At 72.6% G+C, this 57,671-nt stretch carries 45 protein-coding genes (1 of these 45 running past the window's edge); 15 read left to right on the top strand and 30 right to left on the bottom strand.

Features of this window, described 5'->3' with window-relative positions:
- Nucleotides 1-187: the 3' portion of an SDR family oxidoreductase gene (locus tag IH45_RS0116785; RefSeq protein WP_030668120.1), read on the top strand. The gene continues 530 nt to the left of window position 1, outside the view; the window shows 187 of its 717 coding nt (coding positions 531-717); the start codon falls outside the window, past its left edge; the stop codon is at nt 185-187.
- A 136-nt stretch (nt 188-323) separates the two neighbouring features.
- On the opposite strand, the gene IH45_RS0116780 is transcribed toward IH45_RS0116785, so the two are convergent.
- From IH45_RS0116780 to IH45_RS0116745, 8 genes are all read right to left on the bottom strand, one after another.
- The gene (locus IH45_RS0116780) at nt 324-986 is read right to left on the bottom strand and encodes a TetR/AcrR family transcriptional regulator (protein WP_032917611.1); all 663 of its coding nucleotides are present in this window, start codon (nt 984-986) and stop codon (nt 324-326) included.
- Between the two features lie 199 nt (nt 987-1,185).
- The gene (locus IH45_RS0116775) at nt 1,186-2,160 is read right to left on the bottom strand and encodes a PRC and DUF2382 domain-containing protein (protein ID WP_050514910.1); all 975 of its coding nucleotides are present in this window, start codon (nt 2,158-2,160) and stop codon (nt 1,186-1,188) included.
- Nucleotides 2,161-2,495: 335 nt separating this feature from the next.
- Nucleotides 2,496-4,088 carry a phosphoglycerate dehydrogenase gene (gene serA, locus IH45_RS0116770; protein WP_030668112.1) on the bottom strand — a complete coding sequence of 531 codons (1,593 nt, stop codon included), beginning with the start codon at nt 4,086-4,088 and terminating at the stop codon, nt 2,496-2,498.
- Between the two features lie 320 nt (nt 4,089-4,408).
- Nucleotides 4,409-5,407, bottom strand: a complete 999-nt coding sequence (ilvC, locus tag IH45_RS0116765) for a ketol-acid reductoisomerase (protein ID WP_030668110.1) — start codon at nt 5,405-5,407, stop codon at nt 4,409-4,411.
- A gap of 104 nt (nt 5,408-5,511) precedes the next feature.
- Nucleotides 5,512-6,036, bottom strand: a complete 525-nt coding sequence (gene ilvN, locus IH45_RS0116760) for an acetolactate synthase small subunit (protein ID WP_003986033.1) — start codon at nt 6,034-6,036, stop codon at nt 5,512-5,514.
- A gap of 47 nt (nt 6,037-6,083) precedes the next feature.
- A complete protein-coding gene (locus IH45_RS0116755; RefSeq protein WP_030668107.1) occupies nt 6,084-7,952 on the bottom strand; it encodes an acetolactate synthase large subunit in 1,869 nt (622 codons plus the stop codon).
- A gap of 207 nt (nt 7,953-8,159) precedes the next feature.
- Nucleotides 8,160-11,165 (bottom strand): putative bifunctional diguanylate cyclase/phosphodiesterase, encoded by a 3,006-nt coding sequence (locus IH45_RS0116750; RefSeq protein WP_032917620.1) that lies wholly within the window; start codon nt 11,163-11,165, stop codon nt 8,160-8,162.
- A 332-nt stretch (nt 11,166-11,497) separates the two neighbouring features.
- Entirely contained in the window at nt 11,498-12,460 is a 963-nt protein-coding gene (locus IH45_RS0116745; RefSeq protein WP_030668101.1) for a 2-hydroxyacid dehydrogenase, read from the bottom strand.
- Nucleotides 12,461-12,547: 87 nt separating this feature from the next.
- On the opposite strand from IH45_RS0116745, the gene IH45_RS0116740 reads away from it, so the two are divergent.
- The 3 genes from IH45_RS0116740 to IH45_RS0116730 all read left to right on the top strand — a co-directional run bounded on the left by IH45_RS0116740 (nt 12,548) and on the right by IH45_RS0116730 (nt 15,304).
- A complete protein-coding gene (locus IH45_RS0116740) occupies nt 12,548-13,540 on the top strand; it encodes an aldo/keto reductase (protein WP_078897608.1) in 993 nt (330 codons plus the stop codon).
- A gap of 271 nt (nt 13,541-13,811) precedes the next feature.
- Nucleotides 13,812-14,939, top strand: a complete 1,128-nt coding sequence (locus IH45_RS0116735) for a PQQ-dependent sugar dehydrogenase (protein WP_032917607.1) — start codon at nt 13,812-13,814, stop codon at nt 14,937-14,939.
- A 182-nt stretch (nt 14,940-15,121) separates the two neighbouring features.
- Complete coding sequence (locus tag IH45_RS0116730; RefSeq protein WP_030668091.1) at nt 15,122-15,304, top strand: DUF6191 domain-containing protein; 183 nt, start codon at nt 15,122-15,124, stop codon at nt 15,302-15,304.
- A gap of 57 nt (nt 15,305-15,361) precedes the next feature.
- On the opposite strand, the gene IH45_RS1000000150805 is transcribed toward IH45_RS0116730, so the two are convergent.
- The 6 genes from IH45_RS1000000150805 to IH45_RS0116700 form a co-directional block, all read right to left on the bottom strand.
- A complete protein-coding gene (locus IH45_RS1000000150805) occupies nt 15,362-18,442 on the bottom strand; it encodes a helix-turn-helix transcriptional regulator (RefSeq protein WP_030668089.1) in 3,081 nt (1,026 codons plus the stop codon).
- Nucleotides 18,443-18,556: 114 nt separating this feature from the next.
- Nucleotides 18,557-18,739: a hypothetical protein gene (locus IH45_RS0116720; RefSeq protein ID WP_030668086.1), complete on the bottom strand. Its 183-nt coding sequence runs from the start codon at nt 18,737-18,739 to the stop codon at nt 18,557-18,559.
- Nucleotides 18,740-19,021: 282 nt separating this feature from the next.
- Nucleotides 19,022-19,663 (bottom strand): hypothetical protein, encoded by a 642-nt coding sequence (locus IH45_RS0116715; RefSeq protein ID WP_030668083.1) that lies wholly within the window; start codon nt 19,661-19,663, stop codon nt 19,022-19,024.
- 153 nt (nt 19,664-19,816) lie between these two features.
- The gene (locus IH45_RS0116710) at nt 19,817-22,147 is read right to left on the bottom strand and encodes an MMPL family transporter (RefSeq protein ID WP_030668080.1); all 2,331 of its coding nucleotides are present in this window, start codon (nt 22,145-22,147) and stop codon (nt 19,817-19,819) included.
- Between the two features lie 255 nt (nt 22,148-22,402).
- Nucleotides 22,403-24,547: a phosphocholine-specific phospholipase C gene (locus IH45_RS0116705; protein ID WP_030668078.1), complete on the bottom strand. Its 2,145-nt coding sequence runs from the start codon at nt 24,545-24,547 to the stop codon at nt 22,403-22,405.
- A 195-nt stretch (nt 24,548-24,742) separates the two neighbouring features.
- Nucleotides 24,743-25,945 (bottom strand): helix-turn-helix domain-containing protein, encoded by a 1,203-nt coding sequence (locus IH45_RS0116700; RefSeq protein WP_030668076.1) that lies wholly within the window; start codon nt 25,943-25,945, stop codon nt 24,743-24,745.
- A gap of 103 nt (nt 25,946-26,048) precedes the next feature.
- On the opposite strand from IH45_RS0116700, the gene IH45_RS01000000143710 reads away from it, so the two are divergent.
- Genes IH45_RS01000000143710 through IH45_RS0116670 form a run of 5 tightly spaced genes read left to right on the top strand, consistent with a single transcriptional unit; the run spans nt 26,049 to nt 27,622 of the window.
- Nucleotides 26,049-26,267 (top strand): hypothetical protein, encoded by a 219-nt coding sequence (locus IH45_RS01000000143710; protein ID WP_032917604.1) that lies wholly within the window; start codon nt 26,049-26,051, stop codon nt 26,265-26,267.
- A complete protein-coding gene (locus IH45_RS0116685) occupies nt 26,264-26,539 on the top strand; it encodes a hypothetical protein (protein WP_030668073.1) in 276 nt (91 codons plus the stop codon). The genes IH45_RS01000000143710 and IH45_RS0116685 overlap by 4 nt, the downstream gene beginning before the upstream one ends.
- 11 nt (nt 26,540-26,550) lie before the next feature.
- Entirely contained in the window at nt 26,551-26,811 is a 261-nt protein-coding gene (locus IH45_RS0116680; RefSeq protein WP_050514909.1) for a DUF7848 domain-containing protein, read from the top strand.
- A gap of 35 nt (nt 26,812-26,846) precedes the next feature.
- A complete protein-coding gene (locus IH45_RS01000000143705; protein ID WP_030668068.1) occupies nt 26,847-27,332 on the top strand; it encodes a glycine-rich domain-containing protein in 486 nt (161 codons plus the stop codon).
- A 29-nt stretch (nt 27,333-27,361) separates the two neighbouring features.
- Nucleotides 27,362-27,622 (top strand): hypothetical protein, encoded by a 261-nt coding sequence (locus IH45_RS0116670; RefSeq protein ID WP_030668064.1) that lies wholly within the window; start codon nt 27,362-27,364, stop codon nt 27,620-27,622.
- A 39-nt stretch (nt 27,623-27,661) separates the two neighbouring features.
- Here IH45_RS0116670 and IH45_RS0116665 read toward each other — a convergent pair whose 3' ends face one another.
- Nucleotides 27,662-29,275, bottom strand: a complete 1,614-nt coding sequence (locus IH45_RS0116665) for an FAD-binding oxidoreductase (protein WP_030668061.1) — start codon at nt 29,273-29,275, stop codon at nt 27,662-27,664.
- Nucleotides 29,276-29,622: 347 nt separating this feature from the next.
- Between IH45_RS0116665 and IH45_RS0116660 the strand changes: the two genes are divergently transcribed.
- Nucleotides 29,623-31,371 carry a chitinase gene (locus tag IH45_RS0116660; protein WP_394298678.1) on the top strand — a complete coding sequence of 583 codons (1,749 nt, stop codon included), beginning with the start codon at nt 29,623-29,625 and terminating at the stop codon, nt 31,369-31,371.
- A gap of 66 nt (nt 31,372-31,437) precedes the next feature.
- Here IH45_RS0116660 and gatB read toward each other — a convergent pair whose 3' ends face one another.
- The 10 genes from gatB to gdhA form a co-directional block, all read right to left on the bottom strand.
- Nucleotides 31,438-32,946, bottom strand: coding sequence for an Asp-tRNA(Asn)/Glu-tRNA(Gln) amidotransferase subunit GatB (gene gatB, locus IH45_RS0116655; RefSeq protein WP_030668055.1), 1,509 nt, complete (start codon nt 32,944-32,946; stop codon nt 31,438-31,440).
- Between the two features lie 24 nt (nt 32,947-32,970).
- Nucleotides 32,971-33,213: a hypothetical protein gene (locus IH45_RS0116650; RefSeq protein ID WP_030668052.1), complete on the bottom strand. Its 243-nt coding sequence runs from the start codon at nt 33,211-33,213 to the stop codon at nt 32,971-32,973.
- Nucleotides 33,210-34,703 (bottom strand): Asp-tRNA(Asn)/Glu-tRNA(Gln) amidotransferase subunit GatA, encoded by a 1,494-nt coding sequence (gatA, locus tag IH45_RS0116645; protein WP_030668049.1) that lies wholly within the window; start codon nt 34,701-34,703, stop codon nt 33,210-33,212. The genes IH45_RS0116650 and gatA overlap by 4 nt, the downstream gene beginning before the upstream one ends.
- A 5-nt stretch (nt 34,704-34,708) precedes the next feature.
- On the bottom strand, nt 34,709-35,005 hold the full coding sequence (gene gatC, locus IH45_RS0116640; RefSeq protein ID WP_003984986.1) for an Asp-tRNA(Asn)/Glu-tRNA(Gln) amidotransferase subunit GatC: 297 nt from the start codon (nt 35,003-35,005) through the stop codon (nt 34,709-34,711).
- 199 nt (nt 35,006-35,204) lie between these two features.
- On the bottom strand, nt 35,205-37,328 hold the full coding sequence (locus IH45_RS0116635) for a putative bifunctional diguanylate cyclase/phosphodiesterase (protein ID WP_030668044.1): 2,124 nt from the start codon (nt 37,326-37,328) through the stop codon (nt 35,205-35,207).
- Nucleotides 37,329-37,484: 156 nt separating this feature from the next.
- Nucleotides 37,485-39,701, bottom strand: a complete 2,217-nt coding sequence (gene ligA / locus IH45_RS0116630; protein ID WP_030668041.1) for an NAD-dependent DNA ligase LigA — start codon at nt 39,699-39,701, stop codon at nt 37,485-37,487.
- A 31-nt stretch (nt 39,702-39,732) separates the two neighbouring features.
- Nucleotides 39,733-40,758: a methionine synthase gene (locus tag IH45_RS0116625; protein WP_030668038.1), complete on the bottom strand. Its 1,026-nt coding sequence runs from the start codon at nt 40,756-40,758 to the stop codon at nt 39,733-39,735.
- Nucleotides 40,759-40,806: 48 nt separating this feature from the next.
- Nucleotides 40,807-41,496, bottom strand: coding sequence for an SDR family oxidoreductase (locus IH45_RS0116620; protein WP_030668024.1), 690 nt, complete (start codon nt 41,494-41,496; stop codon nt 40,807-40,809).
- Nucleotides 41,497-41,624: 128 nt separating this feature from the next.
- Nucleotides 41,625-42,167, bottom strand: a complete 543-nt coding sequence (locus IH45_RS0116615) for an LOG family protein (RefSeq protein ID WP_030668019.1) — start codon at nt 42,165-42,167, stop codon at nt 41,625-41,627.
- A gap of 102 nt (nt 42,168-42,269) precedes the next feature.
- The gene (gdhA, locus tag IH45_RS0116610; RefSeq protein WP_050514908.1) at nt 42,270-43,652 is read right to left on the bottom strand and encodes an NADP-specific glutamate dehydrogenase; all 1,383 of its coding nucleotides are present in this window, start codon (nt 43,650-43,652) and stop codon (nt 42,270-42,272) included.
- 186 nt (nt 43,653-43,838) lie between these two features.
- Between gdhA and murJ the strand changes: the two genes are divergently transcribed.
- Nucleotides 43,839-45,539, top strand: coding sequence for a murein biosynthesis integral membrane protein MurJ (murJ, locus tag IH45_RS0116605; protein WP_050514907.1), 1,701 nt, complete (start codon nt 43,839-43,841; stop codon nt 45,537-45,539).
- On the opposite strand, the gene IH45_RS0116600 is transcribed toward murJ, so the two are convergent.
- Nucleotides 45,505-46,290 carry a VC0807 family protein gene (locus tag IH45_RS0116600; RefSeq protein ID WP_030668011.1) on the bottom strand — a complete coding sequence of 262 codons (786 nt, stop codon included), beginning with the start codon at nt 46,288-46,290 and terminating at the stop codon, nt 45,505-45,507. The two genes, murJ and IH45_RS0116600, sit on opposite strands and share 35 nt — an antisense overlap.
- A gap of 218 nt (nt 46,291-46,508) precedes the next feature.
- Between IH45_RS0116600 and IH45_RS0116595 the strand changes: the two genes are divergently transcribed.
- Entirely contained in the window at nt 46,509-47,567 is a 1,059-nt protein-coding gene (locus IH45_RS0116595) for an aldo/keto reductase (protein WP_030668007.1), read from the top strand.
- A 93-nt stretch (nt 47,568-47,660) separates the two neighbouring features.
- Here IH45_RS0116595 and IH45_RS0116590 read toward each other — a convergent pair whose 3' ends face one another.
- Together IH45_RS0116590 and mnmA are read right to left on the bottom strand one after the other, a co-directional pair.
- Entirely contained in the window at nt 47,661-48,038 is a 378-nt protein-coding gene (locus IH45_RS0116590; RefSeq protein ID WP_030668003.1) for a hypothetical protein, read from the bottom strand.
- Between the two features lie 78 nt (nt 48,039-48,116).
- Nucleotides 48,117-49,241, bottom strand: a complete 1,125-nt coding sequence (gene mnmA, locus IH45_RS0116585; RefSeq protein ID WP_030668000.1) for a tRNA 2-thiouridine(34) synthase MnmA — start codon at nt 49,239-49,241, stop codon at nt 48,117-48,119.
- Between the two features lie 54 nt (nt 49,242-49,295).
- On the opposite strand from mnmA, the gene IH45_RS0116580 reads away from it, so the two are divergent.
- Both IH45_RS0116580 and IH45_RS1000000148740 read left to right on the top strand, forming a co-directional pair.
- The gene (locus IH45_RS0116580; RefSeq protein WP_032917601.1) at nt 49,296-49,994 is read left to right on the top strand and encodes an N-acetylmuramoyl-L-alanine amidase; all 699 of its coding nucleotides are present in this window, start codon (nt 49,296-49,298) and stop codon (nt 49,992-49,994) included.
- Nucleotides 49,995-50,042: 48 nt separating this feature from the next.
- The gene (locus IH45_RS1000000148740) at nt 50,043-50,597 is read left to right on the top strand and encodes an ACT domain-containing protein (RefSeq protein ID WP_063763007.1); all 555 of its coding nucleotides are present in this window, start codon (nt 50,043-50,045) and stop codon (nt 50,595-50,597) included.
- Nucleotides 50,598-50,610: 13 nt separating this feature from the next.
- Here the strand turns inward: IH45_RS1000000148740 and IH45_RS0116570 are convergent, their stop codons facing one another.
- A complete protein-coding gene (locus IH45_RS0116570; RefSeq protein ID WP_030667978.1) occupies nt 50,611-51,780 on the bottom strand; it encodes a cysteine desulfurase family protein in 1,170 nt (389 codons plus the stop codon).
- 163 nt (nt 51,781-51,943) lie between these two features.
- Here IH45_RS0116570 and IH45_RS0116565 point away from each other — a divergent pair, with 163 nt between their 5' ends.
- Entirely contained in the window at nt 51,944-52,798 is an 855-nt protein-coding gene (locus IH45_RS0116565; RefSeq protein ID WP_030667975.1) for an alpha/beta fold hydrolase, read from the top strand.
- Nucleotides 52,799-52,818: 20 nt separating this feature from the next.
- On the opposite strand, the gene IH45_RS0116560 is transcribed toward IH45_RS0116565, so the two are convergent.
- Nucleotides 52,819-57,671, bottom strand: a 4,853-nt coding sequence (locus IH45_RS0116560; RefSeq protein WP_030667973.1) for an SAV_2336 N-terminal domain-related protein, incomplete at its 5' end; no start/stop codon positions are given.

Raw genomic sequence — 57,671 nt, 5'->3', positions numbered from 1 at the left:
GCAGGCCGGGACGCGACGCGGCTTCGTCCTCATGGCGCCGGGCTGGATACGCACCGCACTCGGGGGGCCGGACGCGCCGTACAGCGTCGAGGAGAGTGTGCCGCTGTTGCTGGACGTCCTGCTGTCCAGGCTGGGCACGCCGGGCCTGGCGTATCTGGACCGCTCGGGAAGGACCGTGCCCTGGTGAGTCCTGCCGCCGTCTTCCTCGACTTCCTCGACGGCATCGCCTGTGACGACGTACGGCATCGACCTGTAGACCCGGCTCGGAACGGCGCTGCGGCCGCCGGTCAGCGGCATCTGCGGTGGGGCCCCGCCGCCGTCGGTCAGTGCGTGGCGTCCGGAGCCCGGCCGCCTCCCCCACCCGTCGCGCCGCCTTCATCTTCCGTACGCCCCGCACGCGGCCCGAGCACCGAGCCCGACAGGACCCGCCGCATCGCCGCCACCAGATCGCCGCCCGAGGGCACCGACGCGGGGGTGATCAGGGACTGCACCATCAGGCCGGTGAGCAGCGCCTGGTAGAAGGAGCCGACGACGCGTGCCGCCTCCGCGTCGACCTCGCTGTCCGGTACGCCCTCGAAGACCGCGACCAGCCCCTCGCCGCCCTCCGGCAGGACCGAGGCCAGCGCGGTGCGCAGCTCGGGGTCGCGGGGCAGCAGGCCGAGCACCTCGACCTGGGAGGTCACGAACTCCCGCTGTTCCTGGAAGCGCCGCAGAATGCGGTCCCACATGGCCGCGAACCGCTCCACCGGGTCGCCGCCCGCCGCCGGCCCGCCGGTCTCGTCCGTACCGGCGAACCCCGCGCCCCACTCCGCGATCGTCTCCACCAGCGCCTGGCGCATCAGGACGTCCTTGGAGCCGTAGTGGTAGCCGATGGAGGCGAGGTTGGCACCGGAGGCGGCCACGATGTCGCGGGCGGTGGTGCGTGCGTACCCCTTGTCGAGCAGGCAGCGCTTGGCGCCTTCCAGCAGGTCTTCGCGGTGTCCCATGCGGCCAGCCTAAGCCCGCCGGACAGCCGTCCTGGACGGGCGTCTCATACGGCTGTCCGACCGCGGTACGCCCATATCCGTACGGCAACCGCGGTACGCCCGTATCCGTACGGCACCGGCCCGCCACACGCGCGGTGCGGCGGGCCGGGCCCTGCGTACGGCGGAACCGCCGGAAGCGGCGGCGCCTCGCGCGCCGGTCCTACCGGCCCCGCTCGGGCCCCATGCCGCGGCCCCGCTCCGGGCCCGGGCCGCCCCGGCCACGCCGGCCGCGCCGCTCGGTGCCCTTGCCGTCGTCGAACTCCACCTCTTCCCGGTGGACTTCGGTGTTGACCTCCTGCTGTTCGGTGACCCGCTCGGTCTCCAGCCGGATCCGCTCGACCGGCACGTTCTCCTTGCGTACGACGACCTGCTCCTCGTAGAGCGTGACGTCGACCTCGCCGTCGCCGAGTTCGGTCCGCTGGGTGCGGCCCTTGCGGCGGTCCTCTTCGCTGATCTTCTCGCGCCGGATGCGTGCCTCGTCATGGCTGACCGGTACGGTGCGGTGCACCTCCTCGCTGGTCACGTGCTTGCGCAGCCGGGCGTGGCCGGCCTCGTGCGACTCGGTGCCCAGCTCGACGTGCTCCTCGGAGACGATCATCTCCGGGTTCTGCTCCTTGGAGCGCGCGTCGGTGTCGCGGCCGCGGGACATGGCCATGGCGCCGGCCCCGGCGCCCGCCAGCGGCCTGGACTCGGCCCGCTCCCGGCGGCGCTCCTCCGGCGGGCGCATTCCCGCCGCCCCGGCGGCTCCGGCGGTGCCCATTCCGGCGCCGGTGGTCGTGGTGCGGCCCGGCACGGTGCCGGACGGTGCGGTGCCCGGACGCGCCATGCCGTAGTGCCGGTAGAGCCGTTCCTCCTCGCCCGGCTCCAGGTGGCCGTCCGCGTCGATCCGCGGCGCGTCCTTGATCTGGTCCTTGGTGTACGGGACCTGGCATTCGTCGCCCACGCGCCGGGCCCCGGCGAGCGGTACGAAGGTCTCCTTCATGCCGAACAGACCGGTGCGCACGGTGATCCATTCGGGCGCGTCGGTGGCGTCGTCCCGGTAGACCTGCTGGACCGAGCCCACCTTGGTGCCCTCCGCGTCGACCACGTTCATGCCGGTCAGATCCTGAGGGTTCTCACCCAGGGGTGCATTCATGGCGTCGCTCTCCTTCCGCACGCGCCGGCAGGGGGCACGCGCAGTTCCCATTGCGCGCCGCCCCGCGAAGCGCAGCGAGTCGGAAATCCCCCGGAACACCGGTCCGACGGCGAGTTTCCGGGGCGCCCGGCATCCCCCCGCGCTACGCCGAACGGGTGAATCGTTGCGGGATCACCCACCGGGCCGCGACGGCCGTACGGCAGATGGCCCGCACGCCGGTACGGCAGCGGGCCCTGACGCCCGTACGACAGCGGGACCCGGCGCCCGTACGGCACGGGCCCGGACTCCCGCCGCAGCGGGGTCCGGGCCCGGTGGTGCGTGGACCGGTCGTGGCGTCAGTCCGCGAGGTTGACCGCGCGCGCCGAGGTGGCGCCGATCTCCTCGGCGATCTCGCTGAGCACCGCCGCCGGGATCGTGTCGTCCACGGTGAGTGCGACCAGCGCCTCGCCGCCCGCGTCGGCCCGGGAGACCTGCATGCCCGCGATGTTGATGCCCGCCTCGCCGAGGATCCGGCCGAGCGTGCCGACGACGCCGGGGCGGTCGCCGTAGCGCAGGAAGGCCATGTGGTCGGCGAGCGCGAGGTCGATGGAGTGCTCGCCGACCGCGACGATCTTCTGCTGGTTCTTGTTGCCGGCCAGGGTGCCGGAGATGGAGATCTCGTCGCCGCCGGACAGGGTGCCGCGCACGGTGACCACGTTGCGGTGCTCGGCCGACTCGCTGCTGGTGGTCAGGCGTACCTCGACACCGCGCTCCTGCGCGAACAGCGGGGCGTTCACATACGAGACGGTCTCGGCGACCACATCCTCGAACACGCCCTTGAGCGCGGACAGCTCCAGCACCTTGACGTCGTGCTGGGTGATCTCGCCGTACACCTCGACGTCGAGGCGGACCGCGACCTCGCCCGCCAGCGCGGTGAAGATCCGGCCCAGCCGCTCGGCCAGCGGCAGCCCCGGCTTGACGTCCTCGGCGATCACGCCGCCCTGGACGTTGACCGCGTCCGGCACCAGTTCGCCCGCCAGCGCCAGGCGCACCGACTTGGCGACCGCGATGCCCGCCTTCTCCTGCGCCTCGCCGGTCGAGGCGCCGAGGTGCGGGGTGGCGACGACCTGGTCGAACTCGAACAGCGGGGAGTCCGTACAGGGCTCGGTGGCGTACACGTCCAGGCCGGCGCCGGCCACCCGGCCCTCCTTGAGGGCACTGGCCAGCGCGGCCTCGTCCACGATGCCGCCGCGCGCGGCGTTGACGACGCGCACCGTCGGCTTGACCTTGCGCAGCGCGTCGTCGCCGATCAGGCCGATGGTCTCGGGGGTCTTGGGGAGGTGGACGGTGATGAAGTCCGAGACCTCCAGCAGCTCCTCCAGGGAGACCAGCTTGACGCCCATCTGCGCGGCGCGGGCGGGCTGCACGTACGGGTCGTACGCGACGATCTTCATGCCGAAGGCGGACATCCGCTGCGCGACCAGCACGCCGATGCGGCCGAGGCCGACCACGCCGAGGACCTTCTCGGACAGCTCGACGCCGGTGTACTTGCTGCGCTTCCACTCGCCGTTCTTCAGGGCGGTGTTGGCCTGCGGGATGTTGCGGGCGGTGGCGATCAGCAGGCCGCAGGCCAGCTCGGCGGCGGTGACGATGTTGGACGTCGGCGCGTTGACGACCATCACGCCGGCCTTGGTGGCGGCGGAGACGTCGACATTGTCCAGGCCGACGCCGGCGCGGGCGACGACCTTCAGCTTGCGGGCGGCGGCGATGGCCTCGGCGTCCACCTTGGTGGCGCTGCGCACGAGGATCGCGTCGACATCGGCGATGGCGGGCAGCAGCTCGGCGCGGTCGGCGCCGTTGCAGTGCCGGATCTCGAAGTCCGGGCCGAGGGCGTCGACGGTTGCGGGCGAGAGTTCCTCGGCGATCAGAACGACAGGTTTCGAGCTCACGTGGTCTTCCTCACTAGTCCTGGGGGCCCCTCCCGTGCCCCTTGCGGCAACGGGTGAGGACGGCCGTCCCGACGGCCGAAGGCGGTGAAGGGGGCAGCCGCGTGGAAGACGCACGACGCTGTGAGCCTGACGCGCTTGTGCTGTGCAGTGTAGTGGCGGGCCCCTTCCGTTCATCCGCCGTTTCGGAAGGATCACCCGGTAGGGGTGTGACGGGATGGACAACGTCGCGCACGGCGCTGACGGTCCACTGACCGGCCGGTGACGGGTCCGGTCACGGCGAACGGGGCCGCGGCGACTGCCACGGCCCCGTGCCGGACGGCTTACTGCTCCTCGTCGACCCAGCTCATGAGCTTGCGGAGCTTCTTGCCGGTGGTCTCCAGCAGGTGGTCCTCGTCGGCCTTCTTGTACTCGTTGTACTTCGGCAGACCGGCGTTGTACTCCGCCATCCAGTTGTTCGCGAAGGTGCCGTCCTGGATCTCGGCGAGCACCTTCTTCATCTCGGCCTTGGTGGCGTCGTTGACGATCCGCGGGCCGGTGACGTAGTCGCCCCACTCGGCGGTCTCGGAGACCGACCAGCGCATCTTCTCCAGGCCGCCCTCGTACATGAGGTCCACGATGAGCTTCAGCTCGTGCAGGCACTCGAAGTACGCGATCTCCGGCTGGTAGCCGGCCTCGACCAGCGTCTCGAAGCCCGCCTTGACCAGCGCCGAGGCACCGCCGCAGAGCACCGCCTGCTCACCGAACAGGTCGGTCTCGGTCTCCTCGGTGAAGGTGGTCTTGATGACGCCGGCGCGGGTGCCGCCGATGGCCTTGGCGTACGACAGGGCCAGCGCGAAGGCGTCGCCGGAGGCGTCCTGCTCGACGGCCGCGATGCACGGCACGCCGCGGCCCTCCTCGTACTGGCGGCGCACCAGGTGGCCCGGGCCCTTGGGGGCGACCATGCACACGTCGACGCCCTGCGGCGGCTTGATGAAGCCGTAGCGGATGTTCAGGCCGTGACCGAAGAACAGCGCGTCGCCGTCCTTCAGGTTGTCCTTGACGGACTCCTCGTAGACCTTGGCCTGGATCGGGTCCGGCACCAGGATCATGATGACGTCGGCCTCGGCGGCCGCCTCGGCGGGGCTGACCACGCGCAGCCCCTGCTCCTCGGCCTTGACCTTCGACTTCGAGCCCTCGTGCAGGCCGACGCGCACGTCGACGCCCGAGTCGCGCAGGGAGAGGGCGTGGGCGTGGCCCTGGCTGCCGTAGCCGAGAACCGCGACCTTGCGGCCCTGGATGATGGACAGGTCGGCGTCGTCGTCGTAGAACAGCTCGGCCACTTCGGGTATCTCCTTGGATCTAGCTGGTTGCCCGACACATTACGTCGGGCGCGGGAGGAAAGGTTCGGGGGTCTCGCGATACGGTCCGGGCGGGCCCGGACGGTTCAGGCGGAGCGGTCCAGGGCGCGCAGCGAGCGGTCCGTGATGGACCGGGCGCCGCGCCCTATGGCGATGGTGCCGGACTGCACCAACTCCTTGATGCCGAACGGCTCCAGCATCTTGAGCATCGCTTCGAGCTTGTCGCTGCTGCCGGTCGCCTCGATGGTCACCGCGTCCGGGGAGACGTCGACGGTCTTGGCGCGGAAGAGCTGCACGATCTCGACGATCTGCGAGCGGGTCTCGTTGTCGGCGCGCACCTTGGCCAGCACCAGTTCCCGCTGGACCGCGGAGCCGGGTTCCAGCTCGACGATCTTCAGGACGTTGACGAGCTTGTTGAGCTGCTTGGTGACCTGCTCCAGGGGGAGCGATTCGACACTCACGACGATGGTGATGCGGGAGATGTCGGGGTGCTCGGTGACGCCGACGGCGAGCGAGTCGATGTTGAATCCGCGGCGGGAGAACAGCGCGGCGATCCGGGCCAGGATGCCGGGGGTGTTCTCCACCAGGACGGAGAGCGTGTGCTTGGACATGGTCGGTCTTCTTCCTTCTATCCGCGTGTCTCGCGCGTCCCGGTGGCTCAGTCGTCTTCGCTGTCGCCGAAGTCGGGGCGGACGCCGCGGGCCGCCATGACCTCGTCGTTGGAGGTGCCGGCCGCGACCATCGGCCAGACCTGGGCGTCCTCGTGGACGATGAAGTCCACCACGACCGGCCGGTCGTTGATCGCGTTCGCCTTGGCGATCACCGCATCCAGCTCGGCCGGGTCCTCGCAGCGCATCGCGACACAGCCCATCGCCTCGGCCAGCTTGACGAAGTCCGGCACGCGGGTGCCGGCGCCGGCCACCTCCGCCGTGGCGGCGCAGTCCTCGGGGCCGCTGTGCAGGACGGTGTTGGAGTAGCGCTGGTTGTAGAACAGCGTCTGCCACTGGCGGACCATGCCGAGGGCGCCGTTGTTGATGATGGCGACCTTGATCGGGATGTTGTTCAGCGCGCAGGTGACCAGCTCCTGGTTGGTCATCTGGAAGCAGCCGTCGCCGTCCACGGCCCAGACCGTACGGTCGGGACGGCCGGCCTTGGCGCCCATGGCGGCCGGGACGGCGTAGCCCATCGTCCCGGCGCCGCCGGAGTTCAGCCAGGTGGACGGCGTGTCGTAGTCGATGAAGTGGGCGGCCCACATCTGGTGCTGGCCGACGCCCGCCGCGTAGATGGTGCCCTCGGGGGCCAGCTCGCCCAGGCGCTGGATGACCTGCTGCGGGGCCAGGCTGCCGTCGTCCGGGTGGGTGTAGCCGAGCGGGTAGGTCTCGCGCCAGCGGTCGAGGTCCTTCCACCAGGCGGTGTAGTCGCCGGCGTGGCCGGCCGCGTGCTCGGCCTGGAGGGCGACGACCAGGTCGGCGATGACCTCGCGGGCGTCGCCGACGATCGGCACGTCGGCCGCGCGGTTCTTGCCGATCTCGGCCGGGTCGATGTCGGCGTGCACGATCTTGGCCAGCGGGGCGAAGGAGTCCAGCTTGCCGGTGACGCGGTCGTCGAAGCGGGCGCCGAGGGCGACGATCAGGTCGGACTTCTGCAGGGCGGTGACGGCGGCGACCGTACCGTGCATGCCGGGCATGCCCAGGTGCTGCGGGTGGGTGTCGGGGAAGGCGCCCAGGGCCATCAGGGTGGTGGTGACGGGCGCGCCGGTCAGCTCGGCCAGCACCTTCAGTTCGGCGGTGGCGCCGGACTTCAGCACGCCGCCGCCGACGTACAGGACCGGGCGCCGCGCCTCGGTGATCAGCCGGGCGGCCTCGCGGATCTGCTTGGCGTGCGGCTTGGTCACCGGGCGGTAGCCGGGCAGCTCGGTGTGCGGCGGCCAGGAGAAGGTCGTCTGCGCCTGGAGGGCGTCCTTGGCGATGTCCACCAGGACCGGCCCGGGGCGGCCGGTGGAGGCGATGTGGAACGCCTCGGCGATGGTGCGGGGGATCTCGGCCGCGTCGGTGACCAGGAAGTTGTGCTTGGTGATCGGCATGGTGATGCCGCAGATGTCCGCCTCCTGGAAGGCGTCCGTGCCGATCGCCTTGGAGGCGACCTGGCCGGTGATCGCGACCATCGGGACGGAGTCCATGTGGGCGTCGGCGATCGGGGTGACGAGGTTGGTGGCACCGGGCCCCGAGGTGGCCATGCACACGCCGACCTTGCCGGTGGCCTGGGCGTAGCCGGTGGCGGCGTGGCCCGCACCCTGCTCGTGGCGGACCAGGACGTGGCGGACCTTCGAGGAATCCATCATCGGGTCGTACGCGGGGAGGATGGCGCCCCCCGGAATGCCGAACACGGTGTCGGCCCCGACCTCTTCGAGCGAACGGATGAGGGACTGCGCGCCCGTGACGTGCTCCACGGTGGCGGGTGCGTGCGCCCCGCCGGAGTGACGGGCCCGCGGCTGCGGATGGTGGGCCCCGGAGGCCTGCTCGGTCATCTGCGTCTCTTCTCGAAGCTGAGGGTTTTGGTGGGGTATGGGGGCGGTTATGCAACAAAAAACCCCTCGTGCCGTGAGGCAAGCGAGGGGAGCGCGCCGGTGCGGAGCGCTGGGTTCTCAAGTGACCCAGCTTCAGCCGACGCGCTTTCCAAGTACGAGAATTCGGGTGCGCATGGAACTGACCCTCCCCCCGGGGCCAGCCGAGTGTCAAGTGGGTGGGACGGAGGTCTCACTATTCGGGCGCAGCGGAGGCCGCGCCATGGCCGCCTCCGCCCCGTCCCGGCCGTCTCCCGGCGCGAATCGCCTGGGCAGTTCGCCCAGCACCCGTCCGGGTGACACCGGTTCGCGCCCCTTCTTGACGTGGCGTACGGGCAGGCCCGCACCGCTGAGCACCACGGCCCGGCCCTCGCTGCCCGGGCCCGGCACCGGATAGCCGCCCTGCGCCAGCGCGCGGCGCAGCCGGTGTTCGTCCAGCGGTCCGGAGAAGGCCATGCCCTGGCCGTGCGTGCAGCCCATCGAACGCAGCGCGACGACCTGCTCGGGCAGGTCGACGCCGTCCGCGACGGACTGCATGCCGAGGTCGGCGGCGATCCGCAGCAGGCCCGATGTGATCTTGTGCAGCCGGGCCGAGTCCACCACCCCGTCGACCAGGTCGCGGTCCAGCCGCAGCACGTCGACGGGCAGCCGGCGCAGTGCGCCGATGGCGGCGGCGCCGCTGCCGAAGCCGTCCAGGGCGATGCGCACCCCCAGGCGGCGCAGGGCGACCAGGCGCCGCTCCAGCTCCTCCAGCGGTATCCGCGGATCGGTGTCGGACAGCTCCAGGACCAGCGACCCGGACGGCAGGCCGTGCCGGGACAGCAGCGCCTCGATGCTCTTGGGCGGCAGCGCGCGGTCCAGCAGCCGGTGGGCCGAGATCCGGACGGCCACCGGGACCGGATGGCCCGCCCGGTGCCGGCCGGCGGCCTGCTGCACCGCCTCCTCCAGCTGCCAGCGGCCCAGCTCGGCGGTGCGGTCGCCGTCCTCCTTGAGACGGCCGCGGTCGCCGACCCGCAGAAACTCCGCGGGGGTGAAGAGTATGCCCTGGGCGGAGCGCCAGCGGGCGAGCGCGGCGACCGCCGTGATCCGGCCGTCGGCCAGCTCCACCACGGGCTGGTGCAGCAGCGCGAACTCGCCGTCGTGCAGCGCCGTGCGCAGCTTGGTGGCCAGCTCGGCGCGGCGCACCACGTCGGCCTGCATCTGGGGCGCGTACAGCTTGACGCAGCCCTTGCCGGCCTGTTTCGCGCGGTACATCGCCAGGTCGGCGTTGCGCATCAGGGGGCCGGGGGTGATGCCCGGCTCGGCGAAGGCGACGCCGATGCTGGCGGCGACCCGTACGTCCCGGCCGTCGATCTTGTACGGATCGGAGAGCCGGATGCGCAGCCGGTCGGCGACCTCCAGGATCCGGTGCTCCCGGGCGGCGTGGTCACGGGTGCCGTCGCCCATGATCAGCGCGGCGAACTCGTCGCCGCCCAGCCGGGCCGCGGTGTCCCCGGCCCGTACGGATTCGGCCAGTCTGCGGGCGGCCTGGACGAGCAGTTCGTCGCCCGCCTGATGGCCGATGGTGTCGTTGACCTGCTTGAAGCCGTCCAGGTCGATGTAGAGCACGGCCGTGCCCGGATCGGTGGCGCGGCGGCCGGTCAGCGCCTGGCTGACCCGCTCGGTGAACAGGGCCCGGTTGGGCAGGTCGGTGAGCGCGTCGTGCGAGGCGTTGTGCTGGAGCTGGGCCTGGAGGCGGACGCGTTCGGTGACGTCGCGGGAGTTGAAGATGAGGCCGCCGTGGTGCCGGTTGACCGTGGACTCCACGTTGAGCCACTTCTCCCCGCCGGGGCGGTTCTCCCCTGCCCGGAACCGGCACTCGATGCGGGTGGTCGGTTCCTCCTCGGGCCGGGCCGCGAGGAATCTCCGTACCTCGTGCACCACGCGCCCCAGGTCCTCGGGGTGGATGAGAGAGGCCAGCTCGGAGCCGACCAGCTCCTCCGCGTCCCGGCCGTAGACCCCCGCGGCGGCGGGGCTGACGTAGCGCAGTATCCCGGTCGGCGCGGCGATCATGATGACGTCGCTGGAGCCCTGGACCAGGGAACGGAAGTGGTTCTCCTTCTGGGCCAGTTCCTGCGTGAGGGTGATGTTGTCGAGCAGCATGATGCCCTGTCGGACAACCAGGGCGAGGACGACCGTGCAGCCGGTGAAGAGCACCACGCGGTCGATACGGCGGCCGTCCAGGACGTTGTACAGGATGCCCAGGGTGCACACGGCGGCGGCCAGGTACGGGGTGAGCGCGGCGAGCGAGCCGGCGATCGGCCGCGTGGCCGCCGAGGTGGCCGGCGGTGTGCGCGGTGCGGCGCGCTCGGGCGCGGCGGCCGCGGAGTCGCCGCCGGGCAGCCGCCGGGCCACCCACGGCGCGTACGTCAGGAGCATCGAGCCGGCGAACCAGCCGGCGTCCAGGATCTGGCCGGAGCGGTAGTGCTCGCGCAGCAGCGGCGAGCTGAACAGCGCGTCGCACAGCACCGTCAGGGCCAGCGCCGCGATGGCGGTGTTGATCGCCGAGCGGTGTGCCGAGGAGCGCTTGAAGTGCAGCGCGAGCACCATGCTCACCAGCACGATGTCCAGCAGCGGATACGCCAGCGCGAGCGCGCCCTGCGGCACGCTCTGGCCCTGGAAGTGCGCGGTGTGCGCGAGCGCCAGGCTCCAGGACAGCGTCAGCAGCGAGCCGCCGATCAGCCAGGCGTCGAGCCCCAGGCACACCCAGCCGGCCTTGGTCACGGGCCTCTTGGCGAGCACGAGCAGGCCGATGATGGCGGGTGGTGCGAAGAGCAGGAAGCAGAAGTCGGCGAGCGACGGGCTCGGGACCGGCTCACGCAGCACGAATTCGTACCAGCCCCAGATGCCGTTGCCGAGCCCCGCCATCGCGGAGGAGGCGGCGAACAGCAGCCAGGCGGGTCGAAACCGGCCGTGGTGCCTGCGGGAGTACAGGAAGCAGGAGCCGGCGGCGGCGAAGGCGGCCAGGCTCAGCCCGAAGTCGCCCATGAACAGGGCCAGTTCGGAGGATCCCCAGCCGAGCGCGGCGCCCAGGGCGTAGCCGCCGCAGACGACCGCGAGCACGACCTGCGGCACCACGCCCGGGGCCCCGCCGGTCTGCACCGGCGGCCGGGTGAGGACCGCGCCCGTGGCGCTCACCGCTCTCTCCTCCCGTGCGCCGCGGGGCTTCGTCGTGGTCGGTGCGCGTGTGACACCCGACGCGTCCAGGGCCCCGGAGGTGCCCCTCCGGGTGATCGCGGAGTGCTTGTTTCGCGATTCGTCCATCGGCCGTACATCGCCCGTCGCCCCCCTCGGTTCCGGTCTTTCGCGCTGTGCCGCATCACTCCCGGCACGGCCCCCGCTCGGACGATACACCAGCTTCGTCACTCAGGGACATAGCTTCTCTACTGAGCGTGACTGTCGGTGGGATGCGGATACCCAGTGCAGTCGTACGGCCCCGTAGAGCTACCCGCAAGGGGTCCGGGCAGGATTCACCCGGCCGTAGCCACGACGTTGCGCAAGGGTTCGCCGGTGGCGAAGCGCGACAGCTGGTCTCTCATGAGGCGCTTCGCGCGGGGCAGGAAGGCAGAGCTGGGGCCACCGACGTGTGGAGTGATGAGCACGCCGGGAGCGTGCCACAACGGGTGCCCGGCGGGCAGCGGTTCCGGATCGGTGACGTCCAGGGCCGCGCGCAGCCGCCCGGATTCCAGCTCCGCCAGCAGCGCCTTGGTGTCCACGACGGCGCCGCGCGCGACGTTCACCAGCAGCGCCCCGTCCTTCATGCGCGCCAGGAAATCGCTTCCGACCAGGCCACGGGTGGTGTCGGTGAGCGGCGTCGTGATGATCACGACGTCCGCCGCGGGGAGCACGGCGGGCAGTTCGGCGAGCGGAAGCACGGGCCCGCGCACGGTCTCACGTGCGGTGCGCGCAATGCGTGTCACCCGCGCACACTCGAAAGGCGTGAGCCGGTCCTCGATCGCACTGCCGATCGAGCCGTAACCCACAATGAGCACCGTCTTGTCGGCGAGGGCGGGCCGGAAGCCGGCCAGCCACCGCTCCGCGTCCTGGCCGCGGACGAAGTCCGGGATGCCGCGCAGGGCGGCGAGCGTGAGGGTGAGCGCCAGTTCGGCGGTGCTGGCGTCGTGCAGCCCACGGGCATTGCACAGCTGGGTCCCCGGAGGCATCTGGGGCAGGGCGGGCAGCATGTGCTCGATGCCGGCGGTCAGCGTCTGTACGGCCCGCAGACCGGTCATCTCCGGCAGCGGTCGTACGGACGCCTCCGCGCTCTTCATGTACGGGACCACGTAGAAGACGCAGCGGGCGGGGTCCGCGGGGAACTCCGGCCCGGCGTCCCAATGGACGTAGCGGAAGCCGTCCGGCAGTCCGCCGACTTCGTCGGGTGGGATCGGGAGCCATACGTCGTTCGCGGCGGTGCGCGGGTCGTCGGGTGCCATGGCCAGAGGCTATGCGATGCCCTCCGTGCCCAGACGTTAGTTTGGTCAGGCCCTTGATCGGGGGCGAGGGGACGGAGGCACGACCGCGTGGAGCGCAGGACAATCGGGGCTACAGCGCTCGAAGTGGGTGCTATCGGACTCGGCTGCATGCCGATGAGCTGGGGGTACACCGAGTCGCAGCGCAACGGGGAGGGCTCGCTGCGCGCCGTGCACGCCGCGCTCGACCGGGGCTGCACCCTGCTGGACACCGCCGACATGTACGGGCCGTTCACCAACGAACTGCTGGTCGGCCGGGCCTTGAAGGAGCGCCGCGCGGAGGCTTTCGTCTCGACCAAGGTGGGGCTGCTGGTGGGCGAGCAGCACATCGTCGCCAACGGGCGCCCCGGCTACGTCAAGCGGGCCTGCGACGCCTCGCTGCGCCGCCTGCAGACCGATGTGATCGACCTCTACCAGCTGCACCGGACCGACCCCGAGGTGCCCATCGAGGAGACCTGGGGCGCGATGGCGGAGCTGGTGGCGGCCGGAAAGGTGCGGTCGCTGGGGCTGTGCGCGGTGGGCGCGCGCGCCGGACGCCGCCGGGGCGCGCGGCTGTACGACGGGACGCTGCGCCAGCTGGAACGCGTCCAGCAGGTGTTCCCGGTCAGCAGCGTGCAGGCCGAGCTGTCGGTGTGGTCGAAGGAAGCGCTGGAGCAGCTGCTGCCGTGGTGCGTCACGCGGGGTGTGGGGTTCCTCGCCGCGATGCCGCTGGGCAACGGTTTCCTCACCGGCACGCTGACGCCCGGCCAGGGCTTCGAGCCGGAGGACATACGGGCCCGGCACCCGCGCTTCACGGCCGAGATGATGGCCGCCAACCAGCCGGTGGTGGCCGGGCTGCGCCGGGTCGGCGCGCGCCACGGGGCCACGCCGGGGCAGGTGGCGCTGGCGTGGGTACTGGCGCAGGGGCGGCACGTCGTGCCCGTACCGGGGACGAAGAAGGAACGTTGGGCCGCCGAGAACGCGGCGGCGGCCGGCCTGGTGCTGGACCGCCGGGACCTGGCGGAGATCGCGGGGCTGCCGCCGGCGCGGGGGTCTTGGGACTAGGGCGGTTCGGCCTTTGCGCCGTCAACGTAGCAGGCGGGGGCGGTGAGGCCGGTCGACGGGCGAGGGTCCCGGGGTCGAGTGGTGGGCGTGGGTTCCGGGGGACGAGTGGTGGGCGTGGGTCCCGGGAATCGAGTGGTGGACGCGGGGCGTCGGCGGCCGGGTGGCGGGTGCGGGGCGTCGGGCCGGAGTGGGGGCCTGACTTGGCGGGTGGGGTGTGGTGTCGTAAGGCGGGTTCCGTCGACGAGAGGACTTCGCCGTGCAACGACGCTCCGTGACCTCCGTGTTGGCCGCCTCGCTGCTGCTCGCGGCGGGCTGCTCGTCCGGCGGCGCGCCGGCCCGGGCCGGCTCCCCCGCCGCCTCGTCCCCGGGCAGCCCGCGGCCCTCCGTCTCCACCCCGCCCGCCCAGGGCTCGGTGACGGTGGCCAGCACCCTCACCACGGATCTCATTTCACCCTGGGGAGTGGCCGCGCTGCCGGACGGTGACCTGCTGGTGTCCTCGCGCGACACCGGCAAGATCTGGCGGGTGGCGGCGGACGGCGGCCGCAGGACCGAGCTGGGGACGGTGCCGGGGGTGGCGCCGGGCGGCGAGGGCGGTCTGCTGGGGCTCGCGGTGGCACCGTCGTACGGCCGGGACCACCAGGTGTACGCGTACTTCACCACCGAGTCCGACAACCGCATCGCCCGTATGGTCCACGACGAGAAGAAGCCCGCGGGCCGACAGCTGGGCGCGCCCGACACGGTGCTCAAGGGCATCCCGAAGGGGCAGGTCCACAACGGCGGCCGGATCGCGTTCGGTCCGGACAAGATGCTCTACGCGGGCACCGGCGAGACCGGTGACACCGGCCTCGCGCAGGACAAGAAGTCGCTGGGCGGCAAGATCCTGCGCATGACGCCGGACGGCGGGCCGGCGCACGGCAATCCCGATGCCGGTTCGGTGGTCTACAGCTATGGGCACCGCAATGTGCAGGGTCTGGCCTGGGATGCCGAAGGGCGGCTGTGGGCGGCCGAGTTCGGCCAGAACACCTGGGACGAGCTGAACCTGATCGAGCCGGGCAGGAACTACGGCTGGCCCGAGGTGGAGGGCAAGGGCCGGGGCGACGCGCGGTTCGTGGACCCGGTGGCGCAGTGGGCGACGGCGGACGCCTCGCCGAGCGGCATCGCGTACGCCGGGGGGTCGATCTGGATGGCGGGGCTGCGCGGCGAGCGGCTGTGGCGGATTCCGCTCGCCGGGCGGGAGACGTCGGCGCCGCCGCAGGCGTTCCTCAAGGGGGAGTACGGGCGGCTGCGTACGGTCGTGCCGGCCGGGGACGGCGGACTGTGGCTGGTCACCAGCAACACGGACGGGCGCGGGGAGCCGAAGAAGGGTGACGATCGCATTCTGCGGCTCAAGGTGAGCTGACGGCCGTCCGGCCGGTGGGCGCCTGGTGGTGGGCGCCCACCGGGGCGCGGGGGTCGGCCCCGCGCGGGGACCGCACGGCCCATACCCGCCCGATCCGTAACCGCCCGGCCCACACCCGCCCGTTTCGTTCCGTTGGTGCCTACACTCGTCGTACGGGACAGGCCACGTCGTCAGGGGGCGGGATGTTCAATCTGGTGGAGGAGCTGTTCGCGCCGGGGCGCAAGCACACCGACGAGGAACGCCGGCGGCTGACCCTGGTGGTCGACGACACCGGCGACAGCGATCCGGGCAAGGGGCCGATAGACCTGTCCTCGGGCAAGGTCACCATCCGGGTGCCGGAGCAGGGGCCGCCGGCGGACTCCTGACGCCGTCCCGCGCACTGGCCCGCGCCCTGGTCCCGAGCGCACCGCCTGCCCCGCCGCCTACCCCGCCGACAGCTCCGCCGGGGCGAACAGCCGCAGCCGGTGGGCCATCGCGCCCGCCTCGCCGCGGCCGGAGACGCCCAGCTTGGCCAGGATGTTGGAGACGTGGACGCTGGCCGTCTTGGGCGAGATGAACAGTTCGTCGGCTATCTGACGGTTGCTGCGCCCGGCCGCAACCAAGCGCAGGACGTCGCGCTCGCGCCGGGTCAGGCCGAACGTCTCGGCGGGCGGGGTGGCGGCCCGCTCGTCCGTGGACTGCGCGGCATCCGGCTCCGGCCGCCCCGCCAGCGGTATTCGAGCGCGCCGGGCGAGCCCTTCGATCCCCTCGGCGAGCGGCCGGGCGCCCATCCCGCGGGCCGCCTTGCGAGCCTGGACGAGCAGCAGCGCGGCGGCCTCGCGCGGCGTACGGCCCTCCAGCCCGGCCGTCGCGCGCGCGGCGTCGTGCAGCAGTGCCTCGGCCCAGCGGTAGCAGGCCAGGGCGAGTTCGTACGGGCGCTCCACCTGCTCGAAGGCGGCGACCGTGGCGGCCCAGGCGTCCGGTGTCGTGCGGTCGGCGGCGCGCAGCAGCTCGGCCTCGACGGCGCGGCCGTACGCCGCCCAGACGGGGGACACGGTGGGTGTGGCCTTCGCGGCCTGCCGGATGCGCGCGAGGGCGGCGGGCCGCTCCGGCTCGGCCGCGGGCAGGCCGCGCAGCTCCGACTCGGCGGTGGCCGCCGCCCACAGCAGTGGCCAGACGTACCGCTGGGTGCCGGGCGGGAAACCGGTTTCCATGGCCTGCCGGAGGATGTCGCGTACGTCCGGGACGCGGCCCCGGGCGGCGGCGATCTCCAGGGCGTACCGGGTGAGGGGGAGGGAGTGCTGCGGCTGCAGGTCGTGGTTGCCGTAGTGCTCTTGGGCGACGGCCAGATTCCGCTCCGCGCGGTCCACATCGCCCTCCTTCAGGGCGAGGTCCGCGAGGCGGTTGGTGGCCAGGGCGCGGGAACGGGCGCTCAGCGAGCGGCGGCGGGCGTCCAGGGCCGCTTCCCGCGCCTGCTCCCAGCGGCCCAGTGACTGGAGCGACTCGGCGCGGTTCCCGCTGACCCAGCTCGTGCTCTCCTTCAGGCCGTGGTGCTCGGTGAGCGCGAGGCCCTGGTCCGCCACCTCGACGGCATCCGAGGAGCGGCCCACGCCTTCCAGAGCCGAGGAGAGGTTGATGTGCCCACGGGCGACCACCGAGGAGCAGCCACGGGCCACCGCTCGCTCCAGGACCGCACGCAGCTGCTCCAGCCCACCCTCCACGTCACCCGAATCGACCCGCAGGCCGGCCAGGGTGACCAGCGAATTGAGCTCCTGCTCCGTGTCGCCGACGAGCCGGGCCAGCTCCACGGCGCGCTCGGCCGTGGCAAAGCTTCCGGAGCCGGGGGTGTGCAGCATCGCCCAGGTCGCGGACTGGGCGAGCACGGCGGCGTGCACCGAGGACGGCGGCAGGCCGCGCACCAGTTCCTGGGCGCGGGCCAGTTCGGCCCAGCCGTCGCCTCGGCCGGTGCCCTGCACGAGGCGGGAGCGCTGGAGCAGGAACCACGCCGTGCGCAGCGGGTCCTTCTCCGCGTCGAGGGAGCGCAGGGCGCGCTTGGTGATCGTGAAGGCGCGCTCGGTGTCCCCGGACAGGCGCGCGGCCACCGCGATCTCGGCGAGCAGGTCCATGAAGTGCAGCGCGTCGTCGTCGCAGCCGCAGGCCGGGTACGCCTCGGCGTAGTCCGCCGGACGCACGGCGCGGCGGACCTCCTTGGGCGCGTCGTCCCACAGCTCCAGGGCGCGGTCCAGCAACCGCAGTTGTTCCGTGTAGGCGTGGCGGCGGCGGGCCTGGACGGAGGCGGCGAGGACGGCGGGCAGCGCCTTGGCCGGGTCGTGGGCGTGGTACCAGTAGCTGGCCAGGCGGGCGGCGCAGGTGTCGGCGCGGACCAGCGAGGGTCTGGCCTCCAGGGCTTCGCCGTACCGGCGGTTGAGGCGGGTGCGCTCGCCGGGCAGCAGGTCGTCGACGACGGCCTCGCGGACCAGGGCGTGCCGGAAGCGGTAGCCCGTGCCGTCCCGGTCGGGCACCAGGGTGTTGCTGCCGACGGCCGCCCGCAGCGCCTCGATGAGGTCGTCCTCGGACAGGCCGCAGACGGCGGCGAGGAGTTCGTGTTCGACCGTGGAGCCGCCCTCGGCGGCCACCCGCACGACCCGCTGGGCGTCCTCGGGCAGCGCCTCGACCCGGACGAGCAGCAGGTCGCGCAGCGGGTCGCTGAGCCCGGTCAGGCAGCCCTCCCCGATGCTGCGGGCCAGCTCCTCCACGAAGAAGGCGTTCCCCTCCGAACGCTCGAAGACCCGGTCGACCAGCTCCTCGTCGGGGCCGCGGCCGGTGATGCCGGCGATCTGGGTGCGCACCTCGGAGCGGTTGAAACGGGCCAGTTCGACGCGGTGGATCGTGCGCATACGGTCGATCTCGGCCAGGAAGGGGCGCAGCGGGTGGCGGCGGTGGATGTCGTCGGAGCGGTAGGTGGCGACGAGGAGGATGCCGGCGTTGTTCAGGGCGCGCAGCAGGTAGGAGAACAATTCCCGGGTGGAGCGGTCGGCCCAGTGCAGGTCCTCGATGACGACGACGAGCGGGCGGTGGGCGGCGAGGCGCTCCAGGAGCCGGGCGGTCAGCTCGAAGAGGCGGGCCCGGCCCTGCTCGTCGTCGTGCGCCTCGCGGGCGGGCTCGCCCAGCTCGGGCAGGATGCGGGCCAGTTCGCCCTCCTGGCCGGCGACGGCGGCGGCCAGCTCTTCGGGCAGCTGTGCGTTGAGCAGGTGCAGGACCGCGGAGAACGGGGCGAACGGCAGGCCCTCGGAGCCGATCTCGATGCAGCCGCCGATCGCCACCAGGACTCCGTCGGCCCGCGCGGCGCACGCGAACTCCTCGATGAGCCGGGTCTTGCCGACCCCCGCCTCACCGCCGATGAGCAGCGCCCTGGGCTCGCCCGACTCCTTGATACGGGCGAGGGCGCCGCGCAGTGTGCCGAGCTCACTGCCGCGGCCGACGAACACCGGACTGACGGACCTGGTTTCCACGCCGCTGAGCATCGCACAGGGGTCTGACAACGCGGCAGTGGTCATCGTCACGCGAGACGGCTCCCGGGGCCCCGGACGGGCCGCGGGAGCCGTGACGGTCGGGCAGCGCACCGGCCGGCCCGCCGGTCAGGCGGCCTTGGCGAACCGGTCGGGCGAGCCGTTCACCCGCCCTTCCGGGCCGTTGGCCCTGGAGCGGCCGCCCCGGCGCGCGCGGCGCGCCTTGCGGGCCTCGTTGACCAGCCGCTCCCGGTCGGCCTGGCGGCGCAGTTCCTCGTAGCGGACGCGGAGTTCGATTTCCCCGTACAGCATGGTGTGCTCCCTGGATCTGGCGTTGGCACGGTGACACCTGGTGGCGGTGTCCTGTTGACGTGCTCCAGCCTGCTCGCCCAGGGGGGTGCCCCACATCGGGCAGGTTCCCGATCTCGCGGAGCATGGGGGCCTTAGAAAAGCGACCGGCCCCGGACCGGCGGTGCCTCAGACGGCCGCGTACGGCCTTAGACACCGCCCCGGCCGGGGCCTGATCGCCGCGTCCGCGGCCGACTGCTTCGCAGGGACCTCAGGGTTCACGGGGACCTCAGATGCGCAGGAGCCTCAGGAACCGGGGGTCCCGGCGCCACCGCTCTTGGGCAGCGTCGGCATGCTCGCGAACAGGTCGAAGTACATGCCCGCGGAGACGATGATCCCCAGCACGCCGAGGGCCAGACCGCCCCAGGCCACGGCCCGTACCCAGACCGGGCGGGTACGGGTGAGGACCAGGCCCGCGACCACCACGGCGAGCAGCGCGATCAGGCCGTTGACGAGGGCGTGGGTGTGCCAGGGGGCGCCGTAGACGGTGCCGATCTGGTCGGTGGCCTTGCCGGTCTGCAGCTTGATCTGGCCGAGCAGCGTCTGGCGCTCGGCCAGGACCGTGCCCATCCAGGTGCCGGTGAGCGAGGCCAGGCCCAGCCCCGCGGCGACCACGGCGCCGGCGCCGGACGCCACCGAGCCGGCCGCGGCGGCGGTGGCCGGCGGCGCGTCCGCTTCGGCGTCCTCGGTCCCTTCCCCGTCCTCGTCGGCGGCGTCCGCGCCGCGCGGGGCGTCCTCGTCGACCGCGGCGCCGGCAGCCGGCTCCCCGTCCGCCTTCTTGGCCTCGGGAGCCTCGGACGTGCCGGTGGCCTCCGTCGTACCGGGGGCCTCGGCGGCCTCGGCCGCCTTCGTGTCGTCGGTGCGCGCTTCGGTCTTCGTCGTGTCCATGGGCGCGACCGTAGGTGCCGCGTCTGAGAGACATATGAGAACGCCCGTGGCGCAGGGGAAACCGGCCACGTCGTTATACGTACGAGCCGCCCGGGACGGCCGGACCGCCCTGCCCGGCCCCGGCCCGCCCGTCACCGCCGTACCAGCCCCGCATCACCGCCGTACCAGCCCCTCACCACCCCGCCGCGGCCCCGGCACGGCAAGCGGAACCGCAACCGGAACCCCGGCTCCGTCCACGCCGGCCCCCGCCACCGGGCCGTCGCCCGGCACCGGACCACGTCCCGATTCCGGTTCCAGTTCCGGTTCCAGTTCCGGTTCCAGTTCCGGTTCCAGTTCCGGCGGCTCGATGCTGATCCGCGGCAGCCGCCGCTCCAGCCACCCCGGCAGCCACCAGTTCGCGCCGCCGAGCAGGTGCATCAGGGCGGGTACGAGCAGGGTGCGCAGCACGAAGGCGTCCAGGGCGACGGCGGCGGCCAGGCCGATGCCGAACATCGCGACGATGCGGTCGCCGCTGAGCACGAACGCCGCGAAGACCGCGATCATGATGACCGCCGCCGAGTTGATCACCCGGCCGGTCTCGGCCAGTCCGACCCGTACGGCGCGGCAGTTGTCGCCGGTGCGCCGCCACTCCTCGTACATCCGGCTGACCAGGAAGACCTGGTAGTCCATGGAGAGCCCGAAGAGCACGGACACCATGATCACGGGGAGGAACGGCTCGATCGGGCCCGCGCTGCCCAGTCCGAGCGGCTCACTCCCCCAACCCCACTGGAAGACCGCCACCACGATGCCGAACGAGGACGCGACGGCCGCGACGTTCATCGCGGCGGCCTTCAGCGGTATGCCGATGCTGCGGAAGGCGAGGAGCAGCAGGACGCAGCCCAGGCCGATGACGGTGCCCATGAAGAGCGGCAGTTTGCCCACGATGACGGCCGCGAAGTCGTCGTAGCTCGCGGTCACGCCGCCCACGTGGACCTGCATGCCGGTGCCCTCGGCGGCCTTCGGCAGCACCTCGTCGCGCAGCCGTTCCACCAGGTCGGAGGTCTGCCGGGACTGCGGGGAGCTGTCCGGTACGACGGTGATCACGCCCGTGCTGCCGCTGCCGTCGAACTCCGGGCCCTGTACCTGCGCCACGCCCGGTGTGGCACGCAGCTCGGCCGGCAGCCGGTCGAAAGCCAGCCGGTCCTTGGCCCCGTCGAGGTCGCCGACCAGGGACAGCGGCCCGTTGGAGCCCGGCCCGAAGCCCTTGGCGAGCAGGTCGTACGCCTTGCGGGTGGTGCTGGTGGCGGGATTGTTGCCCTGGTCGGAGGTGCCCAGGTGCAGGGAGAGCGTGGGCAGTGCCAGCAGCAGCATGAGGGCCGCGGCGGCCGCCCCCAGCAGCTTGGGGTGCCGTTCGACGAAGCCTGACCAGCGCGCGGCGAAGCCCGCGGGCGGCTCGGGAAGGGGCCCGTCGGCGGCCAGCCGCCGCCGTTCGCGCCGGCTCAGCGCCCGCTCCCCGATCACCCCGAGCAGGGCCGGGAGCAGGGTGATCGAGGCGGCGACGGTGAGGACGACGGTGAGCGAGGCGGCGAGCGCGACGCCGTTGAGGAAGCCGAGCCGCAGCACCAGCATGCCGAGCAGGGCGATGCAGACGGTGGCCCCGGCGAAGACCACCGCGCGCCCGGAGACGCTGACCGCGCGCTCGGCGGCCTCCCGCACGGAGAGGCCGGATTTCAGCCCTCTGCGGTGCCGGGTCACGATGAAAAGCGCGTAGTCGATGCCGACCCCGAGGCCGACGAGCATGCCCAGCATCGGGGCGAAGTCGGCCACCGTCATGGCGTGGCCGAGCAGCGCGATGCCCGCCGAGGCGGTGCCCACGCTCACCACCGCCGTGACCAGCGGCAACAGGGTCGCGGCGAGCGATCCGAAGGCGAGGAAGAGGACGACACCGGCCGCCGCGAGGCCGATCGCCTCGGCGAGGTGCGTCCCCGAGGACTCGGTCACCGCGATGCCCGCGCCGCCCAGCTCCACCTGGAGCCCGTCGCCCGCGGCGGCCCTGGCGGTGTCCACCACGCGCTGGACCTGGGCCTTGTCCAGATCCTCGGTGCCGTTGGCGGGGGCGTCGAAGGACAGGTTCGCGTAGGCGGTGTGCCCGTCGTGGCTGATCTGGCCCGCGCCCTGGGGGGTGTACGGGCTCTGCACGGACGCGACCCCGGGCAACCGGGTGATCTTGTCGAGGGTCTGCTGGAGGTCCTTCTGCACGGCGCCCGCGCGGACGGTGCCGGAGTCGGTGTGCCACACGATGGTGTCACCGCCCCGGGCCTGGTCCGGGAACGCCCGCGCCAGCAGGGCTCCGGCCTGCCCCGATTCCGTACCGGGAACGTCGTAGCGGTCGGAGTAGGCGGAGCCGGCGGCTCCGGCCGCGGCGGCGGCTCCCGCGAAGGCGGCGAGCCAGAGCACGATCACGACGATGCGGCGCCGCAGGCACCACCGGGTCAGTGCGGTCATGGAGCTCTTCGTCTGCTTCCCGGGTCAGGCGCCGATGTCTCCCGGGGTGTACCCGTGGTGCCGAACGCGTAATGGAGGGGGAAGCACGGGACCGCCGCCTGCCGACGAAGGAGCGACGGGCCCGTACCTCTTGCAGAGTGACAGCGGGAAAAGATCCTTTGACCCTTTTGTGGACTTCCCCACAAAGGGACCCGGAAGCGGAACCCGGCCGCGATCGGCGGGCGACCGGAAGACGGCAGGTTCCGCCCGCTCCGGTCAGCCGGTGATCGATTCCTTCCCGTTCTCGATGTGACCCATGAAGCGGCGGCGGAAGGACGCGTCCTGCGCGACGGACAGGTCCAGGTCGTACCAGCCGTGCACGGCAGCCGCGGCGTGCGCGACGGTACGGGTGCTGCCCGCCCGTACGGTGAGCGTGCGCGGGGCCGCGTCGCCGTACGCCAGCGGCTTGAGAGTGAAGGTGAGGTCCGCGCGCCCCTTGTTGACGAGCGTGAGATGCAGCTCACGCCGGTGCGCGTCCAGGCGGGTGCTGATCCGGACCGCGGCGGCGGCGCCCGCGGCCGTACCGGCGTGCTCGCGCCGGAAACCGTTGGGGCCCGTGAGGGTGAATCGGTACGCGCCGTCCTTGACCGGCACCTCCCAGTCGGCCCGGCCCAGCACGTCGCGGTGCTGCGGCGTGCCGTACTCCCCCGCGTACGGGTACAGCGCGAAGTGCGCGCTCGCCCGGCCACTGTTGCGCACCGCGAGCCGGAAGCGCTTGCCCTGCGCGTCGTAGCCGCCGTCCGCGTCGGGCTGGTACGGCAGCGGACGCGCGGGCCGGGTCCCCTCCTCCTGACGCGGCAGCTGCTGCTCGCGCGGCGGGCGCGGGGACCAGCGCCCGCTGAACGGCGGGATCGCGCCGGGCCGCTCGACGGCGGGCTGCCGGCGCCCGCGCGAGAAGTCGAACGCGCTGGTCAGATCGCCGCAGACGGTGCGCCGCCAGGCGCTGATGTTGGGCTCGCGCACGCCCGTCCAGCGCTCCAGGAAGCGGACGATGGAGGTGTGGTCGAAGACCTGCGAGCAGGCGTAGCCGCCCACCGTCCAGGGCGAGATCACCAGCATCGGCACGCGGATCCCGAGCCCGGTCGGCTTCCCGTCCCAGAACTCACCCGCCGTGCCCTGCGGAGGCACCGGCGGTGGCACATGATCGAAGAATCCGTCGTTCTCGTCGTACGTCAGGAACAGCGCAGTGTGCCGCCACACGTCCGGGTTCTTGCCGAGCGCGTCGAGGACCTTGTAGACGATGGTGGCGCTGGCGACCGGTGAGGACGAGCCGGGGTGCTCGGAGTCCGCCGCGGAGGGGACGATGTAGGAGACCTCGGGCAGTTCGCCGGAGGCGACGTCGGCGGCGAAGGCGGCGGCCGTGGAGTTCGGCTCGCCGCGGCGCAGCGCGCGCTCGAAGAGGCTGCGATCGGCCGCGCTCAGCGCCCGTACGCCCTCGTCCAGCAGCCCCTGCAACCTCTTGCGCTCCGCCTCACCCGCCGCCGCGACCTTCCCGTAGAACGCGGTCATGTTCTGCACACCACCGCCCACCTTGGCCAGCGCCTTCTTCATGACGGCCTTGAAGGTGGCGTAGAACTCCAGGTTGTTGTCGGTGAAGTTGTCCCACTCCTGGTAGACGCGCCAGCTGTGCCCGGCCTTCTCCAGTCGCTCGGCGTACGTGGGCCAGGCGTAGCCGGGGTGGGTGTCCTCCGCGTAGGCGTCGTTGCCCACCGCGCGCTTGCCGGAGCCCGGCTCGGGCCCGGTCCAGCCGCTGACCAGGTGGTTGCGGTTGGGGCTGGTGGAGGAGTGGATCGAGGAGTGGTAGGCGTCGCAGACGGTGAAGGTGTCGGCGAGCTCGTAGTGCAGGGGGACGTCCCGGCGGTCGTAGTGGGCCATGGTGGCGGCCGTCTTGGCGGTGACCCAGTTGTCCATCCATCCGTCGCGCCACGCCTTGGCGCCACCGTTCCAGTCATGGTTGAGCGCCCCGATGTACTGCAGATCCTTCTTCTGGGCCGCCGCGGCCTCGCGTACGGAGAAGGGCAGCACGGTGCCGACGCCGGACGCGCCCGGCTGCTCGAAGACGCTCCGGTCACCGCCGGGCAGCTGGACGGCGTTGCGGTCGGCGTAGCCGCGTACGCCGCGCAGCATGCCGAAGTAGTGGTCGAAGGAACGATTCTCCTGCATCAGCACCACGACGTGCTTGATGGCGCCGAGGCCGCCCCGGCCATGCCCGTGCCCGTGTCCGTACCCGGCCGCAGCCACGGGCTGCTCCGCCGCCAGCGCCTGCTGGAGCGACGGCGGCAGCAGCGACGCGGCGGCGGCCGCACCGGCCGCCGCCGCGCCAAGTCCCATGACCCGTCTACGAGATACCTCGGATGCCACGCTCGACCTCCCAGTCGACTGCCCACGGTCGGGCAATGGTTCGCCGCCGGCCCATTGGCTGGGGCGAGCGGGACGGTAGTGGAGCTGCGTGGCGTTCGATAGGTATCGGGGTGACAAGTTCGGGAACTTATGGTTCCGGTTTCTGTGGGCGGGTGTGCCCGCCCCTGGCCGGGCAAGCGCTGGGCTGTTCGGCGCTCACGCGGCGCCGTCGAGTACCGCCCGGACTTCCGGCACGTCCCGGTAGCCCTCCAGCCGCTTCAATACGACGCGGACCCGTGCGGCCGTGCGGTTGCTGGCCACGGTCGCGCTCAGCGTGATGACCCGTTCCGCTGTCGCTGCCGCCTCCTCCGGTTCGTTCGCGTCGGCCAGAGCGACGGCCAGCCACGACAGGTACAGGGCGAGTTCCCGAGTGTGTGTCGTGTCGTACCGGCCGAGCACGTCCCTCAGCAGGGGCACGGCCCGCAAAGGACGGCGCAGCTCGGTGTGGACACGGCTCTCCATGACCCGCAGTTCCCCGGCGTCCACCCAGTACAGGTAGGCGGGCGACTCGGCCCCCGCACTGTCTGCCGCCAGCGCCTCACCGGCCTCTCCCAGTGCCCGCATGGCGGACTGGGTTTCCCCTGCCTTGGTGTGGGCCCATGCCACCCGATCGAGGTACAAGGCGCGTGCTTTCGGGGGCGCATCCGGCTCGGCCCCATCGAGGGCTGCCTGTGCGAGTTGGGCCCCTTCAATCTCCCTACCGGTGTTGCTCAGTTGGTAGGCCAGCGATCCGGCAAGGTTCCCGGCCAGCGTCCGGTCGTCCGCCTGCATCGCCGCGCTGATCCCGAGCCGGTAAACGCGTTCGGCATCCACATGCTGTCCGGCATCACTGGCAATCCATCCCGCGATCTGCGCCAACTCGCCGATCTGCCTGAGCAGAGCACGCCCCACCTCCCCGGAGTGGGCGCCTTCCTTGTAGACCCGGACAGCGGCACGGAGTTCCCGCAGAGCGGGCCGGATCAAGTCGCCCCCGGCCAGTACGTCGTCCGCGAGCCTGAGCCCGTGCACGCGCTTTTGCAGGTCTCCCACCTGCCCCATGCCGACGCGTCGGCCCGCGCGGGCGCCGAGCGGGGCCAGCGGATCATCGTCGGGCAGGAAGTCCGCCAGGGCAGGCAGGGGTGGCTCATCGGGCTTCCGCGGCTCCATGAGCACACCCACGGGCACACCGAGGGCAGCGGCGATGAACGGCAGCCACTGGCGGGGCGTGCGCTTCCCCTGCTCCCACCGGCTGACCTCCTGGCGGCCAACCGGCTCGCCCACGACCCCAGCGCCCCGGCAGATCTCACGTGCCAGGCGCTCCTGACTCCACCCACGGCGGCCCCGCTCCCGCCGGATGTTGGCCCCGATGTGGCTCCCCATGAAGCCAGTCTGGCCGACACCTGGCCTACACGGGGCCGCTGGTGGCCACACCGGTCCCGGCGCGACGATCGCCGTACGACATACCGAGGGACGGCGATGAACCATGGACCACGACTGGACCCCCACCACGGGAACGTACGCGGTGGACACGACGAACGACAGGATCGGCGAGGTACGCAGGCGGCTCCAAGGGGCCGTGTACCTCGTCCCGCCTGGTGGCGGACGTGAGCGGGCGGTGCGTCCCGACCAGCTGCGCAAGCCCACCGGCGAAGAGCGCGCGCGGGCGCTGACCTGGACGCGTCCGGTCAGGAGCCGACTGTGAACCGGTCCCACTGCGCACCGTACCGAAGCTATCCGGAACCGCCGGTCGATCTCCCCACGCAGGTCCCGTCACTCGAACCGGTGCCGGTCCAGGACTGCAAGGTGTGCGCCCACGCTGCGGCATGGCGGCGGGCGTACCGGACGGGACAGGGCACGGCGGACGGTTACACCAACCACTCGGCAGCCCTGGACTGCTCCCTGGAGATCCGCAACCACCCGCACGAGCCGCGCGTACTGGGGCTGCCGGTCAACGCCCCGGCGGTACGCCCGTGAGCCCCCGCAGCGTGATCCGCGCTGTGAAGCACGCCATCGGCACGCACCCGCAAAGCGAGATCACCGTATCGGCGAGCTGCCTGACCGGCGGATGCTCGTGGACGCTGACGGCGACCGCCGACCTGGAGGCGGCCGACCTGGCGGCGATGACGCACACGGGCCGTACGGGGCATCCGACGTTCGCCCGGACGTTCCAGGACGTGGCACTCGTGCGCCGCCTGGAACTGAACGCGGGGCAGACGGAGACATCGCCGCTTCCGGCGCCCCGCTGAGCCCGATCCACCACCTCAACAGAGAGTCCCAGCACATGCACGACGCACGCGCGCTGCTCACCCCTGCCGCATTCGGGGGTGTCGTCGCAACGGTCATCGACAACAATCCCGGCATGGACGAGGCCATGGCCACCCGGATCGTCACGGAAGCGATCAAATTCGTGGACGCCGCCACCAAATTCCCCACAACGAAGATCACACCGTCACGGGTGGTGGACGAGGGGTGGCATGCGCTGATTCTGCACACGGCCCCGTACGCCGAGATGTGCGGACGGCTCGGGCGATTCGTGCACCACTACCCGGAACGGCCGGACCCCGGGCGGCACGACGCACGCGCGCTGGCCCGTACCGCGGCCTTGATCGAACAGGCCGGGCACAGCGTGGACACCGAGCTGTGGACAGGGCCGGCCAAGGTCCTCGTACCGGTTGCGGCGAACTGCTCGCACACCCCGAAGCCGGGCGGCTGCGGCCCCATCAACCCCGGCGCCTGCGGCTCACACGGTGGCAGTCAGGGCAGCTAGGCTGCCGCACCCCTGAGAGAGGTGAGGGCATGGACGCGGAAGAAGCCCGGCACGTGGACGCCACGCTGCGGCGGCTGGGCATCCCTGGGATCGTCGCGCCGGAGGACCCGGACGATGCGGCGGGGACTTGGCGGGTGTACGACAGCTCCGACCCTGGGGCGCGGAAGGACATCACCGCTGATGTCCTGGCGGCCATCGCCGCCACGTTCCGGGAAGCCGGTCCGGGGCCCGGCCGACGTGCTGATGGTGGCCCTGCTCGGGGTTTCGTCATTCCGCCCGGCGAGAACTGACCACCATCAACACGGCAACCGGCTCAGGCCCGAGCCACGTCACCCCGGCAACCGCACCGACAACCCATGCCGGAACTCATCCCGCGGATCCCAGCGCGCCTTGACGCGCTGCAGCCGCGGGTAGTTGCCCTTGTAGTACAGCGTGTGCCACGGGACGCCGGAGGTGTTCAGCTTCGGGTCGGCCAGGTCCCGGTCCGGGTAGTTGATGAACGAGCCGTCGCTGACCTCGCCCGGCACGGGTACGCCGCCGGTGTCCGCGTACACGTCGCGGTAGAAGTCCTGGAGCCACGCCAGAGGTTTCGCCCCGGCTGCCTCCTCGCCGTCCCAGCTGGTCATGTAGATCGCCTTGAGGATCGAGTCGCGCTGGGCGACGGCGGTCGCGTCCGGTGCGACGGTGTTGACCTTGCCTCCGTACGAGACCAGCCACAGCGCCCCGGAGATGTTCTCCGACGCCGGGCCCGCCAGGTGCCGGTGGAGGGCGGTGAGCTGGTGGTCCGTGTAGCTCTTGCGCAGGTAGCCGCATTTGACCTTGAACGGGGCCGGCTCGCTCTCCTGGACGAGGGCGACCGCCTCCAGCCAGGGACGGACGTGGTGCTGGACGGCCGGCTTGGCGCCCGTTCCGCGTCCGACGGCGTCCACGTAAGCGCGCATCCGCCGCTCGGCGTCCGGCGTGGTGGCGTCCAGGTGGCCCACCAGGGAGATGGTGCCGATGTTGCGGCTGCTGAGCATGAATACGCTGAACAGGTCGGCGTACGAGGAGTCCGGGGCGCTGTTGTGCTCGTACCAGGTGCCGTGGTTGCGGACCAGGCGGGTGAACGCGCGCTCGTCGACGTCCTTCCAGTTCCAGGTCGCGGCGAAGGTGAGGACGGACGCCGGGGCCTTGGGGAGCAGCCGGGTGGGGTCGTCGCCCTCGGCCGCCGGGTCGCGGAACCAGTAGCAGGTGACGATGCCGAAGTTGCCGCCTCCGCCGCCGGTGTGCGCCCACCACAGGTCGTGGTTGGGGTCCTTGGGGTCGCGGGTGGCCACCACGCTGCGGGCCCGGCCCGACCGGTCGACCACGACGACCTCGACGGCGTACAGGTGGTCCACGGACAGCCCGTACCGCCGTGAGAGCGTCCCGTACCCGCCGCCGAGGACGTGTCCGCCGACCCCGACCTCCGCGGTGGCGCCGGCCGGGATGGACACGCCCCAGCCGAGGAACAGGGCGCGGTAGACCTCGCCCAGCAGGGCGCCGGGCTCGACGGCGAACGCGCGGCGGGCGGCGTCGTAGCGGACCGCGCGCATGGGAGATGTGTCGATCAGTATGCGGACGGACGGGTCGTCCACGAAGTTTTCGAAGCAGTGGCCGCCGCTGCGTACGGCGATGCGTTTGCCGTCCCGTACGGCCTGCTGTACGGCGGCGACGACCTGCCCGGTGGTGCTCACGACGTGGACGCGCTCGGGCTTGCCGACGAAACGGCTGTTGCTGCCGCGGCGGGTGAGGGAGGAGTAGCGGGGGTCGTCCGGGCCGAGGGTGACCGGGGCCGGGGATGCGGCGGGGGCGGACGGGGCGGCAGGGGATGCTGCCGCGATGCCCGGCGTCGCCGCGGCCGCGGCCGTACCGCCGAGCGCCGCCGCGCCCGCGAGCAGGGTCCGGCGCTTCACTTCGGCCATGGTCCGCTCCTGTAACTGTGGGGTGGTTGACGGGGATTGCTCGTGATTCACCTCTCCACCATCCGGCCCGTGCGGCCCCGGTACATCGTCCGCCGAGACCAACTCGCCCCTAAGGAGAACGGTGTACGGAAGCGACTGCCGCCCCTCCCTCAGGAGGGCGCGCGACCGGCCCGCGTCCTCCGAAAGAACGGTTCTTCCGGGCGCCCGGGCAACGGGCCGCCACTCATGAACACTTCACAAACTCTTGACAACCGCATTGGTCTGGACCATTTTGTGCATGCGCGACGCCCGCCCCGCTCTCCGGACCCGGCGGGCGGCCCTTCCGGGCTCATCACTTGGAGACAGCCATGCCGCACCCCCTCATGTCCCGCACCCCCCGCTCCCGGCACAGACGGTGGATCGGTACCGCCTTCACCGGGCTGGCGGCCGCCGCCCTGGCGGTCACCGGCACCGCGGCCGGCGCCTCGGCGGCCCCCCACGCCGCCGCCGGCGCCGCCGCCGACGTCAACAACGCGAAGAACCCCGGGTTCGAGTCCGGGCTCTCCGGATGGACGTGTTCGGCGGGCGCCGGTTCCACCGTGTCCTCCCCCGTGCACGGCGGTACCTCGGCCCTGAAGGCCACCCCGTCCGGCTCCGACCAGGCCAAGTGCTCACAGACCGTGGCGGTCAAGCCGAACTCCACGTACACGCTCAGCGCGTACGTCCAGGGCTCGTACGTCTATCTCGGCGCGAGCGGCACCGGTACGACCGATGTGTCCACCTGGGCCCCCGGCGCCACCACCTGGCAGCAGCTGAAGACCACCTTCACCACCGGCCCCTCCACCACCTCCGTCACCGTCTACACCCACGGGTGGTACGGGCAGTCCGCCTACTTCGCCGACGATGTCAGCGTCTTCGGGCCGGACGGCGGGGGCAACAGCGACCCGGGCGACCCCGTTCCCGACGTGCCCGCCGGGCTGACCGCCGACGCGGTCACCTCGTCCTCCGTAGCGCTGTCCTGGAGCCCGGCGAAGTACGCCACCGGCTACAACGTCTACCGCGACGGCACCAAGGTCCAGGCGGTCACCGGCACGTCGGCCACCGTGACCGGCCTGAGTCCGGCCACCGCGTACCGCTTCCAGGTCGCCGCGACCAACGCGGCGGGCGAGTCCGCCAAGTCCGCGGCCGTCACCGCCACCACGTCCCCGGGTGGCGGTGAGCCCGGGCCCTCCGTGCCGAAGCACGCCGTCACCGGCTACTGGCAGAACTTCAACAACGGCGCGACCGTCCAGAAGATCAGCGATGTGTCCGACCAGTACGACATCATCGCGGTCTCCTTCGCCGACGCCACCACCACGCCCGGCGCGATCACCTTCAACCTCGACTCGGCGGGCCTGGGCGGCTACACGGTCGCCCAGTTCAAGGCCGACATCAAGGCGAAGCAGGCGGCCGGCAAGAACGTCATCCTGTCCGTCGGCGGCGAGAAGGGCACCATCTCCGTCAACGACTCCGCCTCGGCGAACAATTTCGCCAACAGTGCTTACGCGCTGATGCAGGAGTACGGCTTCAACGGGGTCGACATCGACCTCGAAAACGGCATCAACCCGACCTATATGTCGCAGGCTCTGCGCTCGCTGTCCCAGAAGGCGGGCAGCAAGCTGGTCATCACCATGGCCCCGCAGACCATCGACATGCAGTCCACCCAGGGCGGTTACTTCAAGACCGCGCTGAACATCAAGGACATCCTCACCGTCGTCAACATGCAGTACTACAACAGCGGTTCGATGCTCGGCTGCGACGGCAAGGTCTACTCGCAGGGCACGGTGGACTTCCTCACCGCCCTGGCCTGCATCCAGCTCGAAGGCGGCCTCGATCCGTCGCAGGTGGGGATTGGTGTGCCTGCCTCGACGCGCGCTGCCGGTGGCGGTTACGTGTCTCCCAGCGTCGTCAACAACGCGCTGGACTGCCTCACCAAGGGCACCGGCTGCGGCTCCTTCAAGCCCGCCAAGACCTACCCGTCCCTGCGCGGCGCCATGACCTGGTCCACCAACTGGGACGCGGCGACCGGCAACGCCTGGTCGAACGCGGTGGGGCCGCACGTGCACAACCTGCCGTAGCGCGGCACGCATGCGGAAGGGCGGCACACCGGTGGTGTGCCGCCCCTCGCGTACCGGAACCGGGTATCAGCCTTCGACGCCCAGCTTCTCCAGGATCAGCTCGCGGACGCGGGCCGCGTCGGCCTGGCCGCGGGTGGCCTTCATGACCGCGCCGACCAGGGCGCCGGCCGCGGCGACCTTGCCGCCGCGGATCTTGTCGGCGATGGCGGCGTTGGACTCGATCGCCTCGTCGACGGCCTTGCCCAGCGCGCCCTCGTCGGAGACGACCTTCAGGCCGCGCTTCTCCACGACGGTGTCCGGGTCGCCCTCGCCCGCGAGGACGCCCTCGATGGTCTGGCGGGCCAGCTTGTCGTTGAGGGAGCCCTCGGCGACCAGCGCCGCCACCCGCGCGACCTGCTCCGGGGTGATGGCCAGGGCGGCGAGATCGACGCCGTCCTCGTTGGCGCGGCGGGCCAGCTCGCCCATCCACCACTTGCGGGCGGCGGCGGAGTCCGCGCCGGCCTCGGTGGTGGCGACGATCAGGTCCACGGCGCCCGCGTTGAGGATCGACTGCATGTCGTGCTCGGAGACGCCCCACTCCTCGCGCAGCCGGTTGCGGCGTACGCGCGGCAGCTCGGGCAACCCCTTGCGCAGTTCCTCGACCCACTCGCGGGACGGGGCCACCGGGACCAGGTCGGGCTCGGGGAAGTAGCGGTAGTCCTCCGCCTCCTCCTTGACCCGGCCGGGGGTGGTGGAGCCGTCCTCCTCGTGGAAGTGGCGGGTCTCCTGGATGATCGTGCCGCCCGAGGAGAGCACGGCCGCGTGCCGCTGGATCTCGAAGCGGGCGGCGCGCTCGACCGAGCGCAGCGAGTTGACGTTCTTGGTCTCCGAGCGGGTGCCGAACTTCTCGGTGCCCTTCGGGCGCAGCGACAGGTTGACGTCGCAGCGCATCTGGCCCATTTCCATCCGGGCCTCGGACACGCCCAGCGCCTTGATCAGCTCGCGCAGCTCGGCGACGTACGCCTTGGCGACCTCGGGGGCCCGCTCGCCCGCGCCCTGGATGGGCTTGGTGACGATCTCGATGAGCGGGATGCCGGCGCGGTTGTAGTCCAGGAGGGAGTGCGAGGCGCCGTGGATACGGCCCGTCGCGCCGCCCACATGGGTGGACTTGCCGGTGTCCTCCTCCATGTGGGCGCGCTCGATCTCCACGCGGAAGATCTCGCCGTCCTCCAGCTGGACGTCCAGGTACCCGTCGAAGGCGATGGGCTCGTCGTACTGCGACGTCTGGAAGTTCTTCGGCATGTCCGGATAGAAGTAGTTCTTCCGGGCGAAACGGCACCATTCGGCGATGGAGCAGTTCAGCGCCAGGCCGATCTTGATCGCGGACTCGACGCCGACCGCGTTGACGACCGGCAGTGAGCCGGGCATGCCGAGGCAGGTGGGGCAGGTCTGCGAGTTGGCGTCGGCGCCCAGGGCGGTCGAGCACCCGCAGAACATCTTGGTCTTGGTGCCGAGTTCGACGTGCACCTCAAGACCCATCACGGGGTCGTAGGTGGCCAGCGCGTCCTCGTACGACACCAGTTCAGTGACGGTCACGGAAAACTAACCTCTCAGTCCCGCTCAGCCCGCGAGCACATCGTCGTTGTTGAGACGACGCAGATCGCGGACCAGCAGCGCGACTCCGGTGGCGATGGCGGCGGCGGAGACGACGGCATCGAGGAGCTGGAGCTTGTCCTGCTCACCCTTGGCCGCCTTCGCCTGCTTGACGACGCTCACCGCACCGAACAGCGTGGTGCCGATGGACAGATACGTACCGGCCTTGGACTTCTTGAAGCCCTTGGCCTTCGCGAGCTTTCCACTCACAGGGACGGTGCCTCCTCAAGCAGCGGGTGCCCCCAACGGGCGGTGAACGCGGCCTCGACCGCGGCACCGACCTTGTAGAGCCGGTCGTCGGCCATGGCAGGGGCGATGATCTGCAGACCCACCGGCAGCCCGTCCTCGGGAGCCAGGCCGCAGGGCAGCGACATGGCCGCGTTGCCTGCCAGGTTCGTCGGGATCGTGCACAGGTCGGCGAGGTACATCGCCATCGGGTCGTCGGCGCGCTCGCCGATCGGGAAGGCGGTGGTGGGCGTGGTCGGCGAGACCAGCACGTCGACCTGCTCGAACGCCTTCTCGAAGTCCCGGGTGATCAGCGTGCGCACCTTCTGCGCGGAGCCGTAGTACGCGTCGTAGTAGCCGGAGCTGAGGGCGTACGTGCCGAGCATCACGCGGCGCTTGACCTCGGCGCCGAAGCCGGCCTCGCGGGTCAGCGCGGTGACGTCCTCGGCCGAGCGGGTGCCGTCGTCGCCGACCCGCAGGCCGTAGCGCATGGCGTCGAAGCGGGCCAGGTTCGAGGAGCACTCGGAGGGCGCGATGAGGTAGTACGCCGACAGGCCGAGGTCGAAGGACGGGCAGGAGATTTCCACGATCTCTGCGCCCAGCTCGCGCAGCAGCTCCACGGACTCGTTGAAGCGCTGCATGACGCCGGCCTGGTAGTGCTCGCCGGAGAACTCCTTGACGACGCCGATGCGCATGCCCTTGACGTCGCCGTTGCGGGCCGCCTCGACGACCGGCGGGACCGGTGCGTCGATGGAGGTCGAGTCCAGCTCGTCGTGGCCGGCGATGACCTCGTGCAGCAGGGCCGCGTCCAGGACCGTACGGGCGCAGGGCCCGCCCTGGTCGAGGGACGAGGAGAACGCCACCATGCCGTAGCGCGAGACCGCGCCGTAGGTGGGCTTGACGCCAACGGTGCCGGTGACGGCGGCGGGCTGGCGGATGGAGCCGCCGGTGTCCGTGCCGATGGCCAGCGGGGCCTCGTAGGCGGCGAGCGCGGCGGAGGAGCCGCCGCCGGAGCCGCCGGGGATACGGGTGAGGTCCCAGGGGTTGCCGGTCGGGCCGTAGGCGCTGTTCTCGGTGGAGGACCCCATGGCGAACTCGTCCATGTTGGTCTTGCCGAGGATGACCACGTCGGCGGCCTTGAGCCGCTTGGTCAGCGTCGCGTCGTACGGCGGGATCCAGCCTTCGAGGATCTTGGAGCCGACGGTGGTGGGAATGCCCTCCGTGGTGAAGATGTCCTTCAGCGCGAGCGGCACGCCGGCCAGCGGGCCCAGCTTCTCGCCGCGCTCGCGCTTGGCGTCCACGGCGCGGGCCTGGGCGAGCGCGCCCTCGCGGTCCACGTGCAGGAAGGCGTGCACCTTCTCGTCGACGGCCTCGATACGGGCCAGGTGCGCCTCGGTGACCTCGACGGCGGTGACCTCACCGGCGGCGATCTTCGCCGCGGTCTCGGCGGCCGTGAGCTTGATCAGATCTGCCATGTCGGTCACTCCTCCCCCAGGATCTGCGGCACCTTGAAACGCTGCTGCTCCTGGGCCGGGGCGCCGGACAGCGCCTGCTCGGGCGTCAGCGACGGACGGACCACGTCCGGGCGCATGACATTGGTCAGGGGCAGCGGGTGGGAGGTCGGCGGTACGTCTTGGTCGGCGACCTCGGAGACGCGGGCGACCGCGCCAATGATGTCGTCGAGCTGTCCGGCGAAGTGATCGAGCTCTTCGTCCTTCAGCTCCAAGCGCGCCAGCCGGGCGAGGTGGGCGACCTCCTCGCGCGTGATGCCAGGCATGCAGCGATCCTCAGGGTGAGTGTCTTGGCTGTTCTTCCAGATGTCCGGCCCAATCCTATGGCGTACGCAATAGAGGTTCGAAACGCATTCCCGGTGCGGCTCGCCGGGCACTGCTCCCGGGGCGTACGGGGCGGGGCGGGCAGCCGTACGGAAAGGGGCCGGCCCTACGCGGGCGGGCGGCCCGCGGGGGTGCCGGACCTCAGGTGACGCGCTGGTCGGCTTCCTCGACCGCCGCGGCGCGCTCGTGCTGGGGCTCGGCGGCGGGACGCTCCGTCTCGCGCTGCCAGCCGCGCTCGCCGCGGGCCCGCAGCCAGGCGGTGGTCTCGTCCGGCGGCATCGCGGCGGCGACCAGCCAGCCCTGCACCGCGTCGCAGCCCAGGTCGCGCAGCCGCTCCCAGGTCTCGTCGTCCTCGACGCCCTCGGCGACCACCAGCAGGCCCAGCGAGTGGGCGAGGTCCAGGGTGCAGCGGACGATCTCGGCGTCCTCGTTGTCCACCGCCAGCCGGGCGACGAAGCTGCGGTCGATCTTCAGCTCGCTGACCGGGAGGCGGCGCAGGTGGACGAGGGACGAGTAGCCGGTGCCGAAGTCGTCCAGGGACATCTTGACGCCGTGCCCGGTCAGCCCGGCCAGGGTGTCGGCGGCCCGCTGCGGGTCCTCCAGCAGCACATGTTCCGTTATCTCCAACTGGAGCGAGCCGGGCGGCACTTGATGGCGGGCCAGCCGGGCGGCCACCGCGCCGGCGAAGCCGGGGGTGTGCACGTCGCGGGGCGAGACGTTGACCGCGACCGGCACCTCCAGGCCGGAGGCGCGCCACCGGGCCACCTGGGCGAGGGCGGTCTCCAGCACGTACTCGGTCAGGCGCGGCATCAGCCCGGAGGACTCGGCGATGGCGATGAACTCGTCCGGCGGAACCCTGCCGCGCTCCGGATGGACCCACCGGACCAGCGCCTCCAGCCCGGCCACGTGTCCGTCGAACCCCACCTTGGGCTGGTAGTGCAGTTCCACGTCGCCGGCGTCCAGTGCGCGGCGCAGGTCGCCCAACAGGCCCAGCCGGTCCGGGGTGTTGCCGTCGCGCTTGGCCTCGTAGACCTCGACGCCGCTGCGGTCCCGCTTGGCCTGGTACATGGCCACGTCCGCCCGGCGCAGCAGGCCCTCGGCGTCCAGCGCGTGGTCGGGGAAGACCGCGACCCCCGCGCTGGCTTCCAGCACGAGGGTGAGGCCGTCCAGGTCGAGCGGCGAGCCGAGCGCCGCGACCAGGTTGCGGGCCACCCGCTGGGCGCTGGTCAGGGAGTCGGCGGTGGGCAGCAGGACCGCGAACTCGTCGCCGCCGAGGCGGGCGGCTTCCGCGCCGCGCGGCAGCGCGTGCCGCAGCCGGTCGGCTATCTGGAGCAGCAGCCGGTCGCCGGCCAGATGGCCGAGGGTGTCGTTCACCGAACGGAAGCGGTCGAGGTCGAGGTCGATCAGGACCAGGGCGGAACGGGCGCCGATGCGCTCGGCGTCGTCCAGCGCGGTCCAGGTGCGCTCCAGCAGCCACTGCCGGTTGGGCAGGCCGGTCAGCGGGTCGCGCAGCTGCTCCTCGGCGCGGGCGCGGGCGATCCACAGGGTGGAGTCCAGGGCGATCAGCGGGACGGCGAACATCGGCAGCAGGAACGGCGCGTGCACGGCGGCGACCACGATCAGCGGCGAGATGCCCAGCAGCGCCACGCCGACCAGGGCCTGCCGGGCCAGCGCCGTGCGGGCGATGGTGGGCAGGCCGCCGCTGCGCGGCGCCATGGTGAACCACAGCAGGGAGCGGGTGACCAGGAGGTACGCGAGGGCCGCGACCAGGATGTCCGGCAGGACGGACAGGTCCCAGGCCGCGGGCTGCCACGGGTGCTCGATGGTCGGTACGACGTGGAAGGCGGCGAGGCCCAGCGCCGCGGCGCCGATCCCGAGGACGTCCACCGCGCCGTGCAGCAGGGCCTGTCGCCAGCGGTGCCGGCGGGCGGCACCGACCAGGACGACGACGGCCACGCTCACCAGGACGGCGGGCACCCAGCCGTACAGCAGCAGGACGGCGAGGGCCAGGGCGGCACCCGATCCGGTGCCGCCCCACCAGCGGTCGCGGCCGAGCGCGACCAGATGGCCCACGATCACGCCGGTGAGGATGGCCAGGGCCCAGCCGACGACGCCTTCCGGGAAGAGCGCCCGGCCGGCGCCGAGCGTCCGGACCACTCCCGCCGCGAGCGCGCTGCCCGCCGCCAGCACGACGGCCGCGGGCAGCGCGGGCGCGACGAGCCGGCCAAGCCGCGACGCCGGAGCGGCGCTGTCGGTCGGTTTCATTCCGATACCTCTCACAGCCGGCTGTGCCCGCGCCACGGCAGGCGCACACCTCAACAGTAGGCCGCAGAAGGCCGCCACGGGCAGCGATCGGCAGCGGTTGCCCGAATGCGACCCGGCCATCCGGAACCATCTGCTATGCGCCGATGAGGTGACTCCTCACTCGCCCTCAGGCGGAGTGACAGCTACCGCTCGTGCTTCATCGGGACCCTGCTCCAGCAGCACCGCGAAGCCGTCATCGTCCAGCACAGGCACCTTCAACTGCATGGCCTTGTCGTACTTCGAACCAGGATTGTCTCCCACCACCACGAAACCGGTCTTCTTCGAAACGGAACCGGTCACCTTCGCTCCGAGACGCTGCAGGGCTTCTTTCGCGCCATCTCTGGTGTGTGACTGAAGTGTGCCCGTTACAACGACGGTGACGCCTTCCAGGGGCCTCGGGCCTTCATCTTCGGCAGATTGCTCTTCCATCCGGACGCCGGCGGTCCGCCACTTCTCCACGATCTCGCGGTGCCAGTCCTCGGCGAACCACTGCTTGAGCGAGGCCGCGATGGTCGCGCCGACCCCCTCGACGGCGGCCAGCTCCTCCTCGCTCGCGTCCCTGATCCGGTCCAGCGAACGGAACTCCATGGCCAGCGCCTGGGCCGCCACCGGGCCGACATGACGGATCGACAGACCGGTCAGGATGCGCGCCAGCGGGCGCTCCTTGGCCGCTTGGATGTTCTCCAGCATCGCCAGGGCGTTCTTCTTCGGCTCGCCCTTCTGGTTGGCGAAGAAGGTGACGACCTTCTCCTCGCCCGTCTTGGGGTCGCGCTTGGGCAGCCCGCTGTCCGGGTCCAGAACATAGGACTTGATGGGCAGCAGCTGCTCGATGGACAGGTCGAAGAGGTCGCCCTCGTCCTTCAGCGGCGGCTCGGCGGGCTCCAGGGGCTGGCTCAGCGCCGTGGCCGCCACATAGCCGAAGTTCTCGATGTCCAGGGACTTGCGGCCGGCCAGGTAGAACAGGCGCTCGCGGATCTGGGCGGGGCAGGAGCGGGCGTTGGGGCAGCGCAGGTCGACGTCGCCCTCCTTGGCGGGCTGCAGCGCCGTACCGCACTCGGGGCACTCGGCGGGCATCACGAACTCCCGCTCGCTGCCGTCCCGCAGGTCCACCACCGGCCCCAGGATCTCCGGGATCACGTCGCCCGCCTTGCGCAGCACGACCGTGTCGCCGATGTAGACGCCCTTGGCCTTGACCACGTCCTGGTTGTGCAGCGTGGCGAACTCGACCTCGGAGCCGGCGACCGTGACCGGCTCGACCACGGCGTACGGCGTGACGCGGCCGGTGCGGCCGACGCCGACGCGGATGTCGACCAGCTTGGTGTTGACCTCCTCCGGCGGGTACTTCCACGCGATCGCCCAGCGCGGGGCGCGGGAGGTGGAGCCCAGGCGGCCTTGCAGGGCGATCTCGTCGAGCTTGACCACCGTGCCGTCGATCTCGTGGGCGACGGCCGTGCGCCGGGTCTCCGGGTCGCCGTAGCGCTTGATGAAGTCGCGCACCGCCTCCAGGGAGTCCACGACCTCGTTGTGGTCGGAGGTGGGCAGGCCCCACTCGCGCAGCAGGCCGTACGCGTGCGACTGGCAGTCGATGTCGAAGCCCTCGCGGGCGCCGATGCCGTGCACGACCATGTGGAGCGGCCGGGTGGCGGTGACCTTGGGGTCCTTCTGGCGCAGCGAGCCCGCGGCGGCGTTGCGCGGGTTGGCGAACGGGGGCTTGCCGTCGGCGACCAGCCGCTCGTTCAGTTCGAGGAACTTCTCCATGGGGAAGTAGACCTCGCCGCGGACCTCCACCAGCTCCGGGACGCGGTCGCCCTTGAGGCGGTCCGGGATCTCGGTGATGGTGCGGACGTTGGGCGTGATGTCCTCACCCGTACGGCCGTCGCCGCGGGTGGCGGCGCGGGTGAGCCGGCCGTTCTCGTACGTCAGGTTGACCGCGAGGCCGTCGACCTTCAGCTCGCACAGGAAGTGGTAGCCGGCGCTCTTGGGGTCGCCGCCCAGCTCCGTCGCGATCCGCTCGGCCCAGGCCGCCAGCTCCTCGTCGTCGAAGGCGTTGTCCAGCGAGAGCATCCGCTCGCGGTGGGCGACCTCGGTGAACTCGGTCTCGTACTGCCCGGCGACCTTCTGCGTCGGGGAGTCGGGGGTGCGCAGCTCCGGGTGCTTCTCCTCCAGCGCCTCCAGCGACCGCAGCAGCTTGTCGAAGTCCGCATCGCTGATGACGGGGGCGTCCCTGACGTAATAGCGGAAGCGGTGCTCCTCGATCTGCTCGGCCAGATGGGCGTGCTCTTCCCGCGCCTTCGCGGGCACCGCGTGCCCCGCCGTGTGCTCTTCGCCGGCCACCGTTACGTCCTCCCGTGATCCTTGAGTGCCGTCACTCAGGGTTGTCCGCGAGCGATCTCGCTGCCCGGACGCAGTGGGCGAGGGCCGTACGGGCATATGCGGGCGAAGCGCCCGCCAGTCCGCACGACGGGGTGACCACCACGGACTCGGCGAGAGTCCCCGGCGACAGCCCCAGCCTGCGCCACAGCGTCCTGACACCCATGACGCTACCGGCAGGGTCTGACAATGGGCCGTCCACGCCGGGCACCACGCCCGTCAGAAGCGTCGTGCCGCCCTCGACGGCCTCGCCGATCGCCTCCTCCTCACGCTCGGTGAGCAGCCCGAAATCGAAGGAGATGCCGGACACGCCGGCGCGGCGCAGCAGGGCGAAGGGGACGTCCGGGGCGCAGGAGTGGACGATCACCGGTACGTCGGCGGCGGTGATCAGATCGCGCAGGGCGCCCTCCACGACGGCGCGGTCCACCGCGCGATGCGTGCGGTAGCCACTGGCCGTCTTCACGCCGCCCCGGAGGACGGCGGTCAGGGACGGCTCGTCCAGCTGGAGCACCGGGCGCGCGCCCGGCACCCGGCGCCGCAGATCGGCGAGGTGCGCGCGCACGCCCTCGGCCAGCGACGCCGTCAGGTCCCGGCAGGCGCCGGCGTCGCCGAGGGCGGCCTCGCCGTTGCGCCGCTCCAGGGCGGCGGCCAGGGTCCAGGGACCGACCACCGAGACCTTGAGGTCGCCCTCGTACCCCTGGGTGAACTCCTCCAGCGCGTCGAGGTCCTCGCCCATCCAGGACCGGGCGCGCCGGGTGTCGCGGCCGGGCCGGTCGCTGATCCGCCAGCCGCTCGGCTCCACGTGGGCGTACACCTCGACGAGGAGTCCGGCGGTCCGGCCGATCATGTCCGCGCCGGGCCCCCGGGCGGGCAGCTCCGGCAGGTACGGCAGCGTCTCCAGCGAGCCGGTCACGGTCCTGGCGGCCTCGCGGGCGTCGCCGCCCGGCATCGACCCGATGCCGGTGGCGGTGCCGGTGCCGGCGTTGCCGGCGAGGCGGGCGGGGGTGTTGTTCTCGGTCACCCGTCGAGGGTAAGTGGCCGTCGGCCGCGGTGGGCCGGGCGGGCGGGGTTATCGCCCCGGACGTACCGTCACGTCGTTGATCTCCGCGTCCCGCGGCAGGTCGAGCGCCATGAGCATGGTGGTGACCACCGACTCCGGGTCGATCCACCGGCTCGCGTCGTACTCCCGGCCCTCCTGGCGGAAGACGCTCTCCTGCATGGGGGTGGCGGTGCGGCCCGGGTAGACGGAGGTCACCCGTACGCCGTTGCCGTGCTCCTCGGCCCGCAGGGAGTCGGCCAGCGCCTTCAGGCCGTGCTTGCTGGCGGCGTACGCGCCCCACTGGGGGCCCGCGTTCAGGCCGGCGCCCGAGTTGACGAAGATCACGTGGCCCTTGGCGATCCGCAGCTGCGGGAGGAACTGGCGGGTCAGCTCGGCGGGCGAGAGGAGGTTGGCGGCGAGGGTGCGCTGCCATGCCTTGGGGCCGAGGTCGCCGACCGCGCCCAGTTCGACGACGCCCGCGATGTGCATCAGGGAGTCCAGCCGGTCCGGCAGCGGCTGCTTGCCGAAGGCCCAGTCCAGCTTCTCGGGGGCGGCGAGGTCGCCGACCACCGTACGGGCCCCGGGGAACTGCCCGGCCAGCTCCTTGGCGCGGCCCGCGTCGCGCGCCAGCAGCCACAGCTCCTCGCCGCGGTCCGCGAGCCGCCGCGCGACCGCCGCTCCGATGCCCGATCCTGCGCCCGTGATCAAGTGCGTACCCATGGGGGCGATCTTAACGACGGGCGGCGGGCCGGGGCGGGTGCGTCCGCGCGGAGCGGAATCCCCGGATCCGGCCCGCCGGGCGTCGCCCCGTCTCGTACACCGGGGCCCGGTCAGCCCTGATGGCCCGGTCAGCCCTGGATGCCCGCCCGCTCCTCCAGGTACGCCAGCGCGCCGACCCCGTCCTCCGCGAAGAACACCAGCTCCGTGAGCGGCACCGGGAGGAAGCCCTCGTCCTCCATGCGCTGGAACTGCTCCTTGAGGCCGTCGTAGAAACCGGCGGTGTTCAGGAGCACCACGGGCTTGGTGTGCAGGCCGTGCTTCTTCAGCTCCAGGATCTCGGTGGCCTCGTCCAGCGTGCCGGTGCCGCCGACCATGACGACGATCGCGTCGGCGCGCGCCAGCAGCTCGGCCTTGCGCTCGGCGAGGTCCTTGGTGATCACCATGTCGTCGACCCCGGGCCGTACCTTGTGCGCAAGGAAGTCCACCGAGACGCCGACGAGCCGGCCGCCCGCCGTCTCCACGCCGTCGGCCATGACCTTCATCAGGCCGGTGTCCGAGCCGCCCCACACCAGCGCGTGCCCGCCCTTGCCGATCAGCTCGGCGAACTCCCGGGCGGGGGTGGTGTAGCGGGCGTCGAGGTCGGCGGCGGAGCAGAAGACACAGATGTTCATGCCGGTCACTCTACGAGCCGCCGCCGGCAGCGGCTCCGGCCCCGGCAGCGGCCCCGACCCCGGCCGTCCAGGGCGGGGGCCTCGTACCTGCCGCCCCTCCCGTCAGATCAGCCCCTGCGCCACCATCGCCTCCGCCACCCGCTCGAAGCCCGCGATGTTCGCGCCCGTCACATAGTCCCCCGGCACCCCGAAGCGCTCCGCGGTCTCGGCGCACGTGTCGTGGATGGTGCGCATGATCGTCGCGAGTTCGCCCTCGGTGCGCTCGAAGGTCCAGGATTCGCGGCCGGAGTTCTGGCGCATCTCCAGCGCGCTGGTGGCCACGCCGCCCGCGTTGGCGGCCTTGCCGGGGCCGAAGGCCACGCCCGCCTCCTGGAGGAGGGCCACCGCCTCGGGCGTGGTGGGCATGTTGGCGCCCTCGGAGACCGCCTTGACGCCGTTGCGCACCAGGACGCGCGCGGCGTCCGCGTCCAGCTCGTTCTGGGTGGCGGACGGCAGCGCCACGTCGCACGCCACGTCCCACACCCGCCCGCCCGGCACGTACCGGGCCGACGCGCCGCGCCGGTCGGCGTACTCCTCGATGCGGCCCCGCTCGGTCTCCTTGACCTGCTTGAGCAGGGCGAGGTCGATGCCCTTCTCGTCGATCACGTAGCCGCCGGAGTCCGAGCAGGTCAACACGTTCGCGCCGAGCGCCTGGGCCTTCTCGATGGTGTAGATCGCGACGTTGCCGGAGCCGGAGACCACGACCTGCTGCCCGTCCAGGTCCTCGTCGCGCAGCCGCAGCATCTCGGCGGTGAACAGCACGTTGCCGTAGCCGGTGGCCTCCGTGCGCGCCGTGGAGCCGCCCCAGCCGAGGCCCTTGCCGGTCAGCACCCCGGCCTCCCAGCGGTTGGTGATCCGCCGGTACTGGCCGAAGAGGTAGCCGATCTCCCGGCCGCCGACGCCGATGTCGCCCGCCGGGACGTCGGTGTGCTCGCCCAGGTGCCGGTGCAGCTCCGTCATGAAGGACTGGCAGAAGCGCATGACCTCGGAGTCGGAGCGGCCGTGCGGGTCGAAGTCGCTGCCGCCCTTGCCGCCGCCGATGTTCAGGCCGGTGAGCGCGTTCTTGAAGATCTGCTCGAAGCCGAGGAACTTGACGATGCCGAGGTTGACGGACGGGTGGAAGCGCAGCCCGCCCTTGTAGGGCCCGAGCGCGCTGTTGAACTCCACCCGGAAGCCGCGGTTGATGTGGACGGTGCCCGCGTCGTCCTGCCACGGCACGCGGAAGACGATCTGGCGCTCCGGCTCGCAGATCCGCTCCACGATCTTGGCCTCGGCGTACTCGGGACGGGCGGCCAGCGCCGGGGCGAGGGTCCCCAGCACTTCGAGGGCGGCCTGGTGGAATTCGGGTTCCCCGGGGTTGCGGCGCACCAGTTCCCTGTGCAGCTGCTCCAGTGACACCGCTGTTCCGCGGCCGGCCGCACCTGTTCCGGCGTGAACTGTCGACATGTCTTTCTTCCCTTCGTGGCCGGCGAAGGACCGTCAGGGACCGGAGTCCGGGCGCGCGGCACCGGAATCCGGCCGGGCGGCCCTCGGGCGTCCCGTCGCTGCCGCCGAGCCTATGGGCACCCGGGCCGCCGGGGGTCACCGGGGCGGAAGTCGCGCTCCGTGAAGTCGGGGGTTTAGGTTGCCGTCATGGTGGAGGGAAAACGGATGCAGACGCACATACGGAACACAGTGGAAGACACCGGGGACAGGGGCACGCGCGCCGCGTTAGGCGACGCGTCCGGACCGCCCTCCGGCAGCCTGCGCCGCTCCTCGCTCCTGATGGCCGCGGGCACCGTCGTCTCCCGGGCTACGGGCCTGTTCCGGGGCGTCCTCCAGGCCGCCGCCCTCGGTACGGGGCTGCTGGCCACCACGTACAACACGGCGAACCTCGTCCCGATGAGCCTGTACACGCTGCTGATCGGCGGCGCGCTCAACGCCGTACTCGTGCCGCAGCTCGTCCGGGCCCGGGCGGAACACGCGGACGGCGGGCGGGCGTACGAGCAGCGGCTGGTCACGCTCGTGCTGACGGTCCTCGGCATCGGCACGCTGCTCGCGGTGTGGGCGGCGCCCGAGATCGTGAGCCTGTACACGACGGACACGCCGGAGAACCACGCCGCTTACGAACTGACCGTGGTCTTCGCCCGGTTCCTGCTGCCGCAGATCTTCTTCTACGGGGTGTACGGCATCCTGGGTCAAGTGCTCAACGCGCGCGGCAAGTTCGGCGCGATGATGTGGACGCCGGTGCTCAACAACGTCGTGCTGCTCGCCATGTTCGGCACGTACGTGGGGCTGCTGACCGTGCCGGAGACGGTGGCGGACATCACGGACGCGCAGGTGCGTCTGCTCGGCGTCGGCACGACCATCGGCATCGCCCTCCAGGCGCTCGCGCTGATCCCCTACGCCCGCGAGGCGGGGTTCCGCTTCCGGCCGCGCTTCGACTGGCGCGGCACCGGGCTGCGCAAGAGTGCCGACGCGGCGCGCTGGACGCTGCTGTTCGTGCTGGTCAACCTGGTCTCGATGACGGTCGTCACGCACTACGCGACGGCCGCCGACCAGGAACTGCCCAAGGCCGGCGTCGGCTTCTCCTCGTACACCTACGCCCAGAACATCTGGGGACTGCCGCAGTCGATCGTCACCGTCTCGCTGATCACCGCGCTGCTGCCCCGGATGACCCGGGCGGTCGCCGAACAGCGCTTGGACGACCTGCGCGGCGACCTCTCCCGCGCGCTGCGGACCAGCGGCGTGGTCATCGTCCCGGCCGCGGTCTTCTTCGTGGCTTTCGGCCCGGAGATGGCGCAGCTGCTGTACGCGCACGGCGCCGCCAGTGCCGAGTCCGCCGTGCCGCTGGGGCAGATGCTCCAGGCCCTGGGGCTGGGGCTGATCCCGTTCTCCGCCCAGTCGCTGCTGCTGCGCGGGTTCTACGCCTTCGAGGACACCCGTACGCCGTTCCTGCTGGCCGTGTGCATCTCCGCCGTCAACGTCGCGCTCGCCACCGCCTGTCACCTGCTGCTGCCGGCCCGGTGGGCGGTCACCGGGATGGCCGCCGCGTACGCCGTGGCATACGCCGTCGGGCTGCTGGCCAGCGCGTTCCTGCTGCGCCGCCGGCTGGAGGGGCGGCTGGACGGGCGGCGGCTGAGCCGTACGTACGGCAAGCTGACCGGTGCCGCGCTGGCCGCCGGGGCGGTGGGCTGGGCGGCGGCCCACGCCTGTGCCGGTGCCGCCGGGGACGCCTTCTGGTCCACGGCGCTCGCCCTCGCCGCCGGGGCCGCGACCATGGCCCTGCTCTTCCTGCTGCTGGCCCGCGTCCTGCGGATCACCGAGCTGCGGTCCCTGCCGGGGCTGCGCTGACCTCGGGGGCCGGGGCGGGGTCCGGGACGGGAGCCGCTTCGGCTGCCGCCCCGGCCGCCGCCTCGGTCCGGACCAGCTTCTCCATCTTGTCGATGCCGATCACCCCGCCGGCCAGGATGGCGAGGACGATCGCCGCTATCAGCATCACCGTGCCCAGCCACACCATCGTGTCCACGGGCAGGGTGAACGCGCCGATAACCCGGGCCACGCACTCCCCCAGCAGGGCGATGCCCCACACCGCCGAGTGCCGCCGCTGCACCCGCCGGAACCACGCCGACTCCGCCGTCAGCCGGTCCCATGCGGCGCTCCTGGCCGCGTCCCCCTTGGTGATCCACGGCTTGAGCACCGGCGCCATCATCGGCCGCCCGATCAGCGCGGACACCAGCACCGCCAGGCCGAAGGTGCTGCTCACGGCGCTGTCCTTGGCCAGCATCAGCCGCTCGTCGCCGGCCACCAGGCTCAGCAGCAGGCCGAGGACGTTGGTCGCCAGCATCACCGTGGCCACCGCGTTGAAGCGGCGTTCCCCGACCAGGCTCCACACCGAGCGGACGGCCGGCAGCACACCACTCCAGGCCAGCGCGGCGAAGGTGCTCATGCCGAAGACGCCGGTGAGGAGGTAGTACGACGCGATCGGGATCCCGGCGTCCAGCAGCAGCGCCCGGGGGCCCTCCAGCTTCGTGCCGGCCGTGGGGGCCGTGGCCGTACCGGTACCGGTGGCCGCTTCCGTGCCGTGCGGGGCCTGGCTGTTCATGGGTCCTCCGAATCGCTGTCCGCGCCGTCCGTCCTTGACGACGCCCTCAGCTTCGTCCGCGCACCCCGTGCCGCGGCAGTACCGCGTGTACCGGCTTCGCCATGACATTTGTCAGCACCCGGCCGACCGGCAAGGCACTTGCCCTGGAGGGCACTCCAGCTCCTAGCGTCTGATCCAGGACCCGAGTGATCCACAACCCGAGCGAGAGGGAACCCTTCGTGCGTTACACACTGTTCGGCAGGACCGGTCTGCGGGTGAGCGAGCTGAGCCTCGGCGCCATGACCATCGGCTCCGACTGGGGCTGGGGTGCCTCGAAGGACACCAGTGCGCGGATCGTCGACGCCTATGAGGACGCCGGCGGCAACTTCCTCGACACCGCCAACAACTACACCGACGGCAGCGCCGAAACGATCCTCGGCGAGCTGCTCGAAGGCCGCCGGGACCGCTTCGTACTGGCGAGCAAGTACACCTGCGCCACCCGCCAGGGCGACCCGAACGCGGCGGGCAACCACCGCAAGAACCTCGTGCAGTCGGTCGAGCAGAGCCTGTCCCGGCTGCGCACCGACCACCTCGACGTCCTGTGGGTGCACGCGCGGGACAACTTCACCCCGGTCGAGGAGGTGATGCGGGCGCTGGACGACGTCGTACGGTCCGGGAAGGTGCAGTACGTCGGCGTGTCCGACTGGCCGGCCTGGGAGATCGCGCAGGCCAACACCCTCGCCGAGCTGCGCGGCTGGACCGCATTCGCCGGCTCGCAGCTGCGCTACAGCCTGCTGGAGCGCACGCCGGAGCGGGAGCTGCTCCCCCAGGCGCGCGCCTTCGACCTGGCCGTACTGGCCTGGGCCCCGCTGGCGGCCGGCAAGCTCACCGGCAAGTACCGGCGCGGCGAGCGGGGCCGGCTGGACGTCACCGGCGAGAACGGCCGCGCGTCGGAGCGCGAGGAGGCGACGATCACGGCGGTGCTGGAGGTCGCCGAGCAGGGCGGCTGGAGCCCGGCGCAGGTGGCGCTCGCCTGGCTGCGGCAGCGCCCCGGCAACATCGTTCCGATCATCGCGGCCACCAAGGAGAGCCAGCTCGCCGACAACCTCGCGAGCGTGGACGTGGAGCTGGACGCCGACGCGCTGCGGCGGCTCGACGAGGTGAGCGCCGTGCCGCTGGGCTTCCCGCACGACTTCCTGGCGGAGCCCGCGATCACGCAGAACGTCTACGGCGACCGCTGGGAGGCCGTCGAGGACCGGCGGACCACCTACCGCCGGTCGGTGCACGGCGTCCTCTGAGACACCGGGCTCCGGGCTCCAGGCCCTCAGCCCGTGCCGCGCCCGCCGGTCGCATCACCGCGCGGGCGCGGCTGGAGTGACGGCCGGGAGGATTCAGGCCCATGGACGACGTCGTACGAGGGCGATCCCCGGCATGGCGACGGCAGTGCCGAAGGCGGTCCAGAACACGAACTTGCCGGTCGACCCGTTGACCGTCCGCAATTCCCCGTCATCGTGCAGGCAGAACGAGTCGGGCGGAAAGTACTGCGTGACCGGAGTACCAACGTGGTAGCACGGAGAAGTCTTGGGAAACAGAAACGGCAGCGCTCGCTGCGAAAGGATCCCGCCGACGCCTACCGCCAGCCACCCGGCCAGCACGAACACGATCATGATCCAGGCGGGGGCCTTCGCCCACCGCCCCAGCAGCCAGGCACCAGCCGTCGGCACGACGAACACCATGACCAGAACGGACACCACGAGCAGCGACTTCACCACCCGATTACAGCACTACCGCCCGCCGACGGACCGCTGCCTGGTTCCCCTTTTCGGGACCGGCCCCAACGCTTCGCTTCAGGGGATCCGCACCCGGGCGCGGTCCGTCGTCGCGATCGTCGCCGACCCCACCACCCGCGTGCCGTCGTACAGCACGATCGCCTGGCCGGGGGCCACGCCGCGGACCGGCTCGGTGAAAGTGACGAGCAGCCCGCCGTCGGCCGGCTCGGCGGTGACCTCGGTCTCGCCGCCGTGGGCGCGCAGCTGGGCGGTGTAGGTGCCGGGGCCGGTCGGCGCGGCGCCGCACCAGCGGGGGCGTACGGCGGTCAGCGCGGTCACGTCCAGGGACTCGGCCGGGCCCACCGTGACGGTGTTGTCGACCGGGGAGATGTCCAGGACGTAGCGCGGCTTGCCGTCCGGGGCCGGGGTGCCGATGCGCAGGCCCTTGCGCTGGCCGATGGTGAAGCCGTAGGCGCCCTCGTGGGTGCCGACCTTGGTGCCGGACTCGTCGACGATGTCGCCCTCGGCGCGGCCGAGCCGCTTGGCCAGGAAGCCCTGGGTGTCGCCGTCGGCGATGAAGCAGATGTCGTGGCTGTCCGGCTTCTTGGCGACGAACAGGCCGCGCCGGGCCGCCTCCTCGCGGATCTCCGCCTTGGTGGTGAGCGTGTCGCCGAGCGGGAACATGGCGTGCGCCAGCTGCTGGTCGTCGAGCACGCCGAGGACGTACGACTGGTCCTTGGCCATGTCGGAGGCGCGGTGCAGCTCGCGGCCGCCGTCGGGGCGCTCCACGATCGTCGCGTAGTGGCCGGTGCAGACCGCGTCGAAGCCGAGGGCGAGCGCCTTGTCCAGCAGCGCGGCGAACTTGATCTTCTCGTTGCAGCGCAGGCAGGGGTTGGGCGTGCGGCCCGCCTCGTACTCCGCGAAGAAGTCCTCGACCACGTCCTCGCGGAAGCGTTCGGCGAGGTCCCAGACGTAGAACGGGATGCCGATGACGTCGGCGGCGCGGCGCGCGTCGTGCGAGTCCTCGATGGTGCAGCAGCCGCGGGCGCCGGTGCGGAAGGACTTCGGGTTCTCGGAGAGCGCGAGGTGCACGCCGGTCACGTCGTGGCCCGCCTCGGCGGCGCGGGCGGCGGCGACGGCGGAGTCGACACCGCCGGACATGGCGGCGAGCACGCGGAGGCGGCGGGGAGCGTCAGTCGTCATAACCACTCCAGGGTAGACGGAACCAGTGACGGGCCCCCAAGCGTTGTGCAGCGCATGGGAGACGCGGGGGAAGCCGGCCGGGCCGGCGGCGGTGACGGCCAGGGGTTCAGCAGACGCGCCCTGCTGCTCGGCGGCGCCGGTACGGTCCTGGCAGGCGGTGCCGTGTACGCGCTGCACGACGAGGCGGCGCGCTGGTGGTGGCGGCTGCCGGGCCGCAAGAAGCCGCGGACGGACGGCGCGGTGGACTACACCTCCGCGCGCTGGGTCCCGGCCGCCCCGGCGAACTGGCGCCAGGCCGACCGCCCGGACGATTACACGATCGACCGGGTCGTGATCCATGTCGTCCAGGGCGGCTACACGGACGCCCTGCGCGTCTTCCAGAGCCCGATGCACGGCGCCGCCGCGCATTACGTGGTGCGCAAGGACGGGCTGGTGGCGCAGACGGTCCGGGAGCTGGACGTGGCGTACCACGCGGGCAACCGCGCGTACAACGAGCGCAGCATCGGCATCGAGCACGAGGGCTTCGTGGACCGCCCGGCCTCCTTCACACCTGCCATGTACGCATCATCGGCGCGGCTGACCGCCGGGATCTGCCGCCGCTACGGCTTCCCCGCCGACCGGCAGCACATCGTGGGCCATGTGGAGGTACCGGGCACCGACCACACCGATCCCGGGCCACACTGGAACTGGCGGCTGTACCTGGACCTGGTACGCGCCGAACTGCGCCGCCCGTCCCCGGCGACGGGGGCGTGACGGGGGCGCGCCCCGGCGCCGCCGCGCCCCACGTGGAACGGACCTCTCATGGCGTACGACAGAGCCCCGGCCGCCGGGCGCACGGGCCACGGGCCGGGCCCCGGTTCCGCCGAGGACCGCGTCTTCGGCCGGATCGGCCTGGACCTGGACGCGGCGGCGGGCCGGCTGACGGTGCACGGCGAGCGGGTGCCGACGGCCGAGCTGCGCCGGGCGCCGGAGGCCGTCCCGGCCAGGTCTCTACCGTTCGGCACCCGCGACGCCACGGCCCTCCGGCTGACCGTCGACGGCCACCCCGGGCACATCACCCCCGGCGGGGGACGGCTGGCCCGGCGCTCCCACCGGGTGGACGTGATCTACGGCGGCATCCTCTACCGGCTGCTGCCGGACTCGCCGGGCGGCAGCCGGCTGGTCAAGGACGGCCGCCGGATCGCGGACTTCTCCTCGGACGGCGCCGGGCACGTGTGGGCCGACTGGCACCCGGACGTGGCGCCGCCGCTGCGCGAGGACGCCGCGGTCGGTTACGTCCTCGCCACGGCCTTCGGCACCGGCGCCGAGCCGTCCTGGCGGCTGCTCGTCCAGGCCGTGGCCGGCATGCTCCGGTGACCAGGCACGCGCCTCAGCTCAGGCCCGCGCTGCGCGCCCGTTCCACCACCGGCCCGATCGCCTCGGCCAGCGCCGCCACGTCCGCCTCGGTGGACGTGTGCCCGAGCGAGAACCTGAGCGTGCCGCGGGCCAGGTCCGCGTCCGTACCCGTGGCGAGCAGGACGTGGCTGGGCTGGGCGACCCCCGCGGTGCAGGCGGAGCCGGTGGAGCAGGCGATGCCCTGGGCGTCCAGGAGGAGCAGCAGGGAGTCGCCCTCGCAGCCGGGGAAGGAGAAGTGCGCGTTGGCGGGGAGCCGCCCCGCCGGGTCCGGGTCGCCGCCGAGGACCGCGTCGGGAGCCGCCGCGCGTACCGCCTTGACCAGGTCGTCCCGCAGGGCGCCGATGTCCCGGGCGAACTCCTCGCGGTGCGCGACGGCGTGCCGGGCGGCGGCGGCGAAGGCGGCGATGCCGGGGGTGTCCAGCGTGCCGGAGCGCACCTGCCGCTCCTGGCCGCCGCCGTGCAGCACCGGGACGGGCGCGTACTCGCGCCGCAGGAGCAGCGCGCCGACCCCGTACGGTCCGCCGATCTTGTGCGCGGAGACGGTCATCGCGGCCAGTCCCGAGGCGGCGAAGTCCACCTCCACCTGCCCGAACGCCTGGACCGCGTCGGCGTGCAGCGGAACGTCGAACTCCGCTGCCACCGCGGCCAGTTCGCGGACCGGCATGATCGTGCCGATCTCGTTGTTGGCCCACATCACGGTGGCCAGGGCGACATCGTCGGGGTTGCGGGCGATGGCCTCGCGCAGCGCGTCGGCGTGCACCCGCCCGTACGCGTCGACGGGCAGCCATTCGACGCGCGCGCCCTCGTGCTCGGCGAGCCATTCCACCGCGTCCAGGACGGCGTGGTGTTCGACGGGGCTGGCGAGGACGCGGGTGCGGGCCGGGTCGGCGTCCCGGCGGGCCCAGTACAGGCCCTTGACCGCGAGGTTGTCGGCTTCGGTGCCGCCCGCGGTGAGGACCACCTCACTGGGGCGCGCGCCGAGCGCGGAGGCGAGGGATTCCCGCGCCTCCTCGACGGTGCGCCGGGCCCGCCGGCCCGCGGCGTGCAACGAGGACGCGTTGCCGGTGACGGTCAGCTGGGCGGTCATCGCCTGCACCGCCTCCGGAAGCATCGGGGTGGTGGCGGCGTGGTCGAGGTAAACCATGGTGCGCACGATTCTACGAGCAGGCGCGGGGGCGCATGCCGAGCGCGTGGGGGCTCGCCCCCACTCCCCCGCCGTGCCCGCGCGTCCGGGGCCGCCGGGCGGGCCGGCACGGGTTCGGGGAAACCCCTCGACAACCCTGTAAGGAGTGTCTAGCGTTACGGTCATGACACAGCAGTGGCGACTGGACCGTACGTACCGCAGCTCCGCCGGCGCCGTGCGCTGGACCGCGTTCGGGGAGGACGGCGCGCCGCCCCTGGTCCTGCTGCACGGGACGCCGTTCTCCTCCTACATCTGGCGGGACGTCGCACGGGCACTGGCCGGGCGGTTCCAGGTGTACGTCTGGGACATGCCGGGCTACGGCGACTCCGAGATGGCCACCGGGCAGGACGTCTCCCTCGCCAAGCAGGCCGAGGTCCTCACCGAACTGTTCGCGCACTGGGGCCTGGACACCCGCGAACCCACCGTGGTCGCACACGACTTCGGCGGCTACGTGGCGCTGCGGGCCCACCTCGTGCACGGCGTGCGCTACCGGCGCCTCGCCCTGCTCAACGCGGTGGCGCTCACCGGCTGGGGCTCCCCCACGTACCGCCTGCTCGGCAGCCACCCGGACGTGTTCGGCCGGCTGCCCGCGGGGCTGCACCGGGCGCTGGTGACCGAGTACATCGGCTCGGGCAGTCACCCCGGACTGCACCCGGCCACCCTGGAACGGCTCGTCGAACCGTGGTGCACCGAGGTCGGGCAGGCCGCCTTCTACCGGCAGATCGAGCAGAACGGACTGGACCTCACCAAGGACCTCGACGGGCGGCTCGGCGAACTCACCGTGCCGACGCTGGTGTGCTGGGGAGCCGAGGACACCTGGCTGCCCGTCGGCTGGGCGCACGAGCTGGCGGCGGCCGTCCCGGGCGCCCGCCTGCACCTGTTCGAGGGGGCCGGGCACCTCGTGCAGGAGGACGCGCCGGCCGAACTGGCGGCGGCGCTGGCCGCGTTCGCGGGCGCGGACGGGCACGGCCCGGCGTAACGCGCCTCGTACCGCCGCGGCTACGCCCCGGCCACGCCCGGCTCCAGCGGGGGCGTGCGCGGCCGGGGGCCCGCCGCCCCGGCCGTCTTGAGTTCCTCGTACAGCGCGGCGGCCCGCTCCCAGCACGCATGCGCCTCCTCGGTGTCCCCGAAGGCGTCATACGCGTGCCCCAGCAGAGTCAGTCCGTCGGCCCACCGCCGGTTGCCGCCCGACTCCGCGAGGAGCCGCACCGCGGCCCCCGCCGCCTGGACCGCGGCCTTGGAGGGGCCGACGGCGAGCAGCGACTCGGCGGTCCTGAGCTGCGCCAGGCCCGCCCAGAGCCGCTGTCCGGCCGCCTCGAAGGCGGGCAGCGCCTCTTCGAGGGCAGCCAGCGCGTTCTCGTGGCAGCCCGCGCCCGCCCGGGCGACGGCGAGGAAGTACAGGGCCGTGCCGAGGCGGTGGCCCTGTCCGGCCGACCGGAGGATCCGCACGGCCTGCTCGGCGAGTTCGGCGCCCCGCTTCGGGGCACGGTCGCGTACGGACAGGCGGGACCGCTCCACCAGAACCGCGGCCCTGCCGAGCCGGTCGCCCTGCACCTGGCAGTGGCTCATGGCCAGGGTGAAGTACTGCTCCGCGTCGCCCCTGCCGAGCGCGGAGGCCGTCGCGCCGCGCACCAGCGGGGCGCGGCTGCTGGTCACCGGGTCGCCCGCGTCGAGCCCGAGCCGGTACGCGCGGCGGGCCTCGTCCTCCGCCTGGTGGAACCGCTCGGCCACCAGACAGGCACGGGCGCACGCCAGCCGGGCGCGCCCCTCCGCACGCCGGTCGCGGTCGGCGGCGGTCCCCGCGGCCACCGCCCGCGCTGCGGCCTCGTACGCCTCCGTGTGACGCCCCGTACCCAGCAGCGGGTCGAGCAGGAGCAGCACATCGGCGCCGCGGGCGGCGTAGCCGCCGTACGGCAGCTCCGCCGTCTGCCGGACGAGGGACAGCGCCCCGGTGCCCTCCGCCGTCCACCAGTCCGCGGCGGCCCGGCGGTCGGCCAGGCGCGGGGAGGTGGCGGTGGTGGTGATGGCGGGGATGTGCCCCAGCAGGAACGCGTCGGGCGCGTCGAGCGCGTACGCCCACTGGGCCGTGACCAGATACCAGTCCAGCAGCCGGGACAGCGCCGCCCGGCGGTCCGCCGGTGAGGTGTGGGCGGTCAGGTTCTCCTGCGCGAAGGCGGCGAGCGCTTCGCGGTGCCGGTAGCGGCCCGGCGTCGGGACCTTGATCAGGCCGATCCGCGCCAGGGCGGCCAGATCCTCCTGGGCCTCGGCAGGACCGCTGCCGGTCAGGGCTGCCACCGCGCCCGCGGACAGGTCGGGGCAGTCCGGCAGCGCCAGCAGCCGGAAGACGGCGAGCGCCCGCGGAGCCAGGTCATGGGTCAGGCGCAGCGCGGTGCCGGTGATCAGGGCCTCGGCCGCCGTACGGTCCGTGCCGCCCTCCAGCATCAGTTCCGCCGCCACCGCGTCGACCGCGGCCTCCGTACAGCCGCACGCTTCGAGCGCCGCACGCGCCGCGGCCCGGCGGGCCGCCACCCGCTCCTCCCCCACCCGCAGCGCGAGGAGGTCCAGCGCGTCGGCCGCGCTCATGGCCTCCAGGTGCAGGGACAGCACCCCGGGCAGCCCGGCCGGCGGCCGGTCGCGCCCGATGACCAGCGCCGCGCCCGGCGCCTCCGGGAGCAGCGGCAGGACGGGCACCACATCGCGCACCTCGTCCAGGACGACCATCAGGCGGCGGCCGCGCACCACCGCCCCGTAGAACGCGAGGCGTTCGGCGGGGTCCCCGGGGATCTCGGCGGCCCGGTAGCCCAGTTGCCGCAGCAGCGCGGCGGCCAGGTGGGCGACGGCCGCCTCCGGGTCGCCGGACGCCGGCATGATCGCGTAGAGCCGTCCGTCCGGGAAGCGCTCCTGCACCGCGTCGGTCACCTGGGCCGCCAGGCTCGTCTTCCCGACGCCCGCGCCCCCGGAGACGACACAGGCGGTCCGCGCCGTGGCCCCCTCCCTGGTCAGGTGCTCCGCCAGCTGCTGGGCCTCGGCGGGCCGGGCACCGCCCGCGCGCTCCTGCCGGGGCCCGTACCGGCCCGCGCGCAGCAGACTGCGCAGCCCGGGCGAGGCCGGCTCGTCGTGGGCCAGGGCGCGGCCGAGCAGTTCGCGGGTGCGCTCGCGGGCCGGGTCCAGGTAGAGCAGCCAGGTCAGCGCCTCCTCGGCGGCGGCGTGGCGGCCGAGCCGCAGTTCCATTTCCGTACGGTCCTCTATCAGCGTGCGCCGCCGGTCGGCCAGCCGCCGGGACTGCGCCCGCAGATACGGGCCGGGCAGGTCCGCCAGGGGCTCGCCGTCCCGCCACAGGGCGACGGCCGTATCCAGCGCTTCCCAGGCGCGCTCCCAGTCGCGCGCGGCGCGCGCCTCGGCGGCCGTCTCGGCCAGCTCCTCGGCGTGGCGCAGGTCCACGGCGACATCCGTATCGCCGTGAGGACGCAGTGCGTAGCCACCGCCCTCGCTCACCAGGACGCCCGCGTCCGGGCCGAGGGCCTTGCGCAGCCGGGACGCGTAGGTGCGCAGGGCCGCGTGCGCGGCGTGCGGCGGCTCGTCGCCCCACAGGGCCTCGATCAGTTCGGCCTCGGAGGCGGCGCGGCCACCGCGCAGCGCGAGCGAGGCCAGCAGCGCCTGCTGCTGCGGAGAGCCGGTCGCCAGAGCCGTGTCCCCGCGCCGCATCCGCACCCGCCCGAGCAGGGTGATGCGCAGCGGCTCGCGCTCCGGGCCGGGCGGCTCCTCGGCCGTACCGGACACGTCCGCCTGTCCGGTGCCGTCCTGATCCCATGTGAGCGCGAGCAGTTCGGCCAGGCGGGTACGGGACGGGTCACGCTCGAACAGGTCGTTCAGCTCCGCCTGGACCTCGGCGTAATGGCCCAGGCGGAGTTCGGTCTCGATGCGGTCCTCCACCAGGGTGCGCCGCCATGCGAGCAGCCGGAGCCGTTCGGACTGCGCGTACGGCCCGTAAAGGCCTGCCAGGGGCTCCCCCTCCCACAGGTTGAGGGCCGTCCTCAGCAGCACCCGGGCGCGGCCCCAGTCCCCCGCCTCGCCGGCGGCGCGGGCGGAGCGTTCGCACTCCTCGGCGCGCGCCAGGTCCACGGCGATCTCGGTCCCGGCGTCACCGCGCAGGGCGTAGCCGACGCGCTCCCGGGTCAGCAGGTGTCCGTCCTCGCCGAGCGCCTTGCGCAGCCGGGCGACGCTGTGTTCCAGCATCGCGTGGGCACCGCGTGGCGGGCTGCCGCCCCAAAGCGCGCCGATCAGTTCGGCGTCGGTGGCCACGCCCCCGTGGTGCAGCAGGAGGGCGGCGAGCAGGGTGCGGTCCAGCTCGGCCGGCACCTCGATCCGCTGGCCTCCCCGCCACAGCCCCACGGGGCCGAGGACGGTGGCACGCAGCGGCTCACGGGGCGCGTCGCCGGACAGGACCGGTGCGGCCGGGCGGGACCGGTCGGCAGGAGGGGCGGGCTCGGCGGCTGCTTCGCGCGGCGGCTGCGGGCCCGGCACCGTATCGGCCGGTCCCGCGGTGACCGTGGGGTACGGCCCGGACGCCACACCCGCCTCGGGCTCCGCCCCCACCGCCCCACCGCCCAGCCGCTCCAGGACCGGACTGGCCAGCACCGCGAACGCCTGCGCCGACTCCTGGAGCCGCAGCTCCCCGGTCTCGTCGGCGACCAGCGCGGGGAAGTCGGGCAGCCGGCCCATGTACGGCTCCAGGGCGCGGCCGACCGCCTCGACGACGGCCAGGGACTGCTGGGTGCCCAGGCCGCTGAAGAGGAGTTCGCGCACACCGGGCCGGAAGTTGTAGACCGGCTGTCCGGCACCGGCGCCCAGCGGCCCGCCGAGCGGGCCGAGGGAGGGCGCCCGGCGCGGGTCGGTGACCCGTTCCAGCAGCCCGCCGAGGAGGATCTCGGCGACCTGGGTGGGCCCGGCGTCGGTCATCGTGGCGGCCCGTACCAGCTGCATCAGGGGGACGGTGAGCGGGTTGATCGCGGAGAGGCGTACGGCCAGGCGGTAGGACTCGGGCGAGAACGCGCCGCGGAAGTGTGCGACCAGTTCCTCGGCCGGCCCGGCGGGGCGCGGCGGGTCCTGCTCCGGGTCCTCGCCGAGCAGCACCGTGTCCACCAGGTGCGGGACGCCGGGGCGGGTGAGCAGCGCGGTCCACTGGCCGAGCCCGCCAGGGGTCAGCGGGACGACCGGCAGTGCCACCGTCCCCGGCTCCTCGGCCTCCGGGTCCGGCTCGCCGGTCAGCGGGTCCAGGACGGTGGTCCGGTCCGGCCCGCCGAACTCGACAGGCGAGGTCAGCAGCCGGGGCTGGGCGTCCAGCGCGGTGCCGCGCCACAGCCGCCGCGGCAGCGGGTGGAGCACCGCCACCGGCCCGTACCGCCCCCAGCCGCGCACCGCGCGCGCCGCGTCGGGGGTCCGCCAGCCCGGGCTCGTGCCGTCGGTGAGGACGAAGGTCAGCGTGGGGCCCGCGGCCCACGGCAGCCGCCCCGGGACAGCCATCTTCCGGGGATCGAGGGTGCGCACGCGCACGCTCCGGAAGATGCCGCAGCGGTCCAGCACCGCCCGCAGCTCGCCGGCCAGCTGGCTCCACACCTGCATCGAGGGCGCGTCGTCCACCAACAGGACGGCGGACCAGCGGTGTTCGAGGTCCGGCCGGGACACCACGTCGAACAGCGCGGTCTCCGCGGCGAGCCGTACGGTCGCCTCCACGTCGGTGACGCGCCGGTGCGGGTGCGGCTCGAACCGGCGCAGCGGGCGCAGCGCCCGGGACAGGTGCTGGGGGCGGGCGAGGGCACGGCGGCCGGGCGCCCGCGCGGGGCGGGCGGGGG

Origin of the sequence: Streptomyces rimosus subsp. rimosus (assembly GCF_000720725.1) — a bacterium.
In the GTDB taxonomy this organism is placed as follows: Bacteria; Actinomycetota; Actinomycetes; order Streptomycetales; family Streptomycetaceae; genus Streptomyces; species Streptomyces rimosus_A.
Note: the sequence above shows the minus strand (reverse complement) of the source record. Positions and strands in the feature narration are given on the sequence as shown.

Bases quoted from the DNA above. Each gene is read 5' to 3' on its own strand.
- IH45_RS0116780 (WP_032917611.1), bottom strand. From the start codon at position 986: ATGGGACACCGCGAAGACCTGCTGGAAGGCGCCAAGCGCTGCCTGCTC.
- IH45_RS0116775 (WP_050514910.1), bottom strand. From the start codon at position 2,160: ATGAATGCACCCCTGGGTGAGAACCCTCAGGATCTGACCGGCATGAAC.
- ilvN (WP_003986033.1), bottom strand. From the start codon at position 6,036: ATGTCCAAGCACACGCTCTCCGTCCTGGTGGAGAACACCCCCGGCATC.
- IH45_RS0116755 (WP_030668107.1), bottom strand. From the start codon at position 7,952: ATGACCGAGCAGGCCTCCGGGGCCCACCATCCGCAGCCGCGGGCCCGT.
- IH45_RS0116745 (WP_030668101.1), bottom strand. From the start codon at position 12,460: ATGGCACCCGACGACCCGCGCACCGCCGCGAACGACGTATGGCTCCCG.
- IH45_RS0116730 (WP_030668091.1), top strand. From the start codon at position 15,122: ATGTTCAATCTGGTGGAGGAGCTGTTCGCGCCGGGGCGCAAGCACACC.
- IH45_RS1000000150805 (WP_030668089.1), bottom strand. From the start codon at position 18,442: ATGCTCAGCGGCGTGGAAACCAGGTCCGTCAGTCCGGTGTTCGTCGGC.
- IH45_RS0116720 (WP_030668086.1), bottom strand. From the start codon at position 18,739: ATGCTGTACGGGGAAATCGAACTCCGCGTCCGCTACGAGGAACTGCGC.
- IH45_RS0116715 (WP_030668083.1), bottom strand. From the start codon at position 19,663: ATGGACACGACGAAGACCGAAGCGCGCACCGACGACACGAAGGCGGCC.
- IH45_RS0116710 (WP_030668080.1), bottom strand. From the start codon at position 22,147: ATGACCGCACTGACCCGGTGGTGCCTGCGGCGCCGCATCGTCGTGATC.
- IH45_RS0116700 (WP_030668076.1), bottom strand. From the start codon at position 25,945: ATGGGGAGCCACATCGGGGCCAACATCCGGCGGGAGCGGGGCCGCCGT.
- IH45_RS01000000143710 (WP_032917604.1), top strand. From the start codon at position 26,049: ATGGACCACGACTGGACCCCCACCACGGGAACGTACGCGGTGGACACG.
- IH45_RS01000000143705 (WP_030668068.1), top strand. From the start codon at position 26,847: ATGCACGACGCACGCGCGCTGCTCACCCCTGCCGCATTCGGGGGTGTC.
- IH45_RS0116670 (WP_030668064.1), top strand. From the start codon at position 27,362: ATGGACGCGGAAGAAGCCCGGCACGTGGACGCCACGCTGCGGCGGCTG.
- IH45_RS0116665 (WP_030668061.1), bottom strand. From the start codon at position 29,275: ATGGCCGAAGTGAAGCGCCGGACCCTGCTCGCGGGCGCGGCGGCGCTC.
- IH45_RS0116660 (WP_394298678.1), top strand. From the start codon at position 29,623: ATGCCGCACCCCCTCATGTCCCGCACCCCCCGCTCCCGGCACAGACGG.
- gatA (WP_030668049.1), bottom strand. From the start codon at position 34,703: ATGGCAGATCTGATCAAGCTCACGGCCGCCGAGACCGCGGCGAAGATC.
- gatC (WP_003984986.1), bottom strand. From the start codon at position 35,005: ATGCCTGGCATCACGCGCGAGGAGGTCGCCCACCTCGCCCGGCTGGCG.
- IH45_RS0116635 (WP_030668044.1), bottom strand. From the start codon at position 37,328: ATGAAACCGACCGACAGCGCCGCTCCGGCGTCGCGGCTTGGCCGGCTC.
- IH45_RS0116620 (WP_030668024.1), bottom strand. From the start codon at position 41,496: ATGGGTACGCACTTGATCACGGGCGCAGGATCGGGCATCGGAGCGGCG.
- IH45_RS0116615 (WP_030668019.1), bottom strand. From the start codon at position 42,167: ATGAACATCTGTGTCTTCTGCTCCGCCGCCGACCTCGACGCCCGCTAC.
- gdhA (WP_050514908.1), bottom strand. From the start codon at position 43,652: ATGTCGACAGTTCACGCCGGAACAGGTGCGGCCGGCCGCGGAACAGCG.
- murJ (WP_050514907.1), top strand. From the start codon at position 43,839: ATGGTGGAGGGAAAACGGATGCAGACGCACATACGGAACACAGTGGAA.
- IH45_RS0116600 (WP_030668011.1), bottom strand. From the start codon at position 46,290: ATGAACAGCCAGGCCCCGCACGGCACGGAAGCGGCCACCGGTACCGGT.
- mnmA (WP_030668000.1), bottom strand. From the start codon at position 49,241: ATGACGACTGACGCTCCCCGCCGCCTCCGCGTGCTCGCCGCCATGTCC.
- IH45_RS0116580 (WP_032917601.1), top strand. From the start codon at position 49,296: ATGGGAGACGCGGGGGAAGCCGGCCGGGCCGGCGGCGGTGACGGCCAG.
- IH45_RS1000000148740 (WP_063763007.1), top strand. From the start codon at position 50,043: ATGGCGTACGACAGAGCCCCGGCCGCCGGGCGCACGGGCCACGGGCCG.
- IH45_RS0116570 (WP_030667978.1), bottom strand. From the start codon at position 51,780: ATGGTTTACCTCGACCACGCCGCCACCACCCCGATGCTTCCGGAGGCG.
- IH45_RS0116565 (WP_030667975.1), top strand. From the start codon at position 51,944: ATGACACAGCAGTGGCGACTGGACCGTACGTACCGCAGCTCCGCCGGC.